General features: G+C 71.5%; 52 protein-coding genes and 2 pseudogenes (1 of these 54 running past the window's edge). 27 read left to right on the forward strand and 27 right to left on the reverse strand.

All coding sequences use genetic code 11. The features are described 5' to 3' along the window. Positions 1-112, forward strand: a pseudogene (locus AQJ54_RS46665) (nuclear transport factor 2 family protein); the annotation flags it as partial. Positions 113-181: 69 nt separating this feature from the next. Then, the gene (locus tag AQJ54_RS12685) at positions 182-535 is read left to right on the forward strand and encodes a VOC family protein (RefSeq protein ID WP_062237152.1); all 354 of its coding nucleotides are present in this window, start codon (positions 182-184) and stop codon (positions 533-535) included. 55 nt (positions 536-590) lie between these two features. Here AQJ54_RS12685 and AQJ54_RS12690 read toward each other — a convergent pair whose 3' ends face one another. After that, positions 591-1,022: a tetratricopeptide repeat protein gene (locus tag AQJ54_RS12690; protein ID WP_062029710.1), complete on the reverse strand. Its 432-nt coding sequence runs from the start codon at positions 1,020-1,022 to the stop codon at positions 591-593. Between the two features lie 127 nt (positions 1,023-1,149). After that, positions 1,150-2,577, reverse strand: a complete 1,428-nt coding sequence (locus tag AQJ54_RS12695) for a GH1 family beta-glucosidase (protein WP_062029708.1) — start codon at positions 2,575-2,577, stop codon at positions 1,150-1,152. A 123-nt stretch (positions 2,578-2,700) separates the two neighbouring features. Between AQJ54_RS12695 and AQJ54_RS12700 the strand changes: the two genes are divergently transcribed. Continuing rightward, entirely contained in the window at positions 2,701-4,248 is a 1,548-nt protein-coding gene (locus tag AQJ54_RS12700; protein WP_062237154.1) for a glycoside hydrolase family 43 protein, read from the forward strand. 19 nt (positions 4,249-4,267) lie between these two features. Here the strand turns inward: AQJ54_RS12700 and AQJ54_RS12705 are convergent, their stop codons facing one another. The 4 genes from AQJ54_RS12705 to AQJ54_RS12720 form a co-directional block, all read right to left on the reverse strand. Next, entirely contained in the window at positions 4,268-5,284 is a 1,017-nt protein-coding gene (locus AQJ54_RS12705; protein ID WP_062237156.1) for a LacI family DNA-binding transcriptional regulator, read from the reverse strand. A gap of 413 nt (positions 5,285-5,697) precedes the next feature. Next, positions 5,698-7,353, reverse strand: coding sequence for an NAD-dependent malic enzyme (locus tag AQJ54_RS12710; protein ID WP_062237158.1), 1,656 nt, complete (start codon positions 7,351-7,353; stop codon positions 5,698-5,700). Between the two features lie 93 nt (positions 7,354-7,446). Next, positions 7,447-9,099 (reverse strand): amidohydrolase, encoded by a 1,653-nt coding sequence (locus AQJ54_RS12715; RefSeq protein ID WP_062237160.1) that lies wholly within the window; start codon positions 9,097-9,099, stop codon positions 7,447-7,449. Positions 9,100-9,119: 20 nt separating this feature from the next. Further along, entirely contained in the window at positions 9,120-10,625 is a 1,506-nt protein-coding gene (locus AQJ54_RS12720) for an APC family permease (protein WP_062237162.1), read from the reverse strand. Positions 10,626-10,786: 161 nt separating this feature from the next. Between AQJ54_RS12720 and AQJ54_RS12725 the strand changes: the two genes are divergently transcribed. Both AQJ54_RS12725 and AQJ54_RS12730 read left to right on the forward strand, forming a co-directional pair. Beyond that, complete coding sequence (locus AQJ54_RS12725) at positions 10,787-11,512, forward strand: TetR/AcrR family transcriptional regulator (RefSeq protein ID WP_062029696.1); 726 nt, start codon at positions 10,787-10,789, stop codon at positions 11,510-11,512. A 310-nt stretch (positions 11,513-11,822) separates the two neighbouring features. Then, positions 11,823-12,743: an SCO2400 family protein gene (locus AQJ54_RS12730; protein ID WP_159055518.1), complete on the forward strand. Its 921-nt coding sequence runs from the start codon at positions 11,823-11,825 to the stop codon at positions 12,741-12,743. Positions 12,744-12,789: 46 nt separating this feature from the next. On the opposite strand, the gene AQJ54_RS12735 is transcribed toward AQJ54_RS12730, so the two are convergent. Both AQJ54_RS12735 and AQJ54_RS12740 read right to left on the reverse strand, forming a co-directional pair. After that, positions 12,790-13,545 (reverse strand): hypothetical protein, encoded by a 756-nt coding sequence (locus AQJ54_RS12735; RefSeq protein ID WP_062237166.1) that lies wholly within the window; start codon positions 13,543-13,545, stop codon positions 12,790-12,792. Positions 13,546-13,619: 74 nt separating this feature from the next. After that, on the reverse strand, positions 13,620-14,501 hold the full coding sequence (locus AQJ54_RS12740; protein ID WP_062237168.1) for an acyl-CoA thioester hydrolase/BAAT C-terminal domain-containing protein: 882 nt from the start codon (positions 14,499-14,501) through the stop codon (positions 13,620-13,622). Between the two features lie 90 nt (positions 14,502-14,591). Between AQJ54_RS12740 and AQJ54_RS12745 the strand changes: the two genes are divergently transcribed. Genes AQJ54_RS12745 through AQJ54_RS12755 form a run of 3 tightly spaced genes read left to right on the forward strand, consistent with a single transcriptional unit; the run spans position 14,592 to position 16,100 of the window. Beyond that, the gene (locus AQJ54_RS12745) at positions 14,592-14,957 is read left to right on the forward strand and encodes an ArsR/SmtB family transcription factor (RefSeq protein WP_062029691.1); all 366 of its coding nucleotides are present in this window, start codon (positions 14,592-14,594) and stop codon (positions 14,955-14,957) included. Continuing rightward, positions 14,938-15,435, forward strand: a complete 498-nt coding sequence (locus AQJ54_RS12750) for an SRPBCC family protein (RefSeq protein ID WP_062029689.1) — start codon at positions 14,938-14,940, stop codon at positions 15,433-15,435. The genes AQJ54_RS12745 and AQJ54_RS12750 overlap by 20 nt, the downstream gene beginning before the upstream one ends. Beyond that, positions 15,435-16,100: a dihydrofolate reductase family protein gene (locus AQJ54_RS12755; RefSeq protein ID WP_062029688.1), complete on the forward strand. Its 666-nt coding sequence runs from the start codon at positions 15,435-15,437 to the stop codon at positions 16,098-16,100. Before AQJ54_RS12750 ends, AQJ54_RS12755 begins: the two co-directional genes overlap by 1 nt. A 54-nt stretch (positions 16,101-16,154) precedes the next feature. Here the strand turns inward: AQJ54_RS12755 and AQJ54_RS12760 are convergent, their stop codons facing one another. The 5 genes from AQJ54_RS12760 to AQJ54_RS12780 are packed head-to-tail and all read right to left on the reverse strand — an operon-like array spanning position 16,155 to position 21,037. Beyond that, positions 16,155-17,357: an acyl-CoA dehydrogenase family protein gene (locus tag AQJ54_RS12760; protein ID WP_062237169.1), complete on the reverse strand. Its 1,203-nt coding sequence runs from the start codon at positions 17,355-17,357 to the stop codon at positions 16,155-16,157. 1 nt (position 17,358) lies between these two features. Continuing rightward, a complete protein-coding gene (locus AQJ54_RS12765) occupies positions 17,359-18,321 on the reverse strand; it encodes a 3-hydroxyacyl-CoA dehydrogenase NAD-binding domain-containing protein (RefSeq protein WP_062237171.1) in 963 nt (320 codons plus the stop codon). Next, a complete protein-coding gene (locus AQJ54_RS12770; RefSeq protein ID WP_062237173.1) occupies positions 18,318-19,067 on the reverse strand; it encodes an acetoacetate decarboxylase in 750 nt (249 codons plus the stop codon). Before AQJ54_RS12770 ends, AQJ54_RS12765 begins: the two co-directional genes overlap by 4 nt. Positions 19,068-19,074: 7 nt before the next feature. Beyond that, positions 19,075-19,848: a crotonase/enoyl-CoA hydratase family protein gene (locus AQJ54_RS12775; protein ID WP_062237175.1), complete on the reverse strand. Its 774-nt coding sequence runs from the start codon at positions 19,846-19,848 to the stop codon at positions 19,075-19,077. Positions 19,849-19,867: 19 nt separating this feature from the next. Continuing rightward, complete coding sequence (locus tag AQJ54_RS12780; protein ID WP_062237180.1) at positions 19,868-21,037, reverse strand: CaiB/BaiF CoA transferase family protein; 1,170 nt, start codon at positions 21,035-21,037, stop codon at positions 19,868-19,870. A gap of 606 nt (positions 21,038-21,643) precedes the next feature. Here AQJ54_RS12780 and AQJ54_RS12785 point away from each other — a divergent pair. Then, positions 21,644-22,030, forward strand: a complete 387-nt coding sequence (locus tag AQJ54_RS12785; protein WP_062237182.1) for a hypothetical protein — start codon at positions 21,644-21,646, stop codon at positions 22,028-22,030. Positions 22,031-22,910: 880 nt separating this feature from the next. Here AQJ54_RS12785 and AQJ54_RS12790 read toward each other — a convergent pair. Then, complete coding sequence (locus tag AQJ54_RS12790) at positions 22,911-23,630, reverse strand: ArsR/SmtB family transcription factor (RefSeq protein WP_248845348.1); 720 nt, start codon at positions 23,628-23,630, stop codon at positions 22,911-22,913. A gap of 506 nt (positions 23,631-24,136) precedes the next feature. On the opposite strand from AQJ54_RS12790, the gene AQJ54_RS12795 reads away from it, so the two are divergent. Next, the gene (locus AQJ54_RS12795; RefSeq protein ID WP_243659636.1) at positions 24,137-25,078 is read left to right on the forward strand and encodes a LysR family transcriptional regulator; all 942 of its coding nucleotides are present in this window, start codon (positions 24,137-24,139) and stop codon (positions 25,076-25,078) included. Between the two features lie 146 nt (positions 25,079-25,224). Here AQJ54_RS12795 and AQJ54_RS45615 read toward each other — a convergent pair whose 3' ends face one another. Next, on the reverse strand, positions 25,225-25,698 hold the full coding sequence (locus AQJ54_RS45615; RefSeq protein ID WP_062237188.1) for an AbfB domain-containing protein: 474 nt from the start codon (positions 25,696-25,698) through the stop codon (positions 25,225-25,227). Positions 25,699-26,361: 663 nt separating this feature from the next. Then, on the reverse strand, positions 26,362-27,411 hold the full coding sequence (locus tag AQJ54_RS12805; RefSeq protein WP_062237189.1) for a response regulator transcription factor: 1,050 nt from the start codon (positions 27,409-27,411) through the stop codon (positions 26,362-26,364). 113 nt (positions 27,412-27,524) lie between these two features. Here AQJ54_RS12805 and AQJ54_RS12810 point away from each other — a divergent pair, with 113 nt between their 5' ends. Beyond that, the gene (locus AQJ54_RS12810) at positions 27,525-27,947 is read left to right on the forward strand and encodes a hypothetical protein (protein WP_062237192.1); all 423 of its coding nucleotides are present in this window, start codon (positions 27,525-27,527) and stop codon (positions 27,945-27,947) included. A 170-nt stretch (positions 27,948-28,117) separates the two neighbouring features. Next, positions 28,118-29,161 carry an alpha/beta fold hydrolase gene (locus tag AQJ54_RS12815; protein WP_062029797.1) on the forward strand — a complete coding sequence of 348 codons (1,044 nt, stop codon included), beginning with the start codon at positions 28,118-28,120 and terminating at the stop codon, positions 29,159-29,161. A 335-nt stretch (positions 29,162-29,496) separates the two neighbouring features. Here AQJ54_RS12815 and AQJ54_RS12820 read toward each other — a convergent pair whose 3' ends face one another. Next, the gene (locus AQJ54_RS12820; RefSeq protein ID WP_062238583.1) at positions 29,497-30,876 is read right to left on the reverse strand and encodes a glycoside hydrolase family 43 protein; all 1,380 of its coding nucleotides are present in this window, start codon (positions 30,874-30,876) and stop codon (positions 29,497-29,499) included. Positions 30,877-31,105: 229 nt separating this feature from the next. On the opposite strand from AQJ54_RS12820, the gene AQJ54_RS12825 reads away from it, so the two are divergent. The 4 genes from AQJ54_RS12825 to AQJ54_RS12840 all read left to right on the forward strand — a co-directional run bounded on the left by AQJ54_RS12825 (position 31,106) and on the right by AQJ54_RS12840 (position 34,938). Then, positions 31,106-32,530: an amidase gene (locus AQJ54_RS12825; protein WP_062237195.1), complete on the forward strand. Its 1,425-nt coding sequence runs from the start codon at positions 31,106-31,108 to the stop codon at positions 32,528-32,530. 25 nt (positions 32,531-32,555) lie between these two features. After that, positions 32,556-32,774, forward strand: coding sequence for a hypothetical protein (locus tag AQJ54_RS12830; RefSeq protein WP_028809216.1), 219 nt, complete (start codon positions 32,556-32,558; stop codon positions 32,772-32,774). Between the two features lie 133 nt (positions 32,775-32,907). Further along, entirely contained in the window at positions 32,908-34,383 is a 1,476-nt protein-coding gene (locus tag AQJ54_RS12835) for an SPFH domain-containing protein (protein ID WP_062237197.1), read from the forward strand. Positions 34,384-34,491: 108 nt separating this feature from the next. Next, positions 34,492-34,938 carry a type II toxin-antitoxin system PemK/MazF family toxin gene (locus AQJ54_RS12840; protein WP_020135174.1) on the forward strand — a complete coding sequence of 149 codons (447 nt, stop codon included), beginning with the start codon at positions 34,492-34,494 and terminating at the stop codon, positions 34,936-34,938. A gap of 3 nt (positions 34,939-34,941) precedes the next feature. Here the strand turns inward: AQJ54_RS12840 and AQJ54_RS12845 are convergent, their stop codons facing one another. Then, positions 34,942-35,799, reverse strand: a complete 858-nt coding sequence (locus AQJ54_RS12845) for a TIGR02452 family protein (protein WP_428843794.1) — start codon at positions 35,797-35,799, stop codon at positions 34,942-34,944. Positions 35,800-35,856: 57 nt separating this feature from the next. Next, a pseudogene (locus tag AQJ54_RS43435) lies at positions 35,857-36,171 on the reverse strand (poly(ADP-ribose) glycohydrolase domain-containing protein); the annotation flags it as partial. A gap of 241 nt (positions 36,172-36,412) precedes the next feature. On the opposite strand from AQJ54_RS43435, the gene egtA reads away from it, so the two are divergent. The 4 genes from egtA to egtD are packed head-to-tail and all read left to right on the forward strand — an operon-like array spanning position 36,413 to position 40,765. Next, positions 36,413-37,702 carry an ergothioneine biosynthesis glutamate--cysteine ligase EgtA gene (egtA, locus tag AQJ54_RS12850; protein WP_062237199.1) on the forward strand — a complete coding sequence of 430 codons (1,290 nt, stop codon included), beginning with the start codon at positions 36,413-36,415 and terminating at the stop codon, positions 37,700-37,702. After that, positions 37,699-39,033, forward strand: a complete 1,335-nt coding sequence (gene egtB, locus AQJ54_RS12855) for an ergothioneine biosynthesis protein EgtB (protein ID WP_062237201.1) — start codon at positions 37,699-37,701, stop codon at positions 39,031-39,033. The genes egtA and egtB overlap by 4 nt, the downstream gene beginning before the upstream one ends. Continuing rightward, a complete protein-coding gene (gene egtC / locus AQJ54_RS12860; protein WP_062237204.1) occupies positions 39,033-39,806 on the forward strand; it encodes an ergothioneine biosynthesis protein EgtC in 774 nt (257 codons plus the stop codon). Before egtB ends, egtC begins: the two co-directional genes overlap by 1 nt. Continuing rightward, positions 39,803-40,765 (forward strand): L-histidine N(alpha)-methyltransferase, encoded by a 963-nt coding sequence (gene egtD, locus AQJ54_RS12865; protein ID WP_062237206.1) that lies wholly within the window; start codon positions 39,803-39,805, stop codon positions 40,763-40,765. Before egtC ends, egtD begins: the two co-directional genes overlap by 4 nt. 73 nt (positions 40,766-40,838) lie before the next feature. Here the strand turns inward: egtD and AQJ54_RS12870 are convergent, their stop codons facing one another. Further along, positions 40,839-42,014 (reverse strand): MalY/PatB family protein, encoded by a 1,176-nt coding sequence (locus tag AQJ54_RS12870; protein ID WP_107121084.1) that lies wholly within the window; start codon positions 42,012-42,014, stop codon positions 40,839-40,841. 280 nt (positions 42,015-42,294) lie between these two features. On the opposite strand from AQJ54_RS12870, the gene AQJ54_RS12875 reads away from it, so the two are divergent. Beyond that, positions 42,295-42,510, forward strand: a complete 216-nt coding sequence (locus AQJ54_RS12875) for a dodecin (RefSeq protein ID WP_020135180.1) — start codon at positions 42,295-42,297, stop codon at positions 42,508-42,510. Positions 42,511-42,516: 6 nt separating this feature from the next. On the opposite strand, the gene AQJ54_RS12880 is transcribed toward AQJ54_RS12875, so the two are convergent. After that, complete coding sequence (locus AQJ54_RS12880; RefSeq protein WP_062029649.1) at positions 42,517-43,008, reverse strand: phosphatase domain-containing protein; 492 nt, start codon at positions 43,006-43,008, stop codon at positions 42,517-42,519. A gap of 226 nt (positions 43,009-43,234) precedes the next feature. Here AQJ54_RS12880 and AQJ54_RS12885 point away from each other — a divergent pair, with 226 nt between their 5' ends. The 4 genes from AQJ54_RS12885 (at position 43,235) to AQJ54_RS12900 (ending at position 45,706) form a co-directional block, all read left to right on the forward strand. After that, positions 43,235-43,774: a hypothetical protein gene (locus AQJ54_RS12885; RefSeq protein WP_062029648.1), complete on the forward strand. Its 540-nt coding sequence runs from the start codon at positions 43,235-43,237 to the stop codon at positions 43,772-43,774. A gap of 47 nt (positions 43,775-43,821) precedes the next feature. Then, positions 43,822-44,232 (forward strand): hypothetical protein, encoded by a 411-nt coding sequence (locus AQJ54_RS12890; protein WP_062029646.1) that lies wholly within the window; start codon positions 43,822-43,824, stop codon positions 44,230-44,232. A 91-nt stretch (positions 44,233-44,323) separates the two neighbouring features. Further along, positions 44,324-44,494 carry a 50S ribosomal protein L32 gene (rpmF, locus tag AQJ54_RS12895; RefSeq protein WP_062029644.1) on the forward strand — a complete coding sequence of 57 codons (171 nt, stop codon included), beginning with the start codon at positions 44,324-44,326 and terminating at the stop codon, positions 44,492-44,494. Positions 44,495-44,500: 6 nt separating this feature from the next. After that, complete coding sequence (locus AQJ54_RS12900; RefSeq protein ID WP_062237209.1) at positions 44,501-45,706, forward strand: GTP-binding protein; 1,206 nt, start codon at positions 44,501-44,503, stop codon at positions 45,704-45,706. Here the strand turns inward: AQJ54_RS12900 and AQJ54_RS12905 are convergent. Then, the gene (locus tag AQJ54_RS12905; protein WP_062238586.1) at positions 45,688-46,359 is read right to left on the reverse strand and encodes a nucleotidyltransferase domain-containing protein; all 672 of its coding nucleotides are present in this window, start codon (positions 46,357-46,359) and stop codon (positions 45,688-45,690) included. The two genes, AQJ54_RS12900 and AQJ54_RS12905, sit on opposite strands and share 19 nt — an antisense overlap. Positions 46,360-46,464: 105 nt before the next feature. Here AQJ54_RS12905 and AQJ54_RS12910 point away from each other — a divergent pair, with 105 nt between their 5' ends. Further along, a complete protein-coding gene (locus AQJ54_RS12910) occupies positions 46,465-47,463 on the forward strand; it encodes an LLM class flavin-dependent oxidoreductase (RefSeq protein ID WP_062237210.1) in 999 nt (332 codons plus the stop codon). A gap of 10 nt (positions 47,464-47,473) precedes the next feature. Then, on the forward strand, positions 47,474-49,822 hold the full coding sequence (locus AQJ54_RS12915; protein WP_062237212.1) for an ATP-binding cassette domain-containing protein: 2,349 nt from the start codon (positions 47,474-47,476) through the stop codon (positions 49,820-49,822). Here AQJ54_RS12915 and AQJ54_RS12920 read toward each other — a convergent pair. The 5 genes from AQJ54_RS12920 to AQJ54_RS12940 form a co-directional block, all read right to left on the reverse strand. Further along, positions 49,789-50,718: a lysophospholipid acyltransferase family protein gene (locus tag AQJ54_RS12920; RefSeq protein WP_062237215.1), complete on the reverse strand. Its 930-nt coding sequence runs from the start codon at positions 50,716-50,718 to the stop codon at positions 49,789-49,791. The two genes, AQJ54_RS12915 and AQJ54_RS12920, sit on opposite strands and share 34 nt — an antisense overlap. Next, positions 50,718-51,488: a GNAT family N-acetyltransferase gene (locus AQJ54_RS12925; protein ID WP_062237217.1), complete on the reverse strand. Its 771-nt coding sequence runs from the start codon at positions 51,486-51,488 to the stop codon at positions 50,718-50,720. The genes AQJ54_RS12920 and AQJ54_RS12925 overlap by 1 nt, the downstream gene beginning before the upstream one ends. Before the next feature lie 353 nt (positions 51,489-51,841). Further along, entirely contained in the window at positions 51,842-52,591 is a 750-nt protein-coding gene (locus tag AQJ54_RS12930; protein ID WP_062237219.1) for a succinate dehydrogenase/fumarate reductase iron-sulfur subunit, read from the reverse strand. Next, the gene (locus AQJ54_RS12935; RefSeq protein ID WP_062237221.1) at positions 52,588-54,537 is read right to left on the reverse strand and encodes a fumarate reductase/succinate dehydrogenase flavoprotein subunit; all 1,950 of its coding nucleotides are present in this window, start codon (positions 54,535-54,537) and stop codon (positions 52,588-52,590) included. Before AQJ54_RS12935 ends, AQJ54_RS12930 begins: the two co-directional genes overlap by 4 nt. A 2-nt stretch (positions 54,538-54,539) precedes the next feature. Further along, a protein-coding gene (locus tag AQJ54_RS12940; protein ID WP_062029632.1) for a succinate dehydrogenase crosses the window boundary here: on the reverse strand, positions 54,540-55,094 show its 3' portion. The gene runs 117 nt beyond the window's last position; only the last 555 of its 672 coding nucleotides appear in the window; its start codon lies off the right edge, out of view; it ends in the stop codon at positions 54,540-54,542.

The following is a 55,094-nucleotide window of genomic DNA, read 5'->3' on the forward strand; positions in this document are numbered from 1 at the left end:
CAAGCCGATCGACGTCCGCGTGGCCCACCACTTCGTCGTCCGCGGCGGACTCATCGTCCGCTTCGAACAGTTCGTCGACACCGCTCTCGTCCGCGACGCCATGAGCCCCTGAGGGCGGCTCGTCCGTTCGGGACGGGCTCTGTTCCGGCCCGTCCCGTCGGTGTCCTGGCAGGATGACGTCATGGAACGTGTGCTTGGAATCGGCGGTTACTTCCTGCGGGCCACCGACCCCGCGGCCCTGAGCGCCTGGTACCGCGACTGCCTGGGGCTGGAGGCCGACGAGAACGGTCTGTGGCGTCCGGAGGCCGGTCCCACGGTGTTCGCGGCGTTCGAGGCCGGGACCGACTACTTCGGGTCCCGCACCCAGCAGACCATGCTCAACTTCCGGGTCCGCGACCTGGACGCGATGCTCGCCCAGCTGCGCGAGCGGGGAGCGGACGTGGCCGAGGCGACCCAGGACATGGAGGGCGTCGGCCGCTTCGGCTGGATCACCGACCCCGAGGGCAACCGGATCGAACTGTGGCAGCCCGCCTGACCTTGCGCCGGCGCCCGCCCCCCCCCCACTCGTCCTTACTCGTCCTTACTCGTCCTTACTCGTCGTCCGGGAACTCCCCCGCGAAGGCGTCCGCCATGCGCAGCCAAGGGGTCGCCTCGCTCTCGCGGCCCTGGCGTTGCAGGGTGCGGCCGAGCATCAGGTGGGCGTAGTGCTCCACCGGGTCGCGTTCGACGATCAGCCGCAACTGGTCCTCCGCGCGCTTGAGTTGGGCGGAGTGGTAGTAGGCGCGGGCCAGCAGCAGGCGCGGGCCGGTCTGCTCCGGGGCCTCCTCGACGACGGCCGGGAGCAGCTTCGCAGCCGCGCTGTAGTCCCGCGCGTCGAACAGGAGTCGGGCCCGCTCCCAGCGCTCCGCCGTGCTCTCCTCGCGGGCTCCGCCGGGGCCGTTGTCGAAGAGGTGCAGCGCGCTGGCCCAGCGGTCGGGGGCGACCCCGTCGCTCGCCGGGTAGGCGTTGAGGTTGTCGGTCATGGTTCCTCCCTCACCGAGAGCTCTGCCGTCTCCATTTGTTGACGCTTCAATCACCCCCTCGCAACACGCCCCCTCGACCGGCTATTCCGCGCCCCTCCCCCGCACGCTCACCGCCACACTCCGCACCTCACCCACCGATCGGCGGCACCGTCCCCGTCCTCGCCAGCTCCCGGTACCACAGCGCGCTGTCCTTGAGCGTGCGCCGCTGGGTGTCGTAGTCCACGTGGACGATGCCGAAGCGCTTCGAATAGCCGTACCCCCACTCGAAGTTGTCCATCAGCGACCACACGAAGTACCCCCGCAGATCGACCCCCGCGGCCAGCGCCCGGTGCGCCGCCGTGACGTGCCGGTGGAGGTAGTCGACCCGCTCGGGGTCGTGGACCGCGTGGGTGCCGTCGGGGCCGACGGTGACCCGGTCCTCGAAGGCCGCCCCGTTCTCGGTGATGACCAGCGGCTGGTCCGGGAACCGGGTGTGCAGGTCCAGGAGCAGTTCTTCGAGGCCGTCCGGGTCGATGTTCCAGCCCATGGCCGTGTGCGGGCCCTCCTGCGCGACGAACTCGACCTGGGGCGAGCCGGGCCAGGGCGAACCGCCCATGTCCTTGTGACCGTCGTTGTTCTGCCGTTCCGTCCCGCCGTCCCAAAGGCGGACCCGGGTGGTGGCGTAGTAGTTGACGCCGAGCAGGTCCAGCGGCTGGTGGATCCGGGCGAGGTCGCCGTCCCGCACGAACGACCAGTCGGTGATCCCGGCGGTGTCCTCGATGAGGTCCTTGGGGTAGTGGCCGCGCAGCAGGGGCTCGGTGAAGGCACGGTTGGCGAGGGCGTCGATACGGCGTACGGCCTCGTCGGCGCCGTCGCCCTCGCCGCGCAGGACATGGAAGTTCAGGGTGATCGAGTACTGCGGGTCGTTGGTGGTGACCGCCCTGAGCTGTTCGACCGCCAGCCCGTGGGCGAGGTTGAGGTGGTGGACCGCGGTCAGCGCCTCGGCACCGTCGGTGCGGCCGGGGGCGTGGGCGCCCGAGCCGTAGCCGAGGTAGGCGGAGCACCACGGTTCGTTCAGCGTGGTCCAGATCGCGACCCGGTCGCCGAGGGCCTCCCCGGCGATACGGGCGTACTCGGCGAAGGCCTCGGCGGTCGCCCGGTTCGTCCAGCCCCCCTCGTCCTCCAGGGCCTGGGGCAGGTCCCAGTGGTAGAGGGTCGCGACCGGGACGATGTTCCGCGCCAGCAGGCCGTCGACCAGGCGGCTGTAGAAGTCCAGCCCCTTGGGGTTGGCCGGGCCGCGGCCGGTGGGCTGGATGCGCGGCCAGGCCAGGGAGAACCGGTACGCCTTCAGGCCCAGCGACGCCATGAGGTCGAGGTCCGCTTCGAGGCGGTGGTAGTGGTCGGCGGCCACGTCGCCGGTGTCGCCGTTCCACGTCTTGCCCGGCGTGTGGGAGTAGGTGTCCCAGATGGAGGGACCGCGTCCGTCCTCGGTGGCGGCGCCCTCTATCTGGTAGGAGGCGGTCGCGGAGCCGATGAGGAAGTGGTCGGGGAAGGACGGGGACTGGTCTGTCGGCATGCGGGATCCCTTCGGGGACGCTGAGGACTGCGGCCGGGATCCACGGTGATGTTAACGTTAACAAGCTGTCAAGGTCTCACCCGAAGAATCCCGCTCCCCTTCTTGCGCTCCGGAGTTCGCCCCGTGCCGACCTTCTCCAACCCCGTTCTCCCGGGCAGCCGTCCGGACCCCTCGATCTGCCGGGTCGGGGCGGACTACTACCTGGTCACGTCGGCGTTCGCGTACTTCCCCGGGCTGCCCGTCCACCACAGCCGTGACCTGGTGGACTGGACACCGCTCGGTCACGTCGTCGACCGTCCGTCACAGGTGTCACTGACCGGGCTGGACGTCTCGGACGGCCTGTGGGCCGCCACGATCCGCCATCACGAGGGCACCTTCTACGTGGTCGTGACCCTTGCGCGGGGCCGCCGGGGCAGCACCACACACCTCTTCACGGCCTCGGACCCGGCCGGCCCGTGGTCGGACCCGGTCGCCCTGGACGCCGAGGGCATCGACCCGTCGCTCTTCTTCGACGACGACGGCCGCTGCTGGTTCACCGCCTGCCGCGACGCCGCCGAGCCGGAGGAGACAGGTCCGGGCGAGCTGTGGATGCGCGAACTCGACCTGCACAGGCAGGAGTTGACCGGTCCCACGTACGCTCTCTGGTACGGCGCGGTACGGGGCGCGTGGGTGGAGGCACCGCACCTGTACAAGCGGGACGGGGTGTACCACCTGATCGCCGCGGAGGGCGGCACCGAACACCATCACGCCGTCACGGCGGCCCGCGCCGAGTCCGTCACCGGCCCCTACACCACCGATCCCAGAAGCCCGTTGCTCACCCACCGCCACCGCGGGGCGGCCGAACCGGTCCACAACGTCGGCCATGCCGACCTCGTCGACACCCCGGCCGGTGAGACATGGGCCGTGGTCCTGGGGACACGACCGACCGACGGCACCCACACCCTCGGCCGCGAGGTGTTCCTCGTCCCCGTCGAATGGACCGACAGGGGCCCGGTGTTCGCGCCGGAGACGGGCCGCGTGGGTCTGTCGGAGCGACTGCCCGCGGGGGTCGCCGCACCCCCGGCCCCGGACGGGCGCCCGGTGCGGGACGACTTCGCGGGTCCCGCGCTGGGCCCCGAGTGGACCGGCCTACGGGGGCCGACCGACCACCTCGTGTTCCCGCTTCCCGGCGAGGGCGGGCTGTCGATCCGCCTCTCCCCCGAGCCCCTCAGCTCGACCGGGACGCCCGCGTTCGTCGCCCGCCCTCAACAGCACCTGCGGATGCGGGCCGCCGCCCTCGTCCGTCTGACCGCGCCCGCGCCCGGGCAGGAAGCGGGACTGGTCGTCTTCCAGAACGAGCGCCGGCACGCCACCCTCGCCCTCACCGTCGACGGCGACGGCACCCGGCAGGCCGTCCTGACCGCCGTGGACGCGGGCATCTCCACCCGCCTCGGGGCCGTGCCGGTCACCGGGACCGAGGTCGTCCTGGCCGTGGACGGCGACGAGGCCGCCTACGCCTTCCACGTCGAGGACGGCGCCCGGTCGACCGTGGGCAGCATCGAGCGGCCCTTCTTCAGCACGGAACGGGCCGGTGGTTTCGTGGGCGTCCACCTCGGCCTCTACGGCACCTCGGGCACGGGTGAAGGGGAGGCGCACGTGCGGTGGTTCGAGTACGTCCCCGACCGTGACTGAGGCACCGGCGGGGTGAGCCTCAGGAGTGCGCGCGGGGTGCGGCCGTGCTGTTCCGTACGACGAGTTCCGGGGTGAGCCTCCGGCGCTGCGCGGGCTCCCCGCCCAGCATCCGCACCAGTTGCTCGATGGCACTGCGGCCGAGACGGGCGAAGTCCTGGCGGACCGTGGTCAGGGCGGGCACCAGGAAGTCGGCGCCCTTCATGTCGTCGAAGCCGACGAGGGACACGTCCCGCGGCACTCTGACGCCCCGCTCGGCGAAGGCCGCCAGCACGCCCATGGCCATCAGGTCGTTCCCGGCGAAGACCGCGGTGGGCGGGCCGGCGTCGGCGTCGCAGAGCCGATGGGCGAGGCGGAAGCCGCTCTCGGCGCTGAAGTCGCCCTCCAGCAGGACTCCTTCGGCACCGGCGGCGGCGAGTTCGGCCCGCCAGCCCTCGACGCGGGCCCGGGCGTCGAAGGTGCGCAGCGCGCCCGTCAGATGGGCGATGTCCCGGTGTCCCAGTTCGAGGAGGTGGCGGGTTGCGAGGCGGGCGCCGAGTTCCTGGTCCACCTCGACGAAGCTCAGGTCGGGGTGGGACCCGCCGCCGAACATCACCACCGCCACCGGCACCTCGAAGGAGAGGCCCGACAGCGCCTCCACCGCGACCGGCCGGTCGGTGACGACCGCGATCGCCTCCACCGACTGGTCGGTGAGCCGCTGGAGCGTCTCGACGAGGTCGCCCGTGGTGCTCTCGCCCTGCCTGCTGGCCAGACTCACCCAGTAGCCGGCCGTCTTGGCGGCGGTCTCCACGCCGAGGAGGATGCGCGGCAGCTCGAAGAGGTCCGACCCGACGATCACCACCCCGATCGTGGAGGAGCGGCGGCTCTTGAGGGCCCTGGCGACGCTGTTGCGGCGGTAGCCCAGCTTCTGGATGGCCGCCTCGACGCGGGTGCGGGTCTCCGGGCGGACCGAGGGGTGGCCGTTGACGACACGGGAGACGGTGATGTGCGAGACGCCGGCCTCGCGGGCCACGTCCATCATGCCTGGCGGCCGGTCCATGTCACTCGTCCTCTGCCCTCGACCCCCGCGGGCGGCCCCGCGCCCGCCGCCGATCCTGCCACAGGGCGCGGAGCGGGGCCGTGGGCGGCGGGCAACGGGCGGCGGGCGAGGGCGGCGGGCGGCGGGCGGCGGGCGGCGGGCGGCGGGCGGCGGTCTACGGTCCGCGGTCGGCGGTCCGCGGGCGGCGGCCAGGGCTTGTATCGAAGGCGGCGTCGCGGCCCCGGCGGGCGGCCGCGCGGCACCCGGTGCCCGCCCTCGGCGTGCCGCCCGGGCCCTCGCCCCGGGCCCCCGCCCCGGGCCCGTCTCGGGCTTCCCGCGGAAGGACGAGGGGGCGCTTCCCCGTTCTCGCGGCGCTGGGGAGCGGGCTGGGCGCGTGGCGGGCACCCCGTTCGCCACGGGCGCCGAGCCCCGGGTCAGGACCCGTACCGCGGTGTCCACTGGGTCGTCGCGATCGCTTCGCGCAGCTGTTCCTCGTCGGCCTCGGGGGCGACACCGTCCTCGACGGCCGTCAGGGCCACGGCGAGCGCGATGTCCCGGGCCGCGTCCCGCATGCTCGCCAGCGGCGGCAGCAGCGGGGTGGCGCCGTCGGTGCCCGCCCGGACCGCGCAGTCGCCCAGGGCACGGGCCGCCGCGACCATCATGCGGTCGGTGACCCGGGTGGCCCGGCTCGCGGTCACCGCGAGGCCGACGGCGGGGAAGACGTACACGTTGTTGGCCTGCGCGACCGGGACCTCGCGGCCGTCCACCTTCAGCGGCGGGAAGGGCGATCCCGCGGCGATCAGGGCCCGGCCGTCGGTCCAGCGGGCGAGGTCGGCGGGGTCGGCCTCGGCGTTCGAGGTCGGGTTGGACAGCGGCAGGATCACCGGCCGGTCGCAGGAGTCGGCCATCGTCCGCACGATGTCCTCGGTGAAGGCGCCGTGTGCCGTGGACAGCCCGATCAGCACCGTCGGCTCCACCTCGCGGACGACCCGGGCGAGGTCGGGGGTGTCCCCGCCCCACTGCCGTACCTCCTCGTCGTCGCGGGCGTAGGTCCGCTGCTCGGGGGTGAGGTCGGTGCGGGAGCGCACCAGGGGGCCGTCGATGTCGACGAACCAGAACCGGTCGGCCGCCTCCTGTTCGGACAGGCCCTCCTCCACCAGCGCGGCGCGGATCATGTCGGCGACGCCGATCGCCGCGGAGCCCGCGCCGAGGACGACGATGCGGTGATCGGTGAGGGCGGTCCCGGCGACCTTGGTGGCGGTGGTCAGCGCGCCCAGGGCCACGGCGGCGGTGCCCTGGATGTCGTCGTTGAAGGTGAGCAGGCGGTCCTGGTAGCGGGTGAGGATCGGGCGGGCGTGGGCGGTCGCGAAGTCCTCCCACTGGAGCAGGGTCCCGGGCAGTTCGGCCTCCACGGCGGAGACGAACGCCTCGATCATCTCGTCGTACTCCTCGCCGGTCACCCGGTGCTGCCGGCGGCCCAGGTAGTGCTCGTTGGCCAGCAGCTCCTCGTTGTCGGTGCCGACGTCGAGGAGGATCGGGAGGGTGCGGGCGGGGCGGATGCCGCCGATGGCGGTGTAGAGGCTGAGCTTGCCGATGGGGATGCCCATGCCGCCGACGCCCTGGTCGCCGAGGCCGAGGATGCGCTGCCCGTCGGTGACGACGATGACGTCGACCTCGCCGCCGGGCCGGTTGCGCAGGATCTCGCGGAAGCGGTGCCGGTCCTCGTAGGTCAGGAACAGTCCGCGGGGCCTGCGGTAGATCTCGCTGAACCTGCGGCAGGCCTCACCGACCGTGGGGGTGTAGACGACCGGCAGCATCTCCTCCAGGTGCCGGGTGAGCAGGTGGTAGAAGAGCACCTCGTTGGTGTCCTGGAGCTGGCGCAGGTAGATGTGCCGGTGGAGCGGCTTGTCGTAGCCGAGGAACGCGTGGTACGCCCGGTCGGCCTGCTCGTCGAGGGTCTCGGTCGCCGGTGGCAGCAAGCCGTCCAGGCCGAGTGCGGCCCGCTCGTCGGCGGTGAAGGCGGTGCCCTTGTTGAGGAGGGGATCGGCGAGCAGGGCCGCTCCGCGGACCTGGGGGGTGTGGGGTGCCATGACGTTCCTCGGGTCGACGGTTCCGGACCAGCTACTCCTGTGCCCCGTCGACCCGTGTCCGAATCAGCCGCCCCGTCCGGGTGTACGGCGGTTTCAGGCGTCGTCGGCCGTGTGCACCCGCCGTCCCTCGACGAAGGTCTCGAGGACCCGGGTGGCGGCGATCTCCTCGGGCGGGCCCGCGAACGGATCCCGGTCGAGTACGACGAGGTCGGCCGACTTTCCGACGGTGATGCTGCCGGTGATGTCGTCGAGGTGGTTCACGTGGGCGCTGCCCGCCGTGTACGCGGCGAGGGCGGTGCCGAGGTCGAGGCGCTGGCCGGGGAGGAACTCCGGGGTGCCCTCGGGGGCGCCCGGGGAGACGCGGTTGACGGCGACGTGGATGGCCTGGAAGGGGTCGGGGCTGCTGACCGGCCAGTCGCTGCCGGCGGCGAGGGTGGCGCCGGCCCGCAGCAGGTCGCCGAAGGGGTACTGGCGTGCGCCGCGTTCCGCGCCCAGGAAGGGCAGGGTCAGTTCGTCCATCTGGGGTTCGTGGGCGGCCCACAGCATCTGGAGGTTGGCGCTCGCGCCCAGGGCACGGAAGCGGGGGACGTCGTGCGGGTGCACGACCTGGAGGTGGGCCAGGTGGTGGCGGGTGTCCCGCCATCCGTTGGCCGTGCGGGCGGACTCCACGGCGTCGAGGGCCTCGCGCACCGCGCGGTCGCCGAGCGCGTGGAAGTGGACCTGGAAGCCGGAGGCGTCGAGTTCGGTGACGTACTTCTTCAGCTCGCCGGGTTCGACGAAGCTGATGCCGCTGTTGTCGGAGGAGCAGCCGCAGCCGGTCAGATAGGGGGTGAGCATCGCGGCGGTGTGGTTCTCCGCGATGCCGTCCTGCATGACCTTCACGGTGCAGGACCGGAACCGGTCCCGGTGCAACTGCTCGCGGCGGGCGAGGAGTTCGGGGATCTGCTCGGCGCCACGCTCGCGGTCCCACCACAGGGCGCCGACCACTCGGGCGGTGAGCAGGCCCTGGTCGAGGGCGGCCAGGTAACTGGGCGCCGGATCGGCCATGTTGGCGTACGCGCCCACGATGGCGTCCTGCCAGGCGGTGACTCCGTACGAGTGCAGTACGGCCTGCGCCCGCAGCAGCGCGGCGAGTTGGTCCTCGGGAGTCGGGTCCGGGACCAGCTTGCCCACCAGGTGGACGGCGCCCTCCTGGAGCATTCCGGTGGGGTTGCCGTCGGCGTCGCGTTCGATGCGGCCGTCGGCGGGGTCGGGGGTACGGGCGTCGATGCCGGCGCGCTCCAGGGCGCGGCTGTTGACCCAGGCGCCGTGGTGGTCGCGGTTGGGCAGGAAGACGGGGCGGTCGGGGACGATCGCGTCGAGGGCCTCGGCGGTGGGGGCGCCGCCGGGGAACGCCTCCAGGGACCAGCCGCCGCCGGTGATCCACTCGACGTCCGGGTTCCGGTCGGCGTACTCCCTGATCCGGCGCAGGTACTCGGCGGGGTCGACGGTGTCGGCGAGGTGGCACAGGCCGAGTTCGAGTCCGGCGCCCTGCGGGTGGACGTGTGCGTCCTGGAAGCCGGGGAGCAGCAACTTGCCTTTCAGGTCCACGACTTCGGTGCGCGGGCCGATCAGCTCGCGCACCTCGTCATGGCCGACGGCGACGATCCGCCCGTCGCGTACGGCCACGGAGGTGGCGCGGCTGCGGGCGGGATCGACGGTGTGCACGGGACCGCCGGTCAGGACGAGGTCCGCGGTGGGTGACATGGGTGTGGCTCCAGTGGGGGTCAGACCGCCGTGCGGTCCATCGGCAGGGTCAGTGCGTCGGCGTCGGTGCCGCGCCCGGTGGTGAAGTACGGGGAGTGGCGCGCGTACTTGGCGACCGCGGCCATGCCGAGGCCGGCCAGGACGATCGCGGCGGGCAGCGAGAACATGAACCAGCCGTTGTCCGGGCTGAGGGCGAAGTGGTCGCTCATGGTCAGGTACGAGTAGGCGAGGTAGCCGCCGAGGCCCAGCAGGATCAGGCCGGACACCGCGGGCACGCCGACGGCGAGCAGTGCCTCCCGGGCGCCCTCGTGGCGGGCGGCGCGGAAGCGGACGGCGCAGGCGAGCGCGGTGAGACCGTAGTAGAGGGCGACGATCAGGCCGATGGCGTTGACGGCGGCCAGCAGCATGTCGCTGAGCTTGGGGATGGCGACGGCGAGCAGGGCGATCACCGCGGCGATGGCCATCACGACGGCGGTACCGGCGGCGGGGGTGCCGTAGCGGGGGTGGATGCGGGTCCACAGCGGTCCCATGGTGCGGTCGCGGCTCATGGCGAACAGTCCGCGGGCGGTGGGGATCAGGGTGGCCTGCACGGAGGCGACGGCGGAGAACATCAGCGCGACCACGGGCAGCGTGGCCCAGGGTTCGGAGGCCAGCTTCTCGCCGAGGTACGGGAGGGCCTGGGGGCCGTTCTTCACGAGTTCGGCGAGGCTCATCTCGCGCTGGAAGGCGACCGAGGCGAAGAGGAACAGGCCGAGCATGGCGAACAGGGCGATGAGGCCGCCGCGGGCCGCCTCGCCGGGGCTCCTGGTCTCCTCGTTGACGCTGAAGGCCGCGTCCCAGCCCCAGAAGAAGAACACCGCGAGGACCATGCCCTGGGCGAAGGTCTTGCCGCTGGAGATCTCCAGGGGGTTGAACCAGGAGAGCGAGAAGGCGTGGTCGCCGGTGATCAGGGCCCAGCCGCAGAACGCCAGCAGGACCGCGTACTCGAAGACCAGGAGGGCGAACTGGAAGCGGGTGGCGGCCCGGATGCCGGTGACGGCGAGGACGGTCAGGCCGACGAGGATCACCAGGCCGACCGCCGTGGTGACACCGGTGGACGTCGGGTCCAGGGCGATGCCGGCGACGCTGTGCAGGCCCGCCTTGTTGGCGAAGATCAGCACCACCGAGCCCATGATCGCGCTGGTGTAGGCGCAGAAGATGATCGAGCCGACCAGGGTGACCCAGCCGGTCAGGAAGCCGGGCCAGGGGCCGAGGGATCTGCCGACCCAGACGTAGCCGTTGCCCATATTGGGCTCGGAGCGGTTGAGGCGGGCGTAGGCGGTGGCGATGCCGAGCACCGGCAGGAAGGCCAGGAGCAGCAGGGCCGGGGCCTGGAGGCCCACGATGGTCGCGATCGTGCCCATGCCGATGGCGATGCTGGTGGTGGCCGCGGTGCTGGAGGCGGCGAGGGCTACGCCGTCGACGACGCCCAGGGAACGGCGCAGCGCGGTTCCGGGCGGGGAGGACACGGGCGGTGCTGACGACATGGAGGGCTCCTCGGGGACGGGAGACGTCGGGGACGGGAGACGGAGGAAGAGCCGCGCGGTGAGGAGATGGAACCGCCGGCGTCCACATTCGGTCAACCCTGTTGACGTAAGGAGGCCGGGGGCCGTTCACTGTGCGGGCCGCGTCGAGAGGAGTCCCGCCCATGACCACCCGTGTCCCGCCGGAGCGCCGGCGTCGGCGGCCCACCCGTTCCGGAGTCCTGCTGTCCGAGGAGCTGATCGTGCAGACCGCGCTGCGGCTGATCGGCGAGCACGGCCCCGAGGCACTGAGCGTGCGCAGGCTCGGTGCGGCGCTCGGCTGCGACCCGACCGCGCTGTACCGCTACTTCCACGACACCGACGACCTGGTCCTCGCCATCGCCGACCGGATCATCGGCGACGCGATGGAGGGCTTCGCGCCCGGGGACGACTGGGTGGCCTCACTGCGCCAGATGGCCCTGCGGGTCCGCGCCGGATACCTCGCCCATCCGCGCGCCGCCGCGCTGGCCGCGCACCGGGTGACCCGGCGCAGGAACGAGATCCGGGCGGTGGACATGGGCATCGGCCTGCTGCTGACCGCGGGCTTCGAACCGTCCGCCGCCGCCCGGCTCTACCTCGCCTTCATCGACACGGTGCTCAGCCACGCGGCGGCGGAAGCGGCCTTCAAGGCACTCCCCCGCCCGCAGCGGGAGGCCGACCAGCGGGCCTGGCGGAACGTCTACCAGGACCTCGACCCGTCGACGTACCCGGCACTCACCGCCGTCCGCCAGGAGCTGCCGGGGATGGCGGACGGCTCGTTCGAGGAGGCGGTGGAACTGCTCCTCGAGGCGTTGGCGGCGCGGGCGTCGCGGAACGGCGCTGCGGGTGGGGTGGGGGCGGTGGGCGGCTGAGGCCTTCCAGGGGGGGGCTCGCGGGTTGAGCGGCTGGAGTGTGGTGGGGGCGTCCCGGCCAACCGGACCTCACAGGCAACTCGCCGTGGCAGGAGGCGTGTTGGGAGAAAGGCCCACCACAGGGCCTCGACAGGGTGCTGTACGGCGGGAACAGGGGGCGCGAATGCGCGGTACGCCCCATGATCACCGCACCCCTGGGACATCTCCGCAGGAGCATCACACAGGCTGCACACCGCCTTTCGAAAGCGTCGCTACTTTTACCTCGGCTCGATCCCCCGTGCGAACGAGACCGGCCACGGCCACTGGGCCGATGGTGCAGTCGACTCAGGAAGACCAGATGGACTACTGCTCCTCGTGCCGTCGGCATCTCAACGGCGCCCTGGCGTGTCCCGGATGCGGCGCCTACGCCCCCGACATCGCTCCCCCCGCCCACGTTTACGCGACGACGGGCACGGCGGCAACGGCCTGGGACGAAGCACCCACCTGGCACGACGCGGGCCACCACGAGGAGCCCGCCGCGACCGACCTCGGCCCCGCCTCCGAGGACGTGTCCGACGCGCCAGTGGTCACGGAGGGCCGGGCGGCCCGGCGGCGCCAGCGGGTCCGCTGGAAGAAGAACCAGCGCAAGGCCGTCGTCGCGACCGCGGTCGCCCTCGTCGGTGGCGGCCTGACCGTCTCCGCGATGAACCAGGGGTCCGGCACCCGCGCCCAGGCGGCCACCGCGCCGGACAACCGGGCCATGGGAGTCTCGGAACTGCCCACCTCGGACGACTCCGTCAACGGCACGACCGCGGGCGACGCGCATCGGTCCACCTCGGGCACACCCGCCACGACGATCGCCAAGCACCGGCGCACGACCGACTCGGCGTCCACCACGGGCGGTTCCTCCGTCCGCACGGACTCCGTCGGCTCGCCCACGCCCACGGCGAGGACCGCGGCGCGCTCGCAGTCGCAGTCACAGTCCACGGTCTCCACGTCGGCGGCCGTCGGCGCCGACAGCGGTAGCGGCACGACCGGCGCGTCCGGTTCGACGACGGCGCAGACGCCGTCGTCCACGGCGCCGACCGGTTCGACCTCCACGAGCACGGGCACGTCGACGACCACCACGGGGTCGAGCACCGACACCGGCACGAGTTCCGGCACCACGCAGACGTCGGGTTCGTCGAACTCCTCGTCGTCGGCGACCGATCCGGCGGGACTGTGCGTGCTCAACCTGCTCTGCATCAGCTGAACACCGGCCGCCCGGGTCCGGTCCCCGGGCGGCACGCCGGGGCGTCCTACTTCACCGGCGGGAGTTCCTCCAACGGGGCGACGGTGCGGCCGCCGCGTATCACGGGAAGGCCCCGCACCAGACGGTCGATCATGTGCTCGTAGCGCAGACGCTTCTCGGCGAGGTGGACGTCGTCGCCGGGGTCCTCTCCGTCGGTGCCGAGGACCTCGGGCACCAGCAGTTCGGAGAGGCCCGCGTGCGGGGCGGGGTCCTCGACGGCCACGCCATGGTCGGCCAGATCGAGATGATCGGGGACCAGGGCCCGTCCTCGCAGCCGGCCGCCGACCTCGGGCACGAACTCGTCCCGGAGGATCGCCAGCGCGGCGCGCAAGTCACCACGGACGTCGACGAGTTGGTCGGTGGAGTTGCCGACGAAGGTCTCGACTCGGATGTCCCCCTGGACGAGAACGTGCGACGAACCGCCGAGGACGAGGTTGGCCGCCTTCAGATCACCGAGCACGATCAGCGACGGGCTGCCGTACTCCAGGTTGAGGATGTTGCCGTCGACGTCGAGGTCGCCGTCGATGACGTATCCGGTGACCGCGCCGTCGATGCCCTCGTACTCGGGCCGCCCGCCCGCGTCGATCCAGGGGTTCTGGTGCCGGTACTGGTGATCGTCCAGCCAGAGGGAGCCGGGCAGTGCCGCGGGCCCGGGATGCAGGATGTACTCCTCTTCGTCCAGGCTGCCGTAGGTCTCCGCCGGGAAGCCGCGGCGTTCGAACAGCGCGACTGTCTCCGCCCAGGTCTGGTAGATCGTCTCCATGGTCGGCACAGTAGACGCCCGCACTGACATCGCCGGAGCAGGGGTGACCGTCGGGCGCAGTCCGTGACGTAGCTCTACTGGGCGCCGGTGCCGTGCAACAGGTCCAGGAGGTGTGGCCAGGCGGCGGCTCCGAGGAGGGCGTCGGCTTCGGGGGTGCCGCCGTAGCGGAACTGCGAAGACGCCGGCGCGGGGCCCTCGCCGGGCAGTCGCGGACGGTGGCCGGCGTCGGGGCGGGCGATCAGGCGCACGGTCGCACCAGCCGCGCGACGGCGTGCGGCGAGCCGTTCAGCGAAGGGCAGGGACGGCCACATCGCGTCGTCGCCGCCCGCGACGAGCAGCAGTTCGGCCCGTGCGCGCTCCACGGGGATGTCCGCCGCGGCGAGCCTGTCGGCGTGGGTCCGCTCGCTGAGTTCGTACCATCCGCGAATGGCGACGGGGTCGCCGTCGGGCTCGGCCGGCGTCCAGGAGTCGTCCAACGGCACGAAGGGCAACGGCTGTCGGCGCCAGGTCCAGGAGGACCGGTAGGGGTGCGTCGCTCCGTCCGGGCCCGGGCCGACGTTGCACCAGACGCGGGAGGTGGGCGACAGAGCCACGGCCACGTCCACGCGCGGGTCGTGCACCGCTGTGAGCAGAGCCGCCTCGGCGCCCTTGGACGTACCCAGAATGCCGACCCGCTCCGCGCCGTTCGCCCGGAGGAGGTCGACGGCGGTGGTGAAGGTCTCCAGGGGGATCTCGCAGATCCCGGGAGACTGGCCCGGCCCGCCGAACCAGCGGATCGACAGTGCGGTCACGCCCTGCCGGGCCAGGAGCCGGACGCGATCGCGCTCCACCCGGCCACTGGAGCCCGCCAGGACCAGAGCGCCGGCGCGGCCTCTGCGGGGCGCGGGGGCGGCCAGGATCCCTTGCCAGGGCTCCGTGAGGTCACGCTCGATGACGTCCGTTGCGTGCGTGGTCACGATGGGTCTCCCGCGTCCCGGTAGGTACGCCTTGACGCTACACGGGTGACCATCCCTTGACGCATGCCGATATAGGCATACGATGACGTCATGGCACGAGCGGCGACGACCTCGGACGCGTTCAACGCGATAGCCGAACCGCAGCGGCGGGACATCCTGGTGCTGCTGCGGGGCGGTGAGCGGCCGGTGACCGAGCTGGCGCGAGACCTGGGGATGACCCAGCCGCAGGCGTCCAAGCATCTGCGGGTGTTGCGGGAGGTCGGACTGGTGAAGGTGCGTGAGGCCGGCAAGCAGCGGCTGTACGGCCTGGACGCCCGCGGGTTGCGGCCGATCCACGAGTGGGTGGGTGGCTTCGAGCGGTTCTGGAACGAGAGCTTCGACCGACTGGACGACTACGTGCGGGAGTTGAAGCAGGCAGGACAGGAAGGACCGGACCATGGCGACGACGAGCAGTGACGGTGAGTCCGCGACCGCGGACCGCGAAATCCTGATCTCCCGGGAGATCGACGCCCCACGGGAGCTGGTGTTCGAGGCGTTCACACAGGTCCGGCACCTGTCGCGCTGGTGGGGACCCGAGGGGTTCACGACCACGACGCGGTCCTTCGAGTTCCGCGTGGGCGGTGCGTGGGACTTCGTGATGCACGGGCCGGACGGCACCGACTACCAGGAGTGGATCACCTGGCGGGAGATCGTCCCGCCGCAGCGGATCGCGCTGCTGCACGGCGAGTCCCCCACGGACCCCGACGCGTTCGAGTCCTTCCTGACCTTCGAGTCCACCGGTGAGCGGACCCGGATCGCGATGCGGACCGTGTTCCCGACCAGGGAACTCCGCGACCAGGCGGTGGAGAAGTACCACGCGGTGGAGGGCGGCGAGCAGACCTTGAGCCACCTGGCCGCCTACGTCGCCGGCCTTCGCCACGGAACGGAGAGCTGATGTCCGGGAAGGTGTTCTTCAGCGTGACGATGTCGCTGGACGGCTTCATGGCGCCCGAGGACGTGCCCGCCGAGGTCGTCTTCACGCCCGAGGGCCGCGACGACCCGAGGGCCCGGCGCTGGCTGGCGAAGTGGTCGGAGCTCCAGGCGTGGGTGTTCCCGCTGCGGTGGTTCCGGGAGAGCCTCGGCTTCGGCGAGGGCGGCGAGGAGGGCCTCGACAACGACTTCGCTCGGGAGATCTACGAGCGCACCGGTGCGAGCGTCATGGGCCGGCGCATGTTCGACGCCGGCGAGCTGTCCTGGCCGGAGGAGGCGCCGTTCCACACGCCGGTGTTCGTCCTCACCCACAGCGGCCGTGACCCGTGGGAGCGGCCGGGCGGCACCACCTTCCACTTCGTCCAGGACGGCGTCGAGAGCGCCCTGCTCCAGGCCCGCGAGGCGGCCGGCGACCGGGACGTGCGCATCTCCGGGGGCGCCGAGACGATTCAGCAGTACCTGGACCGTGGCCTGATCGACGAGTTCTCGATCACCCTCACCCCCGTGCTTCTCGGCGCCGGCATCCGCCTCTTCGACCACATCGACGCGGACCGCCTGACGCTCACCCAGTCCCGCGCGGACGCGTCGTCCCGGGTGACCCACCTGACGTACACCGTCGCGAAGCGGTAGCCCCGGGACCGAGCGGTCCCGGGGCAGGTGGACTGTTCTTTCAGCACAGACCGCTCACACGAACGCGCTCTGGCCGGTGATCGACTTGCCCACGATCAGGGTGTTCATCTCGCGCGTGCCCTCGAAGGAGTAGATCGCCTCGGCGTCGGCGAAGAAGCGCGGGATGTCGTGGTCCAGGAGGATGCCGTTGCCTCCGAAGATCTCGCGGCTCCAGCCGACGACCTCCCGCATCCGCGAGGTGACGAACGCCTTGGCCAGCGAGGACTGTTCGTCGCGGAAGATGCCGGCGTCCTGGAGACGGGCGAGCTGCACGAGCATGCCCCAGGACGCGGTGATGTTGCCGAGGCTCTTGACCAGGAGGTCCTGGACGAGCTGGAAGCCTCCGATGGGGCGACCGAACTGCTTCCGCTCCCGGGCGTAGTCCAGGGCGAGTTCGTAGGCGCCGACCATGACACCGAGGGCCTGCCAGGCGACACCCGCGCGGGTCGCGCGCAGGATCTCGGCGACGTCGCGGAAGGAGTCGATGTTCTGAAGGCGGTTGGCCTCCGGTACCCGGACGTCGGTCAGGGTGATCTCGCCGTTCTCGACGATGCGGAAGGCAAGCTTGTTCTCGATCTTCTTCGGGTCGAAGCCGGGCATGTCCTTCTCGACGACGAAGCCCTTGACGTGGTTGTCGTCCTCGTCGCGTGCCCAGACCACGACGTAGTCGGCGAAGGTGGCGTTGCCGATCCACTTCTTGGCGCCGTTGAGCACCCAGGTGTCGCCCTCGCGCCGGGCGGTGGTGCGCATGCCGCCCGCGACGTCGGAGCCGCCGAGGGGCTCGGTCATCGCGAACGCGCCGATCCTGTCCATCGCCGCCATCGCCGGCAGCCAGCGGTCGCGCTGCTCCTGGTCGCCTCCTGAGTAGATGGAGTACATGGCCAGGCCGTTGTGGACGCCGAAGAAGGTGGACACCGAGGCGTCGGTACGGGCCATCTCCATGGCCATGGTGCCGCTGAGCAGGTTGCTGACGGCGGGGCGGTGCTCGCCGTAGCCCTCGTAGGGGAGGCCGGCGAGGCCGCTCTCGCGGAACAGGCCGATGAGCTCCGTCGGGAACTCGCCCTTGGCCCAGTTCTCGTTGACCAGCGGCTTGACCTGGTCGCGCATGAGGTCGCGGGCCCTGAGGAGGAGCTTGCGCTCGTCGTCGGACAGCAGGGTCTCGTAGGCGTAGAAGTCCGCGACCAGCTGGTCCTGGAGCGGTTCGTGGGTGGTGGTCATCTCAGTTCTCCTCCTTGTCCGCGCTGTCCAGGGCTGCGAGGACAGCGAGTTGCCTGCGGTCGCGCGTCTCGGCGAGTTCCGAGTACGTGGAGGAGCCGTAGGCCTTCTCGACGGCGCGGATGAGCCGTTCCTGTTCGTCTTCCTGCTGCGCGGGGGTGCCGAGTTGCGCGCCCGTCCGCTGCATGGACCTGCCGATGTGCTCGACCAGGTGCCGGTAGCCGCCGGGGCCGCCGCCCAGGTGCGCGCCGAGGAACGGCCCGACCGTGGCCCAGCGCAGGCCCAGCGAGTTGGTCATGACCTTGTCGAGGTCCTCGGGGGTCACGACCCCCTCCTGGACGAGGTACGCGGCCTCGCGGCTGAGCGCGTTCTGGAGGCGGTTGCCGACGAAGCCGGGGATCTCCTTGCGCTCGACGACCGGGGTGCGGCCGACCGAGGTGTAGAAGTCCACCGCCGCCCGGACGGCCTGCTCGCCACTGCGCTCGCCGGGCACGACCTCCACGAGCGGGATCAGGTGCGGCGGGTTGAAGGGGTGGCCGATCAGGACCCGGGCGGCGTCCTCGTCGGAGAGTTCTTGTGTGAACGCGCTCGACGGGATCGCCGACGAGGAGCTGAGCAGCAGCGCGTCGGCGGGCGCCTCGCGTGCCAGCGTGGCGAACAGCTCCTTCTTGAACTCGACGCGCTCGGGGCCGTTCTCCTGAACGACGTCCACGTCCCGGACCGCTTCGGTCACCTCGGGAGCGAGGCGGACGCGGTCGGCGAGGCCGGTGACGTCCAGGCCGCGGGCGGCCAGGTGCGGGGTGTACCGGGCCAGGGCCTCGTCCACGGCCTCGGCGAGGTCGGGGCGCGGGTCGCTGACCCGCACGGTCAGTCCGTGGGCCGCGAACAGCGCTGTCCAGGACAGTCCGATGGTGCCGGCGCCGATGACGGCGGCCGTACGAAAGGGACGACGGAAGGGGCGGGTCATGAGGAAGCGCCTCCCTTCAGGTAGTCGTGGACCGGCTCGACGCCCGCGAGCGTCAGGTCGGTGAGGATGTGGCTCGCGGAGACGACCTCCAGGACCGGAAGGTCGGCCAGCGGGGCGAGCGCGTGCTGGAAGAGCTGGAGCCGGGCGGGGCCGGTCCAGGCGCCCTTGACGGTGAGGTCGGTGATGCGGGTGCGGACGAGTTCCTGGACGCGCGGCAGACCGTCGTAGCCGGGGATCGTCTTGAGCATGAAGGTCGGCACGGTGATCTGCGCCTCGGCCTCGGCCCGGTCCAGTTCGTGGTGCTTGTAGCCCATGGTCGCGGTGGCGACCCGCAGGCTGCCGTGGTCGAGGGTGCCGACGACAGCGCCGGAGTCGACGTACAGCGACGGTGAGCCGATGACCTTCGGGTAGGCGGCGACCTCGCGGCCGGAGGCGGTGGCCGGGAAGTTGTCGAGGTACATGGCGTGCAGGTACTCGCCCCGCTCGCCCCCGAACCGGACCGGGATCGCCTGGCCGGCCTCCGTGTAGGGGCCGTAGCCGCTGACGTCGCCCATCTTCATGACCTCGAACCGGACCAACGGCTCGTCGATCCGCAGGGGTTCGGGGGCGACGGCCCGCAGGGCGTCGGGATCGGTGCGGTAGACGATGTTGAGGTACTCGCGGTCGGTGAACCGCGGGACCATCGGCGGGTACGCCGGGCTGCTCAGGGGCGTGGTCAGGCGCTGTCGTACGTCCTGGGTCCGCATGCCGGCCTCACCGCCCCGTCCACCGGGCGGGCCGGCGCTCGGCGAAGGCGGTCATGCCCTCGCGTACGTCGTCCGAGGCCATCAGGGTCTTCATCTCGCCGCGCTGGAAGGCGAAGGCCTCGGCGTCGGGGGCTCCGTCGGCGGCACGCACGACGCGCTTGATGGCGGCCAGCGCCAACGGGGCGTTCCCGGCCAGTTGTCCGGCCAGACGCAGGGCCTCGGGAAGCGCCTGGCCCTTGGCGGTGACCCGGTTGGCCAGGCCGAGTTCGCCGGCGCGGCGGCCGTCGACGGGTTCCCCGGTCAGCAGCAGTTCCATGGCCAGGTGGTGCGGGACGCGCTTGGGCAGGCGGATCACCCCGCCGCCCGCGGCGATCAGGCCGCGCTTGACCTCGGGCAGGCCGAACCGCGCGTCCTCGGCGGCGACGATCAGGTCGCAGGCCAGGGCGAGTTCGAAGCCGCCGCCCATGGCGAAGCCCTCCACGGCGGCGACAAGGGGCTTGGCGGGTTCGGCCTCGGTCAGCCCGCCGAAGCCGCGGCCCTCGACCTCGGGCGACTCGCCGCGCAGCGCGGCCTTGAGGTCCATGCCCGCGCTGAACGTGCCGCCCTCGCCGGTCAGGACGCCGGCCCGCAGGGTGGGGTCGGCCTCCAGTACGTCGAGTGCTTCGGTCAGGGCGCCTGCGACCGCGGCGTTCACGGCGTTGCGGGCCTCGGGGCGGTCGAGGGTGATCAGCAGGGTGGAGTCGATGCGTTCGGTGCGCACGGGGGGTGCGGGGGTGCTCATGGTGGTCCTTCCGGGTCGATCAGCGGACAGCGGCGGCGAGTTCGGCGAGGACGTCCTCGGTGTCCTGGCCCGCGACCGGTGCCAGGCGGCGGATCGAGCCGGGGGTGGCGGAGAACCGCACCGGGATGCCGATGGTGCGGACCGTGCCCTCGGTCGGGTGCTCGACGGTGTCGAGGAGGTGGCCGTCACGGACGTACGGGTCCTCGTGCGCGCGGTCCAGTTCCAGCACCGGGGCCATCGGGATGCTGTGCTTGGCGCACACCTCCGCCCACTCCTCGGTGGTCAGCGCGGGGGCGCAGGCCGCCAGGAGCGCGGCCAGGTCCTCGTGGTCGGCGCTGTCGATGGCATCCCCGTTGACCCTCGGGTCCTCGGCGAGGTCGGGGCGTCCGGCCGCCGTGATGAAGTCCCGGTAGTTGGGCGGGTTGTACGGCATGACACAGGCCAGGCCGTCCTTGGTGCGCACCGCCCGGTGGCCCTTGAGCATGGACAGCGGGAAGCCGGTGGGTCCGGTCTCGGGGACATGGGTGTGGCCGGCGAGGTGCTCGACCAGGTTGAACGCGATCAGCGTGTCCGTCATGGGGATCTCGACGAGCTGGCCCCGGCCGGTGCGGCCGCGGTGGAGCAGGGCGGCCAGGACGCTGTAGGCGATGGTCAGCGAGGAGACCTTGTCGCCGATGATGGTCGGCAGGTAGACGGGCTCGCCGAGCGCCCGGTCGGCGATGTCGACGAGGCCGGAGGCGGCCTGCACGGTCTCGTCGTACGCGGCGTTGCCTGCGCGGTCGGAGTCGCCGCGGAATCCCTGGGCGTGCGCGTAGACGAGGCCGGGGTTGCGGGCGGCGATGTCGTCGTAGGACAAGCCCAGGCGGTGCAGCGCGCCGGGCCGCATGTTGGTGATCAGCACGTCGGCGGTGTCGATCAGCTTCAGCGCGTGCTCGCGCTGGGTGTCGTCCTTGAGGTTGAGGGAGACGCTGCGCTTGTTGCGGTTGACGTTGAGGTTCAGCGGGGTCATCCCGGGCGTGGTGCGGTAGTGGCCCACGCGGACGGTGTCGGCCGGAGACTCGATCTTGACCACGTCCGCGCCGAGGTCACCGAGGATCTGGGCGGCGTAGGGGCCCATCACCACGGTCGACAGGTCGATCACCCGGATGCCCTCCAGGGGGCCGGTGACGGTGTCTGCGAGGTCCGTCATGGCTTTCCTCACTCCTTGCTTCGCGATTTCCGTGTATCTGGAAACTAAGTTATCGCGAGGAGTGCGGGGAAGGAAGCAGATGGAATGACCGAATAGCGAAAGGCGGTATGACCGCTGCGGTCATACCGCCTGCTCAGACCGCTTCCCTTGCTCGAATTTCTCTTACCGAGGCGTACGGCCCCACCTCTGAGGAATTCTTGCCGAATTCGGAAATGCCGATTTCACGGCCGTCCGCCAGGAGAAGACGGTGAACTGATGACACCTTCCTCGGCGAGCCCGCCCCAGACACGCCGGGTTTCCTGTAAATGGAGTCGTCGACACTGGCGCGGTCCGCGGGACGTCGGGTCTCGCGGCGGAGGCCGACCGCGCCTCCGGTACCACCACACCGCACGCGCTTCGAACACTTGAACCACTCAGCCAGGAGAACCTTGGCCCAGCGACAGCAATGCAGCAGCGGGGATGCCTCAGCCTGCCGTTTTCGGCTCTCGCCGAAAGACATTGGTCCACCTTCCTGACAGCAGCCACTCTTGCCGGGAACGCGGATGCCGAGGACGCGTCAGTCCCGGGGCCGCTCAGACCGTCCGACTGTCCCAAGGGGGAACACTCATGATCCGCTCAGTGAGAGCCACCGCCGCGACCATGGCGTCTGCCGTCATCGCCGCCGCCGGCCTTGTCTTCGGCACCGCGGGCTCTGCCCACGCCACGGGACACGGCCCCGGCTACTACGGCGTCTGGGCCTCCGGCGTCAACGTCCGTGCCGGCGGCGGGGAACAGTGCTACCTCTATCCGTCGACCAGCAACTGCCCGGACGTGCAGACCACAGTGAGCAGCCCGGCCCAGGTGTGGGTGTACTGCCAGCAGGAGGGGGCCCAGAGCGTCGGCAACAACCCCTACTGGGTCTGGGTGCTCACCGCGAGCGGCCACCGGGGCTATATGGCCAGCTACTACACCAACAACGCCACCAACTGGATCGACGGTGTCGAGCGCTGCTGACGCCGCCAAGGGGGCTCCGGTCGTCCCCACAGACCTGGTCACTCCGAGGCTTCAGGCCGACCGGCCCCCGCAGCCGACTGCGCGGACCATGAAGGGCGAATTCCGGGCTGAGCGACCAGGCGGGTGTCGACAGTCACGTATTTCCGCGGCGGCCCTGCTCCACCTGATCCCCCGGATAGAGGCGGTGATGGCCGGCGAGCCCCGCTGGTGATGCAGGGCCCGACGCGCCGGTCCCGCCCGTCCAGCCGCGGCCCGGGCACCCCCACGGAGCGCGCGTGATTCCGCACTGCCCAAGGCCTTCCGCTTGCTTGCGTGGACAGCGGAAGGCCTTGCCGTCGAGCAACACGAACGGCCACAAACCCCTGGGCGACTGCGTTGTCGTCGACGTACCCCGGAAGATGACGGTGCCGGATGAGGCGCAATCCGCCGTGTCGGCCCGCTGCTCCCAGTCTCGGGACATTCAAGGACCCGCCTCTGAGCGCTCCACTTCCGGCGACCGCATGGCGCTGAGGGAGGCGGCCGCAGGGGGTGCGGGTGCCGGTCGGACACCAGTGGGCAGCCGGCATGCGAGGGTGGCGGCGACGGCAGTGAAGGCGAGGAGGTTTTCCGACTTGCGCGTGGGCAGGGCGATCCTCGGCTCTGCTGGGGCAGTTGGGATACGGCCGTGTTGACCGGTCCCCTCAGCGACGGCACGGGGGATGGCGGCATCATCCGAAGCCGGCCGCAGCCGTTTCCCGGCATCCGACACCCACTCCGCCTTCCGTGTCCCCCGCCCGAAGTCGGCGCCGAACCCGAAGACCCTCCTCTCCACCCGGCAGCGGGTCAGTTCACCGCCGGTTCGCAATCCGGCACCCAAGTCCCGGAAATCCGCAAGCAGATGTCACCGCCGAACGGCCGCGGGAACCGGTGAGAGGCCGGACGCAACGACCGACGGCTGTTCCGGCAGATCACCACTGAGCAGCGCGGCGCCCAACGGGGTGAGGGTGTGGACGACATGGGCGCCGACGCGCCGGCTGTGCGCGAGGTCGATCTCGCGCAGGGCGGCGACGTGTTCGCTCGCCGACGGGGCCGAGATGCCCAGGCGCCGGGCGATCTCCCCCGTGGTCGCGGTGGATTCCAGGCATGTCAGGACCCGGGAGCGGGTTCGTCCGATCACGGTGGCCAGGGCCTCGGCTCGCTTGTCACGCGTTGCCTGCGGCGCCCAGGTCGCGGGATGAGCGACGGGGTAGGCGAGGACCTGCGGCAGGGTGGGATCGGCCAGCGCGATGGGTGTGTTCCAGCAGAAGTGCGAGGGGATCAGCCGCACTCCGCGTCCGCCGAGGTGCAGGTCCCGGTCCTCCGGGTAGCGCACGTGCAGCACGGGAGGACGCCAGACCATCAACGGGCGGAAGGAGTCCAGCAGTCCGTGGACTCCGTGATCGCACAGCGTGCGCGTACGCAGGGCCCGGTCGGCCTCGGTGGTCCTGGCTGTCCCGGTCCAGTCCGGCGCCACGATCGTGCGGTGCACGAGCCGGAACGCCGTCGCGACCTCCGCCATCGCCGTCCGGTCCCCCGCGCCGAGATCGTGCGCCCAGCGCGGCAGCCTGTGGGTCCCGGCCAAGCGATTCAGTTCTTGGCGCAGCCGTGACCGGGGGGTGGCCCGCAGTTCCTCCATCGCGGACTCGAGACCGTCTGCCGAGGCGTCGGGTGTCAGGAAATCCGGCCAATAGCCCGCCGTGGCCGGGGCGAGGACGGAAAGCATCCTGGCCGTTCCCGCCAGTCCCTTCGCGGAAAGTCCGGCCCGAGCGGCGCGCCGCCAGTGACCGTAGACGGGCAGGCCTCGCCGCGACGCGCTCAACTGGTGCAGGCTCAGCAAGGTCTCCCACACCGGGTCCGGCTCACGCGCCAGGTGAACGCGTGCCAGGTCTGCGGCTGTGAAGTGAATACGCAGCATTGTTCATCCCCCGATTCCCACCGCTACGGCCGACCGTGCCGGTGGTCATTCCGGACGGTGCGGCGGTTTTCCAGGGTGGCACGAAGAAGATCCGCCCAACGGGGAGCAGGCGATGAGAGTATGGGCCCGATCGATGCAGGATTCGCTATGACCGCAGGTTGAGGACGTGGGCGGTGCCTGATCCGGGGGGAACGGCGGAGCCGAGCCTGCATCAACTGCGGCTCTTTCTGGCGCTGGGCGAGGAGTTGCACTTCGGCAGGGCCGCAGCGCGATTGCACATATCCCAGCCGACGCTGAGCCGCCAGATCCAGGACCTGGAGAGGCGGCTGGGTGTCCCGCTGTTCTCACGCGACAGCCGTAGTGTCACGCTCACCGACGCGGGCCGTGCCCTGGTCGACGAGGCGCGGGCGACGGTGGAAGCGATGGATCGACTGCGGGTCAGCGCCGGCCAGTGGGCCCGCACACTCTCCGCGCACGTGGTCGTGGGGACGGTCGGAGCCGAGGCCGCCATGCCCTACACCCACGCGATCCTCGAGCACCTGCGCACAGTGCATCCGGCACTCACGGTGGAGATCCGAACCCTCAGCTTCGCCGAACACCTGGTCCGGTTGCTCTCCGGCGACATCGACGTCGCCTTCCTGCGGCCCCCTGTGCCCGCCGGCGTCGAACTCCTGGAACTGGCAACCGAGCCGCGCATAGCCTGTCTGGCCGCCGACGACCCTCTGACCCGACGGCCCACGCTGTCGCTCGCCGACCTCGGCGAGCGGGTCTTCGTGGACGTCCCTCCTGAAGTGCCCCGTGTGTGGTGGGACTTCTGGGCGGTGGACCCGCGCCCGGACGGCAGACGGGTACGCTACGGCCCCGTCGTCTCCGACATGGAGGGGCTGCTGCACACGGTCGCCTCGGGACAGGGGATCTGCTTTCTGCCCGCGGCGGCCCGTGAGCTCTTCCCGCGCCCGGGTGTGCGCTACGTCGACGTGATGGACCTGTCCCCGACGGTGTCGGCCCTCGGCTGGCCGACCGGACACCGAGACCGCCCGGCCGTTCGAGCCGTACGCGAGGCCGCAACCGCCGCGATGTCCGCGGCCCGCTGGAAGCAACGGCCGCCCCTCTGAACCACCCCCGGCCCACCGCACCGGCCCCTGCCGGGACAGCGACGTGTTCGTCACGCGCACGAGGAGCAACTACGCGCCAGGTCTGCGGCGCGGGCAGCGCAGGCGCGGTCGTCCTGTCGCTGCCGACACGCGGGCTTGTCAACCCGTTACTGGCCCTGGTCGAGCGGCGAGTCGATCCTGAAGCATGCCGACTGAAGCTCATCGGGCGCACTCACCGGTTCCGCGAAGAGTTGGAAATCCCGGTGCCGGATGAAGCGATCGGGGAATTTCACCGAGCGGAACGAAGCTTGGTTCGGATCGATTTCCGCCCTTTCGAGTACGAATGTCGAATCCTCGCGCACTTCGGCGGCCACGGCAGGATCCTCGATCCCTTCGAAGAACTTGCTGTGGATACGAAAATCGTCGAACGTCGCGATTCGCAGACAGAATCCCAGGGGAGGAGCGGCACGCAACAACCGCCCTTTCACCCCGAAATCCAGGTTCGGCCCGTCCCAGGTGAAGGTGGCGTCAGCACGGTCGGCGTCGGTCTCGATCTTGGCGATGTCAACGAGACCGCCATGGTCGATGACGAAGAACTCCGGGAAATTGTTCGAAAACAGCGAGAATCTGCTCGCGGCCATGATGTCCTCCGCTCGACGACGCACTTTCTCACTCGGCTCTCCGAACACGACTGAGGGCGCTGTGTTCATCATGCGCCTTTCAGGGAGCCCCCGCCACTGCTCCGCCTTCCCAAACGTTGCCAATCCAATTGAAGGGGAATCCTTTTGGGCGACAGGGAAAATCCACGAACAGCCCAGTACGCAGGCCGTGTCGCCGACTCCGAGGGCTTCGGAAGGCCGACCACGGCCGGGAGCAGTTGGCCGTCTGCGGACAGCGCCCACCACGAGACACACCAGCGCGCGCAGGGGCCGCACCCACGCTTTGGGATCCATGTCGCGCCGGCCCGGGAGACACGGCCCTTGCCCATCCAGGCGGTCGCCTTCCCTCGGCCCCGACGAGTTCCGGAGGAGAAACGCTCGCAACGCAGCGAGGGCCTCTGCTCGCGCGCGGTCGAGAACCAGCCGGTCGGCACGACGATCGCCCTCGGCCGAGTGAGCCCGGGTCAGGGACGGGCCGTGCTGGTGGAGTTCTCCCGGCAGACCGGCCTGTCGCTGTGTCAGGTGGCCGAACTGTTCGTGGACCGGGGGCTCAACGGGCAGATCCCCCGCGGACGTCCACCCCCTCCTGGAGGACACCCTCGAGAAGCACGGGCACACTCACCGCGCCGCAGCTCCTCGCTTCCCTCACGCACCCAGTGCCCGTGCCAGCAGCATCACGCGGTTGTTCGTCGAGGTCTTGGTGAAGATCGACTTCAGGTGGTCCTGGACGGTGTGTTCGGAGAGGCACAGGCGGTGGGCCACCGTGTGGCTGTCGCCGCCCTTGGCCAGGTGGTGGAGTACGTCCACCTCGCGGGGGCTCAGGGCGAAGCACCTGGCGAAGAGGGCGAGCCGTTCCGCCGGGCAGGTCTCCTCCAGCGTGACGGCGATGCTGTGTCGGCGATCCGTGGGCATCACGTCGGCGATGCGGGCGGCGCTCAGCGTCAGCCACAGGCCGTCCGCGAGGTGGAGCCGGGAGCGCGGGGGGTGGGTGTCGACGCCCGCCTCGACGGCGAGTAACTGGGCGGCGACGTCGTACACGCACGCGTGCATCGCCGCGCGGCCGTGTCCGGGTGGCACCAGTCGGCTCAGGCAGGCGGAGGTGGCCGGTGTCTGGGCGAGTACCCGCAGATCGTGGTCGAGCAGCAGGGCCAGCGGACTCTGCAGCCGCGCGTGCGGCGGTCGTACGACGAAGGTCTCCGCCTGGGCGCGACGCAGGGCCGCCGTCACCGGAGCGGTCAGGCGGGCCAGGCAGGCGGCCTCGGCGGCGGTGAAGGGGCGGTCGCGCCGGTACAGGTCGAGGTGACCCCAGCAGCCGAAGCGGTCCTTGAAGACCAGCGAGGCGATGTCCCGGATGCCGTAGTCGCACAGCGCCTCGCGCCACAGGCGGCTGACGGCGGGGTCGGGGAGCCGGCTGAGCAGGGCCACGCGGTCGAGTGTCGTCCAGCGGTTGGCCGAGGTCAGGTATGCGAGACGGGTCGTCCTCGGCAGTTCCGGCGACCACGGCACGTCGGCGACGGAGCAGGAGCCCACCGTGGTCTCGGGGTCGGTCAGGGGGAAGCCGTAGGCGTCGAAGCCGATGGTGGTCCGCAGTTCGCCGAGGAGCCGTTCGCGCAGGGTCCGGGAGTCGCCGCCCGCCTCACAGAGACGGACGATCCGCTCGTACGACCTCGCGTACGGGACGAGAGGCAGGGCCATGATTCGAGCGTACGTCGCGATTCCCCACATTTCAGGGATGGGCCGCGCTCCCTGCCAGGTCAAGCATGGGAGGCATGAGCACACGTCGGAAGGCAGCGACCGAGGAGCCACCGATGAGAACGACGTCGAGAACCCAGACCGTCCTGGCCGCCGCCACGCTCTGCGCCGCGGCCGCGCTCGCGACGGCCGCCCCGGTCGGGGCGCAGCCCGCGCAGGTTCCCCGGGCGACCCAGTCGAGCACCGTGTACGCGTGGATCGACGGCTGGGGCGGCGGCACGGTCACCAGCCGACCCGCCGGGATCAGTTGCCATACGACCGCCTGGGACCCGTACAGCTCCGAGGAACCGCCGCCGAACTCCACCGGCCCCTGCTCGGCGAGCTTCCCGGTCGGCACGACCGTCACCTTCACCGCGACGCCCGACCCGGGTTCCGCCGTCAACGGCGGCCCGGACCCGGCCTCACTGACCGTGCGGTCCGGCTACAACGCCGTGTGGGCCATGTTCTGCCCGACGGACGGTCTCTGCTCCGCCGGGTGACCGCACCTGTCCGGGCGGCTCCGCGGCCCTTCGGCCGGTGCGCCGACACATCCCTGTCCACGAAGATCGACTGATCTGGGAGGAATCTCATGCCCGTCACCGTGCAAGACCACCGAATACCCCACGAGTCCACCGTCCCCGCGAACATGGGACAGGTCGTCGAACTCTTCGTGCGCGAGCGCGACGGCACGTCACTCGGCCACCTGGACGAGCGCACGGCCGTCCTGATGCTTCACGGCCGCAGCGTTCCGGTGCTCGCGGGCTTCGATCTCGATTTCAAGTCGTACAGCTGGGCCGATGCGCTGGCCAGGGCCGGTTACGACGTCTTCATGATGGATCTCCAGGGCTCGGGGCTGTCACCGCGGCCGAAGATGGACGACCCTCGTAACGTCAACCCCGCCCAGCAGAACCTTCTGAAGCCGAGGCCTCCGGGTTTCACGCCCGGCCCGCCGAACTATCCGTTCCAGCTGACCAACTCGATCAGCGACCGGGACGACCTGAACGCCGTGGTGGACTGGATCATTCGCGAGCAGGGGGTGAAGAAGGTCGCCTTCATCGGCTGGTCCGCGGCCGCGTTCACCATGGGGCCGTACGCGGTCAGGAACCCGAGCAAGGTGTCGAGCCTGTTCCTGCTGGCGCCGATCTTCCCGCCCGAGGGCACGTCGAACGCCCCCGACCCGTTGCCGCAGCCCGGCTTCCCGATGTTCGTGAGCACGAAAGCCGGAACCTGGAACGGGTGGGGCAACGAGGTGCACTGCGAGGGGCAGCGCGAAGATGAGATGCAGGACAAGGTGTGGGACGCGATCATGAAAAGCGATCCCGTGGGCAGCACGTGGGGGCCTGTCGGTGAAGGGCGCAATCGCATCAGGAACTTCGTCCGGTGGGGCTGGAACAAGACCACCGCGGCGCAGGACGTCGTCCTCGGCGACAGCGTGCCGGTCCTCATCGCGTACGGGGAGTACGACAGGCAGGCGAACACGTCGAGCGAAGATCCGGAACTCAACTTCTCGGTCCCCGCGCTCTACAACGCCATCGCCGGCGGCCACAAGCTGATGGTCAAACTGGACTGCGCAGGCCATTCCGTGGTGTGGGAGATCCAGCACAACAACGTGCACAACCTCTCGAAGCACTGGCTCAAGCACCTGAAGGTCGACGGCAAGTCCAACGGCATCTTCGACATGAACACCAACGGCGACATCAGCCCGGCTCCATAGACCGGGCTGCTGTGCCGACATCACTCAGGGACCCGGAAGCTGGGACTGGTTCAGCTCCCGGGCGACGGCCGGCACATGGAGATCCTCGCGGATGCCGACTTGGCGGGCCCCGTGGCGCCGCCTCGAATAAACAATCCCCGGCGGGACGGGATCCGCTCCCCCTTGCGCGTCGACCGGGGAGGAGCTCCCTCGCCTCTCCGCGACGCTTCATCCGGCCCTCACAGGCGGCACTCGCCCTCTGGACTTCCCGTCCGGCCAACGCTCGCCGTCAGCCGAACCGGAGGGACCTGCTCCGCTGCCGCCGACACGCCTCCTCAGGTCAGCGACCGCGCAGCTCAGGCCCAGGCGGCCACCGGCACGAACGAACTGTCCTGCCGGAAAAGCTCCGTCCCGTCCGTGCGGTCCACGCGGAGTTGGTAGTCGTAGTGGCGGAGGTAGCGGCCGGGGTAGTTGTACGACTCCCAGCGGATCGAGCCCGACGCCGTGCCCGTGCGGGCGATGAACGTCGCGTCCTTGGCGAAGGTCGAGGTGCCGTCGTTGGCGTCGAAGCGGGCGCGGAAGTCCCAGTGGCGGAGGTAGTTGCCGGAGGAGTCGCGGAAGGAGTAGCCGTTCGGGTCGGCGAGTCCCGCGACCACGGTGAAGGTGGACGCCGTCTTCTCGGCGGATGTGCTGGAGCCGGTCACCACCGGGAGGTTGAGCAGGGAGGACTGGTTCTGCCAGTACCGGGTGGTGTAGTTGGCCGACCGGAAGGAGCGCGTCACGTTCCTCGCCAGCGAAGGGCCGCCGGACACCGTCTCCTTGACCACCGTGAAGTGGCGGGCCGTGCCCGAGATCACCGGCAGTGCCGTCGGGGCCGACCAGGTGGCGAAGGTGTCGTAGCTGTCGCTGTAGTAGTAGCTGCCGTCGCCGTAGCCGTCGAAGAAGATCCGCCAGCCGCCGTTGTCGAGCTGGATCACCGACGGGCCCTCGCGGTAGCTGCCCCAGCCTGCCCAGTCGCCGGTTCTGGAGATCGTGTAGGGGCCGTTGAGCGAGGACGCCGTCGCGTACTCGATGTACTTCGTCGTCTCGTTCTTCGTGAACGCGTGATAGGTCGAGCCGGACTTCACGAGGTACGTGTCGATGTGGTTGGCGCCGATGCCGGACAGGGCCACCGGTGAACTCCAGGCCGTCAGAGCCGAGTTCGTCGCCCTGAGCCGGTATGGCGTGAAGATCCACTCGTTGCTGGTGAGCGAGCAGGACACGATGACGTTCACGCTGCCGTCGCTGTCGACGAACCACTCCGGCGCCCAGGCGCGGGACAGGTTGGCGATCGGCACCGTGTAGTCGTACAGGAAGGTCCAGTTGGCCCGGTCGGAGCTGCGGGCGAAGCCGATGGTGGTGCTGACGTCCTGCCAGGTGTGGGTGGTGTAGGTGAGGTAGTAGAAGCCGTCGGTGTGATTGAGGACGCTCGCGTCGCGGATCCTGTTGCTCGGCGGCGTGTAGGCGGAGGACTTCAGCAGCCGGAAGTCGGTGGCGTCGTCGGACTGGTAGACGTTCACCGTGCCGTCGTTGCTGTTGAGGAACGGCACGATCGTGTAGCGGGTGGCGGAGCCGCTGGGCGGGGCGGCGGCGAGGGCCGTGCCGGGCAGTTCGCCCACCAGGACGGCCGAGGCGGGCAGGGCGGCCATCGCGCGGAGCAGGGTGCGGCGGGACGGCGTGGGGGGACGTGTGGTCACGGGCGGCTCTCCCTTGAACAAGGACGCGACGCCGGACATGGATGCGGCTCCACTGTCCGATATCCCGAACAGAGTTCGGGAAGTCGGTCAGACGGTAAGAGGGTGACCAGAGCACGTCAATCCCCTGGGTAACCCCTGTTGCGTACAACCCCCGTTCCGGCGAAGCGCTTTCCGACGTTACCGTTCAGTAGACGGCGTCGGCCCGTCCTGGAGCCCGGAGGTGTCCCGTATGACGTACGAGCGTTCCGCCGGGCTGGCGGAGACCGCCCGGGCGCTGGCCGACGGCGAACTCACCTCCGTGTCCCTCGTCGAACGGGCCCTGGCACGGATCAAGGCCTCCCAGGACACCCTCAACGCCTTCCGGATCGTACGGACCGAGGCCGCCCTGGTCGAGGCCGCAGCGGCGGACCGGGACCTCGCCGCCGGCGTGCGCACACCGCTGCTCGGCGTGCCCGTCGCCGTCAAGGACGACATGGACGTGGCGGGCGAACCGACCGCGTTCGGCTGCCGGGGCGAGTTCCCCGCGGTCACCCGGGACGGCGAGGCGGTACGGCGGCTGCGCGCGGCCGGGGCCGTGATCGTCGGCAAGACCAACACCTGCGAGTTCGGGCAGTGGCCGTTCACCGAGGGCCCCGCCTTCGGCGCGACCCGCAACCCGTGGAGCCCCGAACACACCCCGGGCGGCTCCTCCGGCGGCTCCGCCGCCGCCGTGGCCGCCGGTCTGGTGCCGGCCGCCCTGGGCTCCGACGGGGCCGGTTCGGTCCGCATCCCCGCCTCCTGGACCCACCTGGTCGGCATCAAGCCGCAGCGCGGCCGCGTCTCCACCTGGCCGCGCGGCGAGTCCTTCCAGGGCATCACCGTCAACGGCACGCTCGCCCGCACGGTCGCCGACGCGGCCCTGCTCCTCGACGCCGCGAGCGGCAACCATCCCCTGGACCCGCACCGGCCGCCCGCCGTCGACGCCGGCGCGGCAGTCGGCCGCGACCCCGGACGGCTGCGCATCGCACTCGCCCTGAAGCCGCCGTTCACCGCACTGCCCGCCCGGCTCCGGCCGGAGGTGCGGGCCCGGGTCCTCGAACTCGCCGAGAAACTCGCCGCGTTGGGGCACACCGTCGAGGAGGCCGATCCGCCGTACGGGCAGATCGGGCTCACCTTCGTGCCGCGCGCCACGGCCGGGCTCGCCGAGCGCGTGCGGGAGGCGCCCTTCCCCACCCTCCTGGACCGCCGTACCCGGGAGGCGGCCCGGCTGGGCGGGCTGCTCGGCGGGGTGCCGCTCCGGGCGGCGCGGCGCGCGGAGGCGGTCCTGCACCGCCGTATCGGCGGCTTCTTCACGTCGTACGACGTCGTCCTCGCCCCGACCACCGCGGCTCCCCCGCCCCGCGTCGGGGCGATGCTGGAGCTGGGCGGGCTGGCCACCGACCGGGCGATGATCGCGGCCTGCCCCTACGCGTGGCCGTGGAACGTGCTGGGCTGGCCCGGGGTCAACGTCCCCGCCGGGTTCGTCGGGGACGGGCTGCCCGTCGGGGCGCAGTTGCTCGGGCCCGCGAACAGCGAACCGCTTCTGCTGTCGCTCGCGGGGCAGTTGGAGGCGGAGCTGCGCTGGCACGAGGTCTGGCCGCCCGGGTGGGCGGCGGTGGATTCACCCGCCGCGTGACGGCGCCCGCCCGTACCCTGTGACCATGGACGATGCGTCGATGGTCGGGCTCATGGGGCGGGTCACGGGGACGGTCGGGCCGGGGCTCGTCGGCGAGGTGATCGTCCGGGTGCGGGGCGGCGCCGAGCACTTCCTCGCCTACCCCGCCACCGGCACGGAGCGGATCGAGCGGGGCACCGTGGTGATGGTGGTGGAGCACCTGCCGCCGAGAACGGTCTACGTACAGCCCGCCTATGACAGTTGAGCCTGTCAATGCGCAGGTGAGGGGCGTTTGTATCAAGGTTTCGACAAGGATTCCCCAGCGTCTTCACCCTGGCCTCCAACAGGCGCACACTCCCTTCGTTCGGTGCCGAAAGGGCACCATTAAAAGGGGGCGTATGCCGATGGTTGTCGGCGTCGTTGCGGGGGTGGCCGTCGCGGCCGTCGCCGCTGTGATCGGTCTGTTCAAACTGATGTGGCGTGTCGCGGAACCCAACGAGGCACTGATCATCTCGGGCTCGAACCACAAGACCGAGGGCCTCGAGGCGGGCATGGGATTCCGCATCGTCACCGGGCGCGGCACGCTGGTGCTGCCCGGTGTGCAGGCGGTGCGCAAGCTCTCGCTCGACCTGAACGAGACCGAACTGCATGTGGACTGCGTGACCCACCAGGGCATTCCGCTCAAGGTGCGAGGCGTGGTCATCTTCAAGGTGGGCGACGACTTCGTGTCGATCGCCAACGCGGGGCGGCGCTTCCTCGACCAGCAGAAGCTGATGTCGGAGCGGGTGCACAACGTGTTCGCCGGTCATCTGCGGTCCATCGTCGGCGGGTTGACCGTCGAGGACATGATCCGCGACCGGGAGAAGCTCACCGGGCAGACCCGGGCCGCCTGCGGCACGGAGATGGAGAAGCTGGGGCTCATCGTCGACTCCCTGCAGATCCATGAGATCGAGGACCCGACCGGGTACATCCAGAACCTGGCGATGCCGCACGCGGCGGCCGTTCAGCGCGATGCCCGTATCGCGCAGGCGGAGGCGAACCGGCTGGCCACCGAGGCCGAGCAGCAGTCGTTCGCACGGATGGCGGAGGCCACCCGGGACAGCGAGATCCTCCAGGCCGGCTACCAGGCCGAGCGGGACAAGGCGGCCGCGAAGGCGCGTCAGGCCGGTCCGCTCGCGGACGCCGGGGCCCGGCAGGAGGTCGTCGTCCAGGAGACCCGGGTCGCCGAACTCGAGGCGCACCGGCGGGAGCAGCAGCTCCAGGCGGACGTCCGCAAGCCGGCGGACGCCAAGGCCTACGAGAAGCGGACGCTCGCCGAGGCCGAGCGTGACGCGCGGATCTCCGGGGCCGAGGCCAAGGCGCGGGAGACCGAGCTCGCCGCGGCGGCGGAGGCCACCCGGGTCAAGACGGCGGCGGGTGCCGAGGCCGAGGCGACCAAGGCGCGCGGTGCGGCCATGGCGGCGTCCACCCGGGCCACGGGTGAGGCGGAGGCCGCGGCGGCCCAGGCCAGGGGTCTGGCCGAGGCGGAGGCCGCGAAGGCGAAGGGTCTCGCGGAGGCGGAGGCCATCAAGGCGCGTGCCGCCGCGCTCGCCGAGAACCAGGAAGCGGTCGTCGCCCAACAACTCGCCGAGAACTGGCCGGAGATCGTCAAGGCGGGCGCGTCCGCGTTCGGCAACGTCGACAACATGGTGGTGCTCAACGGCGCCGACGGCATGGCGGACATGTTCGCCAAGGCGCTCACCATGGGCGGCACGGGGCTGGGCCTGGCCCGTCAGCTGCTGGCGTCGATGAACCAGAACGGACAGCACGTCAACGGCACTTCGCTGAACGGCGTCGCCGCGCCGCCCGCGCAGAAGGTACCGGTTCAGGAGTAAGGGACTGGCGGTCCGGGGCCTTTGGAAGAATGGGTCCCGGGCCGCCGCTTCGTCCGTTCGACGGACCGCGCTTCTCCCCCTGTCCCGCGGACGCCATAAGGTGCCCCCGTGACTGCGTCTACCGATGAGAACGTCCCCGGCCGCTTCGGCGCCACCGCCACCACCGAGGCCGACCCGCGCGAGGTCGGCCCGGTGCGCACCGAGTACTCCCCCGCGCACGACGGGGACCCGGACCCCGGGGAGATCGTGTGGACCTGGGTGCCCTTCGAGGAGAACGACGGCCGCGGCAAGGACCGGCCCGTGCTCGTGGTCGCCCGCGAGGCGGCCGGCACCGTGCTCGCCGTCCAGCTGTCGAGCAAGCGGCACGACGGCGACCGGGAGTGGGTCGCCATCGGCAGCGGACCCTGGGACCGCACCGGGCGGGACTCCTGGGTGGACGTCGACCGCGTCCTGCGCCTGCACGAGGAGGGCATGCGCCGAGAGGCCTGCGCCCTGGACCGGGGCCGCTTCAACCTGGTCAGGCAGCGGCTGCACGAGCGGTACGGCTGGACCTGACGGTCAGCTCCGGGCCGGCTGCCGCTCGGCGAACGCCCGTACGAACGCTTCCCGCACCACCGCACCCGGGGTGCGGTCGAGCACCCCGAACACCACGTGCTCGAAGGCCCCCGCGAACCGGCCGCCCGGGGCGAGCAGGGTCCGGAACGCCCCCGCCACCTGAGCGGGGTCGTTCTGGAACACCCCGCAGCCCCAGGCGCCCAGCACCAGTCGCCGGTAGCCCGCGGCGACGGCCACCGACAGCACCTGCTCGGCACGCACCGCGAGGGCCCGCGGCAGTTCGGCCACCCGCTCGGGTGCCGTCCGCCGCACCACCCCGGCGTTCGGCGCCGCCGCCGTCAGGAAGCCCACCAGGTGCGCCGAGTCCAGCAGACGGCCGTGGTCGTCCCGGAAGACGGGCACGGCAGGCGAGTGGATGACCCGGTCCGTGTAGAACGGGTCGCGGTGGGCGCGGTGGTGGTCGTAGAACTCGCGGGCCTTGAGCAGGCAGGTGTACAGCGCGGAAGCCCGGCACAGGGCCTCCTCCTGGGCCTGGGCACCGTTCAGGAAGCCACCGCCCGGGTTGCGAGCCGAGGCGAAGTTCAGCACGGCCACGCGCCCGGCAGGTGGGTCGGCCGACCCTGCGGCGGAGCCCCCGGCAGGCACGTCGGCCGGCCCCGCGCCGAAGCCCCTGGCGAGCGGGTCGGCCGACCCCGCGCCGGAGCCCCCGGCAGGCGGGGCAGCCGCCCCAACGGCAGAATTCCCGGCAAGCCGGCCGGCCGCCCGAACGGCAGAACCTCCGGCAAGCGGCTCGGCCGCCCGAGCAGCAGAACCCCCGGCAAGCGGCTCGGCCGCCCGATAGGCAGAGGCGTCACCCAACAGCCGGCCCGCACCCGGGCCACCCTCGCCCGACCTCCGGGCCGCCTTCAGACCGCCCTCGCCCAACCGGCGCGCCGCCTCCAGACTGCTCTCCCCCGTGACCTCGAAGAACGTGTCCGCAGGAGCGCAGCCCGCCGTTGGACCGAAGCCCGCCGCCGGAGTGAAGGCGGGCACCTCCACCGGCCCGGGGCCGTACATCCGCGTCCCCGCCCGCGCCGTCTCGATGTCCGCGGCCAGGAGCACCTCGCGCCCGTCCGGCGCCCGATAGCGTCCCGCCGCGACGATCCGTTCCGTCTCCTGCGCGATGCCGCGCAGCCGTGCGCTCATGGCGCCACCCCCGTGGACGCCATGACCGCACGCCGTGCGGTCTCCCCCGTCGTGCTCATGCGGGAATCGTGGGTGATGCTGGGGTGGCGGTGCAACAGAGTTTCAAACGCCCGCCACAGCCGGAAAACGCCTCGAAAACCCAGGGAGAACAGTGCTCCACGGCCCCTAATGCGCGGATGTGCACCCTTGTGCGGAACGGGAAGAAGGTCTTGGGTGGGACGAGCGTTGCCGGTCCGACCCACCTGATCCCCGGACCGGTGGCATGGTGGAATCTCAGGAGGATCCCGACATGTCCGACTCCATCGGCGACTGTACGAACCCTCGTACGGCGCTCCGCGAAGCAGAGCTGGAGGCCCTGGTCCGCGGCATCTGCTTCAAGACCGGTCCACCCCGCCGCATCGGGGTGGAACTGGAATGGCTCGTCCACGAGCTGCGCGGTCCGCAGCTCCCCGTCACACCGGAACGACTCACGGCCGCCTACGCCGCACTGCGGACCGTGCCCCTGAAGTCGGCACTCACCGTCGAGCCGGGCGGCCAGCTGGAGCTGAGTTCCCAGCCCGCCGACTCCCTGACGGAGTGCATCGACACCGTCTCCGCGGACCTCGCCGCCGTCCGCACGGCCCTCGCCGAACAGGGTCTGGGCCTCGTCGGCTTCGGCCACGACCCCTGGCACCCGCCCCGCAGATACCTCCGCGAACCGCGCTACGACGCGATGGAGACCTGCCTGGACCGCACCGGCCCGGCGGGCCGCGCCATGATGTGCACCTCGGCCTCCGTGCAGGTCTGCGTGGACGCCGGCCACGAGGAGCCCGGTCCCCTGGGCCTCGGGCGCCGCTGGTGGCTGGCGCACCAGCTGGGCGCCGTCCTGGTGGCCGCCTTCGCGAACTCGCCCCTGGCGGGTTCCGAGCCCACCGGCTGGCTCTCCACCCGCCAGCTGCTGTGGACCGAGATCGGCAAGGGCCGGGCGGGCGGCCCCGACCTGGACGCCGACCCCCGTGCGGCCTGGGCCCGGCACGTCCTGGACGCGCCGGTGATGTGCATACGGCGGGACGGCGGCCCCTGGGACGTCCCCGAGGGGCTCACCTTCCGGCAGTGGGCCAGGTCGGGCGTGCCCCGGCAGCCGACCCGGGAGGATCTCGACTACCACGTCTCGACGCTGTTCCCGCCGGTCAGGCCGCGCGGCCATCTCGAACTGCGGATGATCGACGCACAGCCAGGCGAGGACGGCTGGATCGTCCCGCTCGCGGTGACGGCGGCGCTCTTCGACGACCCGGAGACCGCCGAGACGGCCTACCGGGCGGTGAAGCCGCTCGCCGAGCGCACCCTGTCCCTGCCCGCCCCGCACAATCCGCTGTGGATCGACGCGGCCCGGCACGGGCTCACCGACCCGGAGCTGCGGGAGGCGGCCGTGGTGTGCTTCACGGCGGCCCTGGAGGGCCTGCCCCGGCTGGGCGCGGGCGCCGAGGTCATCGGCGCCGTCGAAACGTATCTGCACCGCTATGTGATCCGGGGCCGCTGCCCCGCCGACGATCTGCTGGACCGCACCCACGGTTCGCTCGGGAAGGAAATCCGCACATGACCGACCCCACCACCGCCCCCTCGGTCGAGGACCCCGAGTCCTTCCGTGAGCGGGCGGTGTCGACCCTGGTCACCGCCCGGGACCGCACGACGCTCCTCACCAGCTGCGTCGAGGAACCCGACCTGACCGCCCAGCACTCGCCGCTGATGTCGCCGCTCGTGTGGGACCTCGCCCACATCGGCAACCAGGAGGAGCAGTGGCTGCTGCGGACGGTCGGCGGCCAGGAGGCGATACGGCCCGAGATCGACGGCATCTACGACGCCTTCGAGCACCCGCGCTCCGAACGCCCCTCGCTGCCCCTGCTGTCCCCCGCGGAGTCCCGGCGCTACGCGGCCGAGGTGCGCGGGCGGGTCCTCGACATCCTGGAGGGCACCGCGCTGCACGGGACCCGGCTCACCGAGGCCGGGTTCGCCTTCGGGATGATCGCGCAGCACGAACAGCAGCACGACGAGACGATGCTGATCACCCATCAGCTCCGCAAGGGCCCCGCGGCCCTGACCGCCCCGGACCCGGAACCGGCCCCGCTGTTCACCGGCCCGGCCGAAGTCCTGGTCCCCGGGGGCCCGTTCACCATGGGCACCTCCGACGAGCCGTGGGCGCTGGACAACGAACGCCCCGCGCACCGGCGGGAGGTGGACGCCTTCTGGATCGACACCACACCGGTGACGAACGCCGAGTACCAGGCGTTCATCGAGGACGGCGGCTACGACACCGAGCGCTGGTGGGCGCCGGCGGGCTGGGCGCACATCCGGCAGCACTCCATCCACGCCCCGCTGTTCTGGAGCCGGGACGGCAGGCAGTGGCTGCGCCGGCGCTTCGGCGTCACCGAGGTCGTGCCGCCGGACGAGCCCGTGGTCCACGTGTCCTGGTACGAGGCCGACGCCTACGCCCGCTGGGCCGGCCGGCGGCTGCCCACCGAGGCGGAGTGGGAGAAGGCGGCCCGCCACGACCCGGCCGGGAACCGCTCGACACGCTACCCGTGGGGCGACGCCGACCCGCGGCCCGAGCACGCCAACCTGGGCCAGCGGCACCTGCGCCCCGCCCCCGCGGGAAGCTACCCGGAGGGCGAGTCGCCGCTCGGGGTACGGCAGTTGATCGGTGACGTGTGGGAGTGGACGGCGAGCGACTTCGAGCCCTACCCGGGGTTCCAGGCGTTCCCGTACAAGGAGTACTCGGAGGTGTTCTTCGGCCCCGACCACAAGGTGCTGCGCGGCGGTTCGTTCGCCGTGGACCCGGTCGCCTGCCGGGGCACGTTCCGCAACTGGGACTACCCCATCCGGCGGCAGATCTTCTCCGGCTTCCGCACCGCCCGTTCCGCGGGGTCCGCCTGATGTGCCGTCATCTGGCGTGGTTGGGACCCGAGGAGCCGCTCGGCCGGCTCCTCGTGGAGCCCCCGCACAGCCTGTACCGGCAGTCCTGGGCGCCGCGCCGGCAACGGCACGGCACCGTCAACGCCGATGGTTTCGGCGTCGGTTGGTACGCCGAGGGCGATCCTGTCCCGGCCCGGTACCGGCGGGCCGGGCCCATCTGGGCCGACCTGTCGTTCGCCGACCTCGCCCGGGTCGTGCGCAGCCCGGCGGTCCTGGCCGCCGTACGGGACGCGACCCTGGCGGGAGCCGACGCCGAGGCCGCGGCGGCGCCGTACGCCTCGGGGCCCTGGCTGTTCAGCCACAACGGCGCGGTGAAGGGCTGGCCGGACTCCCTGGCTCCGCTGACCGGGACCGTGCCCCCGGCGGACCTGCTGTCGATGGAGGCCCGCAACGACTCGGCGTTCGTGTGGGCCCTGGTCCTCAACCGGCTGCGCGGCGGCGACGAGGAGGGCCAGGCGCTCGCCGACACGGTCCTGGAAGTCGCCGAGGCGGCCCCCGGCTCCCGGCTCAACCTGCTGCTGACCAACGGCGAGTCCATCGCCGCGACCGCCTGGGGCGACACCCTCTGGTACCTCCAGCGGGCCGGCCTCGGCACGGTCGTCGCCTCCGAGCCGTACGACGACGATCCGCACTGGCAGGAGGTACCCGACCGCACGCTCCTCGCGGCGAGCCGCACCGACGTGCTGCTGACCCCCCTCAAGTCCCTGGAACCACTCAAGGAGCCCCGCACGTGAGTCCGTTCCTTCTGACCCGCACCCTGCCCGAGGACGCCACCGAGGCCGCCCTGCGCGCCGACGTCCTCAAGGGCCTGTCGCACACGCCCAAGACCCTGCCGCCGAAGTGGTTCTACGACGCCCACGGCAGTGAACTCTTCGAGCAGATCACCGAGTTGCCCGAGTACTACCCGACCCGCGCCGAACGGGAGATCCTCGTCGCGCGGTCCGGTGAGATCGCCGCGGCGACCGGTGCCCGCACCCTGGTCGAGCTGGGCTCGGGCTCCTCGGAGAAGACCCGGTTTCTGCTCGACGCACTGACCGGGCTGCACACGTACGTCCCGGTCGACGTCAGCGAGAGCGCGCTCACCCAGGCCGGGCACGCGCTCATCGCCCAGCGGCCCGAGCTGAGCGTGCACGCGCTGATCGCCGACTTCACGGCCGGTCTGAGCCTGCCGGACACGCCGGGCCCGCGTCTGCTGGCCTTCCTCGGCGGCACGATCGGCAATCTGCTGCCGGCCGAGCGCGCCGCGTTCCTGTCCTCGGTGCGCGCCCTGCTCGCGCCGGGCGACGCGCTGCTGCTCGGCACGGACCTGGTCAAGGACGAGGACGTGCTGGTCAGGGCGTACGACGACGCGGCCGGGGTGACGGCCGCGTTCAACAAGAACGTCCTGACGGTCGTCAACCGCGAACTGGACGCCGACTTCGATCCCGGCGCCTTCGACCACGTGGCCCTGTGGGACGCGGAGAACGAGTGGATCGAGATGCGGCTGCGGTCGCGCACGGACCAGACCGTGAAGGTGCCCGCGCTCGACCTGGCCGTGGACTTCGCGGCGGGCGAGGAGCTGCACACCGAGATCTCGGCGAAGTTCCGCAAGGACGGCGTCCGGGAGGAACTCTCCGCCGCCGGGCTTGAGTTGGCGCACTGGTGGACGGACGGCGAGGGCCGGTTCGCGCTGTCGCTGAGCGTGGTGCGGTAGCGGTAGCGGCAGGTGACGAAGGGGGCCCTCGGGTCCCCTTCGTCGGTCGAAGGCCCGCTCGCCGTTCTCCTCGTCAGCCGAGGGCGCTGGCCATCCTGCGGACCGCCTCGGTGATCAGCTCGGGAGAGGTCGCCAGGTTCAGCCGGACGAACCCCTCGCCCCCGGTGCCGAACGGGATGCCGGAGTTCAGGGCGACCCGGCCGCGCTCCAGGAAGACCTCGGCGGGATCGCCGCCGAGGCCGAGTGCGCGGCAGTCCAGCCAGGCGAGGTACGTCGCCTGGCCCGGCGTGTAGCGCACCGCGGGCAGGTGCTCGGCGAGGAGGCCGGCCAGGAGCCGGCGGTTGTCGTCGAGGCCGCGGAGCAGGGCGTCGAGCCAGGCGCCGCCCTCCAGGAGTGCGGCGGTGTGGGCGAGGACTCCGACGTGGCTGGGTCCGTGCCCGACCTCCTCGGGCAGGCGGGCGAGGTCGTCGGCCGCCTCGGGCCCGGCGACGGCCACGGCGGCCTTGAGCCCGGCCAGGTTCCACGCCTTGGAGGCCGACAGCAGCGACAGCCCGTTCTCCGCGCCCGGTACGGAGAGGTAGGGCACGAAGTTCGCGCCGGGCGCCGTGAGCGGGGCGTGGATCTCGTCGACGACGACCCGAATGCCGTACGTCCGTGCCAGCGCCGCCACGGCGGCCAGCTCGTCGGCGGTGTGCACGGCACCGGTGGGGTTCTGGGGGCTGCACAGCAGGTATGCGGGCCGTCCCGCGCCCGCGCTCAGCCGTCCGAAGGTGTCCTCCAGGACGCCGAGGTCGAGTCGGCCGTCCGCGCCGAGCGGAGCCTCGACGACCTTGCGTCCCATGTTCTCGACGAACGGGAAGAAGGGCGGGTACACGGGCGAGTTGACGACCACCGGGTCACCCGGTCCCGAGACCAGCTTGAGCATCTCGACGATGCCCATCATCACGTCGGGCACGATCGCCGTACGCTCCACGGCAAGCCCCTCCCAGGCCCACCGCTCGGCGGCGAAGGCGGCCAGCGCCTCGGCGTACGCCGTCCCGGCCGGATACCCGGTGTCCCCCAGCTCCATCGCCTCCCGGACGGCCCGCACGACCGGTTCGGCCAGCGGCACGTCCATCTCGGCGACCCACAGCGGCAGCACGTCCTCGGGGTAGGTCCGCCATTTCATGCTCGTACGCCGTCGGAGCCGCTCCAGGGAGAGCGCCCGCAGCGGGTTCGGGGTGTCGGGGGCTGGGATGTCGTGCGGCATACCGTCCATGAACCCACGGTAGGCGCCGACCCGGTGGCCCGTTCGTGGCGCGGGCCGACTGCACTCACCCGGGGGCGCGGGGAACTGCGCGACAAGCCACTACGCACCCGCACCCGCCCGACGACCGAACCCGGTACCCGGACAGGCGCCCGACGACCGAACCCGGTACCCGGACAGGCGCCCGGCCCAAGCCCAGCGCAGCGGACTCGCGTTACCGCGCGGGCTGGGGCACGGTGGAGTGACGCGTGACGCCGCTGTCACGGCGGAGAGGAGCATCCGTATGTCGAACCACACCTACCGGGTCACCGAGATCGTGGGCACCTCGCCCGACGGGGTGGACCAGGCGATCCGCAACGGCATCAGCCGCGCCTCGCAGACCTTGCGCAACCTGGACTGGTTCGAGGTGACCCAGGTGCGGGGGCAGATCGAGGACGGACAGGTCCAGCACTGGCAGGTCGGCCTCAAGGTCGGTTTCCGCCTCGAGGAATCCGACTGACGGCGCTCAGGTCCGCCCCTCCCGCTCCTGCGCCGTCTTCAGCGCCGCGGAAGGGGCGGTCCAGCGTGCCCGTACGACGGAGAACCCGGCCCGTTCCGCGTCCGCGCAGACCAGTTCGTCGTCGTCCACCAGGACCCGGATGTCACGGGTGCGCGCGAGCCGCTTTAGGATCTCCAGCTTGGTGAGCCGGGCGGGCCGCCGGTCGTCGTTGCGCCGCATGTGCACCCGCCCCTCGGGCAGCCCCTGCGCGGCGAGCCAGGCGAGCGTGTCGCGGCGGCAGCGCTCGGGCCGGCCGGTGAGGTAGACGATCTCGCACTCCTCTGCGCTGGCCAGCACCAGCGCGATGCCCTCCGGGATCGGCGGGTCCTCGGGGGCGGCAGCGAAGAAGGCGTCCCAGTCGCGCGGCTTGCGCTCCAGGAACCGCTGCCGGTGGGCGGTGTCGGCCAGGGTGTTGTCGAGGTCGAACACGGCGACGGGGCGCTTGTCACTGTCGGTCACGGACTCAACCCTAGCCCCGGCCGCCTGCGCGCTCCCGGGGCACGCGCCGCGCGGCACCCGCCCCCGTGCGCGACCCCGGTCGTACCCGGAGGTCCGCCTCGGGGCGCAGAAGGCGAGTGACCTCCCGTCCGGAGACGGACCTCCGATGCCGCCTCTGGCGTGATGTGGCAGGGGCGTCGCACCGGGAGAGTGGGAGCCGTCCGAGCAACCCACCGAGAGGACGGGCATGAACCGCCGTACAAGGACTGCCGTGTTGGGTGCCGCACTCCTGCTCACCGCCGCGTTGGCGGGATCGACCGCCGCCTCCGCCTCCGGTGACCACCGGCGGGAGGCCGCCGCCCTCACCGGCACCGCGAAGCTGTCCCGGTCGACCGCCGAGGACATCACGTTCTCCTTCGACGCCCACCTGGCGGCGAAGGACGTCGACAACCCGCTCAAGGCCACGGGCACCTTCCGGTGGAGTCACTACCTCCACGGTGACGGCGCCTGGGCGAAGGCGAAGGTCGACTGCCTCCTGACCGGCGGCGAGGTGGCCGTGGTCTCGGGCGTCATCACCGAGTCGGACCTGCCCGGCGCCAAGGGCAAGCGGGTCGGCGTCACCGTCCACGACCTCGGCCGCCACGACCGGCTCGGCTACAGCTGGGCTTCGACGGGCTCACCGGTGGAGACGAACGGCCTTCCCAGGTGCGTGAGTTCGGCGCCGTTCGAGAAGGTCAAGAAGGGCACGGGCGACTACCGGGTCCTGCCCTGGCAGCCGGAGTTCTAGGCACCCCGCCCGCACCCCGTGATCGGTGCAGGCCGCATGCTTCTCCCATGTCCTCGACGCCCCGTACGTTCCTGACCGGCTCCGCCCCCTGCACACTCGTGGTGTGCCGCGGCTGCTGCTGCGGGGACGCCCGCAAGAACCCCGGCACCGACCACGCCTGGCAGCTGGAGCTGTTGCGGGCCGGGGCCGCCGAGCACGGCTTCCAGGTCCGGACGACGGACTGCCTGGGCCCCTGCGACCAGTCGAACGTCATCGTCGTACGGCCCTCCGCCGCAGGGCGCCGGGCGGGTGCCAAGGCCGCGTGGATCGGGTTCGTGACGGACGACGAGGCCACCGAGGAGGTCGTGCGGTGGGCCGCGGCGGGCGGCCCCGGGGTCGCCGAGCCGCCGCTGACGCTGGAGCTCCAGTTCATCGAACCGCCCCGGGAGGCGAGGGTCCGGTCCCGGCGCCGCCGCTGAAAGCCAAGGCGCTGTGCGGCCCAACTGTTAATGGGATCCATTTTCATGTAGCGTCCTCGGTGCTCACCCCGGCACCGAGGAGGATCCCGTCATGGCCGTACCCAAGCGGAAGATGTCCCGCAGCAACACCCGCCACCGCCGCTCGCAGTGGAAGGCCACCACCGCCCAGCTGGCGCCCGTCACCGTCGACGGGGTCACCCATCTCGTCCCGCAGAACCTGGTCAGGGCGTACGAGCGCGGCCTGCTGCGCCCCGAGGGCTGAGACCTCGTGCCGTACGACCGCCTCCTGCCCGTCACCGTCCTGTCCGGCTTCCTCGGAGCGGGCAAGACGACGCTCCTCAACCACGTCCTCGCCAACCGCGAGGGGCTCAGGGTCGCCGTCATCGTCAACGACATGAGCGAGGTCAACATCGACGCGGCGCTGGTGCGCGGCGGCGAGGCCGCCCTCTCGCGGACCGAGGAACGTCTGGTCGAGATGACCAACGGCTGCATCTGCTGCACCCTGCGCGACGATCTCCTCGAAGAGGTCGACCGACTGGCCCGCGAGGGCCGTTTCGACCATCTGCTCATCGAGAGCTCCGGCATCTCGGAACCCATGCCGGTGGCCGCGACCTTCGCCTTCGCCCGCGACGACGGCGCCACCCTCGGGGACGTGGCCCGGCTCGACACCATGGTCACGGTCGTGGACGCGGCCAACTTCCTGCCCGAGCTGGAGCGGGGCGACGAACTCGCCGAGCGCGGCCTCGCCCCCTTCGAGGACGACGAACGCACGGTCAGCGATCTCCTCGTCGACCAGATCGAGTTCGCGGACGTCCTGGTCCTCAACAAGCTCGACCTGGTCGACGCGACCGAGGCCGCCCGGCTGCGCGCGGCTCTGCTACGGCTCAACCCGGCCGCCCGGATCGTCGAGGCCGAGCACGCCCGCGTCGACCTGCGACAGGTCCTCGGCACCGGCCTGTTCGACCTGGAGCGCGCCCAGCAGGCACCGGGCTGGGTCCAGGAGCTCAACGGCGAGCACATCCCCGAGACCGAGGAGTACGGCGTCTCCTCGACCGTGTTCCGCTCCGAACTCCCCTTCCATCCGGGCCGGTTGTGGGACTTCGTCACCGAGGGCCTGGACAGCGGGGCGTACGGGCGGATCCTGCGCTCGAAGGGCTTCTTCACGCTGGCCAGCCGCCCGCGGGTGACGGGCCTGTGGTCACAGGCGGGTGCGGTGGCCCGCTTCGAGCCGTCCGCGGCCCGGGACGCCGAGGCGCCCTACGCCCAGGAACTCGTCTTCATCGGCACGCAGTTGGAACCGGGGGCGCTGCACGCGGCGCTCGCCGACTGCCTCATGGCCCCGGACGAACGCCACCCGCGCGTGGACCCCTTCCCCGCCTGGGAGACGTACGGCGTCGACGGCACCTGCGACCACGAGACCGCCGAAGCGCACGCTCAGACCGTCGAAGCGCAGGCTCACGCCGCCGTGGCGTAGAACTCCGCGCGCACGCGCAGCAGCCATGCCTCGACCGGCGCCTCGTCGGGCCGGTCGGGCAGCGCGCTGCGGCTCTCGGCGAAGGCGCTCTCGTAGCGGGCGAGCAGCGACCGCGCGCAGGAGGGGTCGGCGGCGACGGAGTCCCCGAAGCGGTGGTACTCCTCGGGGTCCTCGACGCGCACGGTGAGCTGTCCGGTGGTGTACAGCTCCAGGCCCTGGTGGCACAGCCGTTTCAGGTGCCGGGCGTGCTTGGCGGTGCGGTGGTCGCCCGCGCGGCTCTCCAGCTTCCTGAACTGCTGGGCGGCGTACCCGAGATAAGCGTCCTTGACCCGCGGCGCGCTCAGGAACGCCCCGCGGATGCCGATGAGTTCGTCACCGAGCGGGGTGCGCACCTCGTACAGCTCGCCGGGCAGCCACACCAGCTCCATCACGGTCGGGTTGCCGCCGAGGGCGAGCCGGCACCACTTGGCCGCCTCGTGCAGGGTGCGGTCCGGGGACGTGGTGACATGGGACTCCCTCGGCGTGTGCAGGCCGAGCAGGGACTCGGTGGGCGCGGCGAACATGCCGAGCCGGTCCGTGTCGGAGCCCTCGCGGGCGAGTCCGTACGCGGTCGAGCCGACGATTCCGGAGAGCAGGATGTTCTGGACGGTCACCCGGCCATTGTGCTGACCTGCGCGGATGCGGGTCACCCGGTTTTCCGTCGGGCCGGGGCCGGACCGGGCCGGGAATGCGCGGCTCCGCCACGTGTTGAACCTGGTGTGAGTTCCCTGATCGCCGCCACCCGCTTCTCCGTCCTCGACCGCTCCCGCACCCGCGAGGGCGGCACGAACGCGCAGGCGCTCCAGGACACCGTGCGGCTGGCGCGGGAGCTGGAGGGACTCGGCTACCACCGGTTCTGGGTGTCGGAGCACCACGGCGTACCGGGCGTGGCGGGCTCCGCGCCGACGGTTCTCGCGGCCGCAGTGGCCTCGGCCACCGGCTCGATCCGGGTCGGCACCGGCGGGGTGATGCTGCCGAACCACCAACCCCTGGTCGTCGCCGAGCAGTTCGGGGTGCTGGAGTCGCTCTTCCCCGGCCGGATCGACATGGGCCTGGGCCGCTCGGTCGGCTTCACCGACGGCGTGCGCAAGGCGCTGGGCCGCGGCAAGGACGACGCCGACGACTTCGCCGTACAGCTCCAGGAGCTGCTGGGCTGGTTCCGCGGCACCTCGCCGACGGGAGTACGGGCCCGGCCCGCGGAGGGCCTGACCGTGCCGCCCTTCGTGCTGGCCATGGGCGAGGGCGCCGACATCGCGGCCCGCGCGGGCCTGCCGATGGTCATCGGCGACCTGAGGAACCGCGAGAGGATGCAGCGCGGCATCGACCACTACCGGACCCACTTCCGCCCCTCCCTCTGGGCGCGGGAGCCGTACGTCGTCATCTCCGGCACGATCGCGGTCGCCGCCACCGAGGAGGAGGCACGGCGGCTGCTGAGCCCGGAGGCGTGGTCGATGGCGTACTCCCGCACCCACGGCACCTTCCCGCCCCTGCCGCCCGCCGAGCGCGTCGAGAGCCTCACGATGACGGCGAAGCAGCGCGGCTTCTACGAGTCGGGACTCGCGGGCCACATCGCGGGCACCGAGGACCATGTCGCCCACGAACTGGAGACTGTGCTGAAGGAGACGGGCGCGCAGGAGGTCCTGGTCACGACCAGCACGTACGACCGCGCGGCCCTGCTGGACTCCTACCGAAGGCTGGCGTCGATCACCTCCGGTTAGAGTCGTTCTCATGTACGACCGCAGCGGCCCCCACGACCCTTACGTCCGCGTGCGCGGTGCGCGTGAGCACAATCTTCAAGGGGTGGACGTCGACGTCCCGCGGGATGTGCTGGCGGTGTTCACGGGGGTCTCCGGGTCGGGCAAGTCGTCGCTGGCGTTCGGGACGATCTACGCGGAGGCCCAGCGGCGGTACTTCGAGTCGGTGGCGCCCTACGCGCGGAGACTGATCCACCAGGTGGGGGCGCCGAAGGTCGGGGAGATCACCGGGCTGCCGCCGGCGGTCTCGCTCCAGCAGCGGCGGGCCGCGCCGACGTCCCGTTCCTCGGTCGGCACGGTCACCAACCTCTCGAACTCCCTGCGGATGCTGTTCTCCCGCGCCGGCGACTACCCGCCGGGCGCCGAGCGGCTCGACTCGGACTCCTTCTCCCCGAACACGGCCGTCGGCGCCTGCCCGGAGTGCCACGGACTCGGCCGGGTCCACCGTACGACCGAGCAGACGCTGGTGCCCGACCCGTCGCTGTCGATCCGGGAGGGCGCCATCGCCGCCTGGCCCGGCGCCTGGCAGGGCAAGAACCTGCGGGACATCCTGGACACACTGGGCTACGACGTGGACCGGCCGTGGCGCGAACTGCCCGCGGAGCAGCGGGAGTGGATCCTGTTCACCGACGAGCAGCCGGTGGTGACCGTGCACCCGGTGCGGGACGCGGACCGGATCCAACGCCCCTACCAGGGCACGTACATGAGCGCCCGCCGCTATGTCCTGAAGACCTTCGCGGACTCCAAGAGCCAGACCCTCAGGGCGAAGGCGGAGCGGTTCCTGGTCGCCTCGCCCTGTCCGGCCTGCGGCGGCAGCCGGCTGCGCCCGGAGGCCATGGCCGTCACCTTCGGGGGCCGTACGATCGCCGACCTGGCGGCTCTGCCGCTGACCGAGCTGGCCGCCTCGCTGGTCGCCGACGGCGGGGCCGCACGGGTCCTCACCGAGGACCTCAGGTCCCGTATCGCGCCCGTGGTCGAGCTCGGTCTCGGCTACCTCAGCCTGGACCGCGCCACCCCCACCCTGTCCGCCGGCGAACTCCAACGGCTGCGTCTCGCCACCCAGTTGAGGACCGGGCTGTTCGGAGTCGTCTACGTCCTCGACGAACCCTCCGCCGGACTGCACCCCGCGGACACCGAAGCGCTGCTCACCGTGCTGGCCCGGCTGAAGGCGGCCGGCAACTCGGTGTTCGTGGTGGAGCACCACCTGGACGTGATGCGCGGCGCGGACTGGCTGGTGGACGTCGGACCGCTGGCGGGCGAGCACGGCGGGCGGGTGCTGCACAGCGGGCCGGTGGCGGATCTCGCGACGGTCGAGGAGTCGGCCACGGCACGGTTCCTGTTCCAACGCTCCCCCGCCCCGACGCGTCAAGTGCGCAAGCCCCGTGGCCACTTGAAGGTGGGTCCGGTCACCCGGCACAACCTGCGCGGGGTCACGGCCGAGTTTCCCCTGGGTGTGTTCACGGCGGTGACCGGGGTGTCTGGGTCGGGCAAGTCCACGCTGGTCGGCGAGATCACGGACGAGGCGGCGGGGGTGGGCCGGGTGGTCTCCGTCGACCAGAAGCCGATCGGCCGGACCCCGCGCTCCAACCTGGCGACCTACACGGGCCTGTTCGACGTCGTGCGCAAGGTGTTCGCCGGGACCGAGGGGGCCCGCGAACGCGGCTACGGCGTGAGCCGGTTCTCCTTCAACGTGGCGGGAGGACGCTGCGAGACCTGCCAGGGCGAGGGGTTCGTCAGTGTGGAGCTGCTCTTCCTGCCGAGCACGTACGCGCCCTGCCCGGACTGCGGCGGGGCCCGCTACAACCCCGAAACGCTCGAAGTGACCTACCGGGGGCGGAACATCGCCGAGGTGCTGGACCTCACGGTGGAGTCGGCGGCGGACTTCTTCGCGGACTCCCCGCCCGTGGCCCGCAGCCTCGCCACCCTCCTCGACGTCGGACTCGGCTACCTGCGGTTGGGGCAGCCCGCCACCGAGCTCTCCGGCGGCGAGGCCCAGCGCATCAAGCTGGCGAGCGAACTCCAGCGCGTGCACCGCGCCCACACCGTCTACCTGCTCGACGAACCCACCACCGGGCTCCACCCGGCCGACGTCGAGGTCCTCATGCGCCAGCTGCACGGCCTCGTGGACGCCGGGCACACGGTGATCGTCGTCGAGCACGACATGTCGGTCGTGGCGGGCGCGGACTGGGTGATCGACCTGGGGCCGGGCGGCGGGGACGCGGGCGGCCGGATCGTGGCGGCGGGGGTACCGGAAGCGGTGGCGGGGGCCGCGGAGAGTGCTACGGCGCCCTATCTGACACGGGCGCTGACACCGGGCGGCTGAGGGGCGAGCAGAGGGGGGCTGCGCCGCGGACGACGGGGCCGTACGACGTCCCGGGCGGCCTGCGAAGGGAACGGGTCGCTTTCACCGTGCGGCCCCACCGGGTGCCTCTCCGCTGTGTGTTCTCCCCACACCCGTGCCTGCGCCGACGCGGCCAACGCCCGTCGGTCGGTGTGGCAGCCCGGTGCCACCGGCTCCGGGACTCCTACGTCGGCCACCAGCCCCCGTGCGGACACCACCCGCCACACCGAGGCGAGCAGGGAGTCGTCCCCGATGAAGGCGGGGGCCGTACTGGCCTCTCCCCCGCTGACCCGGTACCGCAGGCGCACCGGCTGCACCGGCACCCCGGCGTCCAGGGCCGCCTGGAACACCGCGCGGCGGAAGTGGCCCTGGGCGCGGCCGCACCAGGTGCTGCCCTCGGGGAAGACGGCCACCGCGGCGCCCCCGCGCAGTGCGTCGGTGATGCCTGCGACCGTGTCCGGGAGGGCCCGCAGCCGGTCCCGCTCGATGAACAGCGCCCCGCTGCGGGCCGTCAGCCATCCCGCCACCGGCCACCGCCGGATCTCGGACTTGGCGAGCATGCGGGCGGGGCGTACGGCGGCCAGCAGCGGGATGTCCAGCCAGGAGATGTGGTTGGCGACCAGGAGCACCCCGCCGGTGGGCACGGCGGCGCCGGACACGCGGACCCGGACGCCCGAGGCCCGCACCACCGCCCGGCACCACCACCTGACCGCGCCGGCCGGGACCCACCGTCCGACCGGCAGCAGCGCGATCCCGGCGAGCAGCAGGGCAATCACCGCGAGCAGCCGCCCGGCGGCACGGGGCAGAGCCGTGACCGGCCCCGTCCGCTCCAGGCACGTCCCGGGGGTGCAGGGCGCGCTGGGCAGCCAGACACTCATCAGGCCGGGACGAGCGAGAGGAAGTGCCGCAGATAGCGGGCGTTGACCCGGCGCATCGACAGCAGCACGAACAGGTCGGCGACCCCGAAGTCCGGGTCGTGGGCGGGCTGACCGCACACCCAGGCGCCGAGGCGGAGGTAGCCGCGCAGCAGCGAGGGCAGCTCGGTGTGCCCGGCGGGCGCCGCGCCCGTGGGCTCCCAGGGCAGCAGGGGCCGTACCCGGAACTCCTCGGGGGCCAGGTACTTGGTGCGCACCCGGTCCCAGGTGCCGGCCGCGAGCGCACCGCCGTCGGCGAGCGGGATCGAGCAGCAGCCGGCCAGCCATTCATGTCCGCGGTCCACCATGTAACGGGCGATCCCGGCCCAGATGAGGCCGATGACCGCGCCGTCGCGGTGGTCGGGGTGCACGCAGGAGCGGCCCACCTCGACGAGCCCGGGACGGATCGCGTCGAGCGGGGAGAGGTCGAACTCGCCCTGGGAGTACAGGCGTCCGGCGATCGCGGCCCGCTCCGGGGGCAGCAGCCGGTAGGTGCCGACGACCTGCCCGGTGACGGTGTCGCGGACGAGCAGGTGGTCGCAGTGGGCGTCGAAGCCGTCGATGTCGAGGCCGGGTTGCGGGGTGGCCAGGAGGGCCCCCATCTCCCCGGCGAACACGTCGTGCCGCAGCCGCTGCGCGGCCCGCACGTCCTCCTCGTCGCGGGCCAGGCCGACGGTGTAGCGGGTGGGGGCGACGCTCTGCGGGGGACGGTCCAGGGTGGAAACGCCGGTCATGGCACTCTCCAGGTCACAGGCGGAGGCGGCGAGCGGTGCCGCTGTCCCTGTTCTCCCGACGCCGGTTGGCGCCTGCGTGACCGGTTCCCGGAGCGCGGATGTGCGGAGTCTGAACGCCTCGGACAAGGTGTCCGGGACTTCCGACTCCACCGACGGGACGGTGTCGTGCCGATGACCGGAGGGCGGTCAGGCGTGGTGGGGCCGGGCATGAGCACCACGTCCGGCCCCACCCGTCCGCACTGATCGGCGAACGTCTACCGGTGCCCCCTGAAGGGGCGCGGGGCTGTATCGATATGCGGCTCCGCCGCGTGGGCGCGACCAGCCACGACGGCGGCGCGAAGCCGATGATCCGGCTACCGCTTCCCCACCTTCCGCGTGGCCCGCAGCCACTCCTTGTTCATGCTCGTGATGGAGACCAGCGGGATGCCCTTCGGGCACGCCGTCGCGCACTCGCCGGTCAGGGTGCAGCCGCCGAAGCCCTCCTCGTCCATCTGCTCCACCATGTCGAGGACCCTGGTCTCGCGCTCCGGCGCGCCCTGCGGGAGCACGTTCAGGTGGTTCACCTTGGCGGAGGTGAAGAGCATCGCGGCCCCGTTGGGGCAGGCCGCGACGCACGCCCCGCAGCCGATGCACTCGGCGTGCTCGAAGGCGAAGTCGGCGTCGGGCTTGGGCACCGGCGTGGCGTGGGCCTCGGGGGCCGCTCCCGTGGGTGCCGTGATGTAGCCGCCGGCCTGGATGATCCGGTCGAAGGCCGACCGGTCCACGACCAGGTCCTTGATGACGGGGAACGCGGCGGCCCGCCACGGCTCGATGTCGATCGTGTCGCCGTCGGAGAAGGACCGCATGTGCAGCTGACAGGTGGTGGTGCGCTCGGGCCCGTGCGCGTCGCCGTTGATGACGAGGGAGCACGCGCCGCAGATGCCCTCGCGGCAGTCGTGGTCGAAGGCGACGGGGTCCTCACCGCGCAGGATGAGCTCCTCGTTGAGGGTGTCCAGCATCTCCAGGAAGGACATGTCGGACGAGATGCCGTCCACCTCGTACGTGGACATCGCTCCGTCGGCGTCGGCGTTCTTCTGCCGCCAGACGCGCAGGGTGAGCTTCATGCGTAGCTCCGCTGGGTGGGGTGGACGTACTCGAAGACCAGGTCTTCCTTGTGCAGGACGGGGGCGGCGCCCGTGCCGGTGAACTCCCAGGCCGCCGCGTAGGCGAACTCGTCGTCCCTGCGGGCCGCTTCGCCGTCCGGGGTCTGGGACTCCTCACGGAAGTGGCCGCCGCAGGACTCGGCGCGGTGCAGCGCGTCGAGGCACATCAGCTCGGCGAGTTCGAGGTAGTCGACGATCCGGTTCGCCTTCTCCAGCGACTGGTTGAACTCCTCGCCGGTGCCCGGCACCTTGATGCGCCGCCAGAACTCCTCGCGGATCTGCGGGATGCGCTCCAGTGCCTTGCGCAGACCGGCGTCCGTGCGGGCCATCCCGCAGAACTCCCACATGAGCTCGCCGAGTTCACGGTGGAAGGAGTCGGGCGTACGGTCTCCGTCGACCGCGAGGAGCAGGTTGATGCGGTCCTCGGTCTCGGCCACCACCTCCTGCACCGAAGGGTGTTCGGCGGTGACCGCGTCCTGGTGCGGATTGCGGGCGAGGTAGTCGTTGATGGTCGCCGGCAGGACGAAGTAGCCGTCGGCCAGCCCCTGCATCAGCGCCGAGGCGCCGAGGCGGTTCGCCCCGTGGTCGGAGAAGTTGGCCTCGCCGATGGCGAACAGGCCGGGGATCGTGGTCTGGAGGTCGTAGTCGACCCACAGTCCGCCCATCGTGTAGTGCACGGCGGGGTAGATCCGCATCGGCACCTCGTACGGATCCTCGTCGGTGATCCGCTGGTACATGTCGAAGAGGTTGCCGTACTTGGCCTCGACGGCCGCCCGTCCCATGCGCCGGATGGCGTCGGCGAAGTCGAGGTAGACGCCCTGTCCGCCGGGGCCGACCCCGCGTCCCTCGTCGCAGACGTTCTTCGCGGCGCGGGAGGCGATGTCGCGCGGGACCAGGTTGCCGAAGGAGGGGTAGATGCGCTCCAGGTAGTAGTCGCGCTCGTCCTCGGGAATCCGGTTCGGCGGCCGGTCGTCGCCCTTGGCCTTCGGCACCCAGATCCGGCCGTCGTTGCGCAGCGACTCGCTCATCAGCGTCAGCTTGGACTGGTGGTCGCCGGTGCGCGGGATGCACGTCGGATGGATCTGCGTGAAGCAGGGGTTGGCGAACAGGGCGCCCCGGCGGTGGGCGCGCCAGATCGCCGTCGCGTTGGAGTTCATGGCGTTCGTCGACAGGTAGAAGACGTTGCCGTAGCCGCCGGAGGCCAGGACCACGGCGTCCGCGAAGTACGTGTCGACGCGCCCGGTGACGAGGTCCCGCGCGACGATCCCGCGAGCCTTCCCGTCGACGACGATCAGGTCGAGCATCTCGGTGCGCGGGTGCATCTCGATGTTCCCGGCGGCGATCTGCCTCGACAGTGCCTGATACGCGCCCAGCAGCAACTGCTGACCTGTCTGCCCTCGGGCGTAGAAGGTCCGCGAGACCTGTACCCCGCCGAAGGAGCGGGTGTCGAGCAGGCCGCCGTACTCCCGCGCGAACGGGACGCCCTGCGCCACGCACTGGTCGATGATCTCGACGGAGATCTGCGCGAGCCGGTGGACGTTGGACTCACGGGCCCGGAAGTCGCCGCCCTTGACGGTGTCGTAGAACAGGCGGTGGATCGAGTCGCCGTCGTTGCGGTAGTTCTTGGCCGCGTTGATGCCGCCCTGTGCGGCGATGGAGTGGGCGCGGCGCGGCGAGTCCTGGTAGCAGAACTGGACGACGTGGTAGCCCTGTTCGGCCAGCGTGGCACCGGCCGAGCCGCCCGCGAGGCCCGTCCCAACGACGATCACGGTGTGCTTGCGCCGGTTGGCGGGGTTGACCAGTTTGGCCTCGAAACGGCGCTTGTCCCAGCGCTCGTTGACGGGTCCGGAAGGGGCCTTGCCGTCTTCCACGGGCGCGCCGGTCGTGTAGTCCGCGTAGGAGGTCATGTTCAGCTCACCACTCCGGTCATGACGCCCACGGGTACGGCGATGAAGCCGGCCGTGAGCAGCAGTGCGAGGACGTTCGCGACGGCCTTGAGGGCGCGGTCGCGGGTGCGGCTGCCGACGCCGAGGGTCTGGGCGGCGCTCCAGAAGCCGTGCCGGACGTGCAGGCCGAGGGCGAGCATCGCGACGATGTAGATGACGTTGCCGTACCAGGTGGAGAAGGTGTCCACGACGTTCTGGTACGGGTGGCCCGCCTGGAAGCCGCCGGAGTGCACGGTGCCGGTCGTCAGGTCGAGGATGTGCCACACGATGAACAGGGCGAGGATGATCCCGCCCCAGCGCATGGTGCGGGTCGCGTAGCTCGCCCGCGCCTTCCTGTGGACGTACTTGCCGGGCCGCGCCCGGATGTCCCGGCGGCTGAGCTGGTAGGCGGACGTGGCGTGCGCGACCACGGCGACGACCAGCACCACACGGATCAGCCAGAGCGTCCACTCGTAGTGCATGAACGGCTCGCCGACCGTGCGCAGCCAGTGCGCGTAGTGGTTGAACTCGCCCGCCCC

Source organism: Streptomyces griseorubiginosus, assembly GCF_001514195.1.
Taxonomy (GTDB): domain Bacteria; phylum Actinomycetota; class Actinomycetes; order Streptomycetales; family Streptomycetaceae; genus Streptomyces; species Streptomyces griseorubiginosus.

Bases quoted from the DNA above. Each gene is read 5' to 3' on its own strand.
- AQJ54_RS12915 (WP_062237212.1), top strand. From the start codon at position 47,474: ATGTACGACCGCAGCGGCCCCCACGACCCTTACGTCCGCGTGCGCGGT.
- AQJ54_RS12695 (WP_062029708.1), bottom strand. From the start codon at position 2,577: ATGCCGACAGACCAGTCCCCGTCCTTCCCCGACCACTTCCTCATCGGC.
- AQJ54_RS12890 (WP_062029646.1), top strand. From the start codon at position 43,822: ATGTCCTCGACGCCCCGTACGTTCCTGACCGGCTCCGCCCCCTGCACA.
- AQJ54_RS12925 (WP_062237217.1), bottom strand. From the start codon at position 51,488: ATGACCGGCGTTTCCACCCTGGACCGTCCCCCGCAGAGCGTCGCCCCC.
- AQJ54_RS12825 (WP_062237195.1), top strand. From the start codon at position 31,106: ATGACGTACGAGCGTTCCGCCGGGCTGGCGGAGACCGCCCGGGCGCTG.
- AQJ54_RS12735 (WP_062237166.1), bottom strand. From the start codon at position 13,545: ATGGAGACGATCTACCAGACCTGGGCGGAGACAGTCGCGCTGTTCGAA.
- AQJ54_RS12875 (WP_020135180.1), top strand. From the start codon at position 42,295: ATGTCGAACCACACCTACCGGGTCACCGAGATCGTGGGCACCTCGCCC.
- AQJ54_RS12935 (WP_062237221.1), bottom strand. From the start codon at position 54,537: ATGACCTCCTACGCGGACTACACGACCGGCGCGCCCGTGGAAGACGGC.
- AQJ54_RS12710 (WP_062237158.1), bottom strand. From the start codon at position 7,353: ATGGCACCCCACACCCCCCAGGTCCGCGGAGCGGCCCTGCTCGCCGAT.
- AQJ54_RS12720 (WP_062237162.1), bottom strand. From the start codon at position 10,625: ATGTCGTCAGCACCGCCCGTGTCCTCCCCGCCCGGAACCGCGCTGCGC.
- AQJ54_RS12685 (WP_062237152.1), top strand. From the start codon at position 182: ATGGAACGTGTGCTTGGAATCGGCGGTTACTTCCTGCGGGCCACCGAC.
- AQJ54_RS12725 (WP_062029696.1), top strand. From the start codon at position 10,787: ATGACCACCCGTGTCCCGCCGGAGCGCCGGCGTCGGCGGCCCACCCGT.
- egtA (WP_062237199.1), top strand. From the start codon at position 36,413: ATGTCCGACTCCATCGGCGACTGTACGAACCCTCGTACGGCGCTCCGC.
- AQJ54_RS12885 (WP_062029648.1), top strand. From the start codon at position 43,235: ATGAACCGCCGTACAAGGACTGCCGTGTTGGGTGCCGCACTCCTGCTC.
- rpmF (WP_062029644.1), top strand. From the start codon at position 44,324: ATGGCCGTACCCAAGCGGAAGATGTCCCGCAGCAACACCCGCCACCGC.
- egtC (WP_062237204.1), top strand. From the start codon at position 39,033: ATGTGCCGTCATCTGGCGTGGTTGGGACCCGAGGAGCCGCTCGGCCGG.
- AQJ54_RS12870 (WP_107121084.1), bottom strand. From the start codon at position 42,014: ATGCCGCACGACATCCCAGCCCCCGACACCCCGAACCCGCTGCGGGCG.
- AQJ54_RS12730 (WP_159055518.1), top strand. From the start codon at position 11,823: ATGGTGCAGTCGACTCAGGAAGACCAGATGGACTACTGCTCCTCGTGC.
- AQJ54_RS12765 (WP_062237171.1), bottom strand. From the start codon at position 18,321: ATGACCCGCCCCTTCCGTCGTCCCTTTCGTACGGCCGCCGTCATCGGC.
- egtB (WP_062237201.1), top strand. From the start codon at position 37,699: ATGACCGACCCCACCACCGCCCCCTCGGTCGAGGACCCCGAGTCCTTC.
- AQJ54_RS45615 (WP_062237188.1), bottom strand. From the start codon at position 25,698: ATGGCCGCGAGCAGATTCTCGCTGTTTTCGAACAATTTCCCGGAGTTC.
- AQJ54_RS12920 (WP_062237215.1), bottom strand. From the start codon at position 50,718: ATGAGTGTCTGGCTGCCCAGCGCGCCCTGCACCCCCGGGACGTGCCTG.
- AQJ54_RS12775 (WP_062237175.1), bottom strand. From the start codon at position 19,848: ATGAGCACCCCCGCACCCCCCGTGCGCACCGAACGCATCGACTCCACC.
- AQJ54_RS12755 (WP_062029688.1), top strand. From the start codon at position 15,435: ATGTCCGGGAAGGTGTTCTTCAGCGTGACGATGTCGCTGGACGGCTTC.
- AQJ54_RS12715 (WP_062237160.1), bottom strand. From the start codon at position 9,099: ATGTCACCCACCGCGGACCTCGTCCTGACCGGCGGTCCCGTGCACACC.
- AQJ54_RS12930 (WP_062237219.1), bottom strand. From the start codon at position 52,591: ATGAAGCTCACCCTGCGCGTCTGGCGGCAGAAGAACGCCGACGCCGAC.
- AQJ54_RS12780 (WP_062237180.1), bottom strand. From the start codon at position 21,037: ATGACGGACCTCGCAGACACCGTCACCGGCCCCCTGGAGGGCATCCGG.
- AQJ54_RS12810 (WP_062237192.1), top strand. From the start codon at position 27,525: ATGAGAACGACGTCGAGAACCCAGACCGTCCTGGCCGCCGCCACGCTC.
- AQJ54_RS12705 (WP_062237156.1), bottom strand. From the start codon at position 5,284: ATGGACCGGCCGCCAGGCATGATGGACGTGGCCCGCGAGGCCGGCGTC.
- AQJ54_RS12805 (WP_062237189.1), bottom strand. From the start codon at position 27,411: ATGGCCCTGCCTCTCGTCCCGTACGCGAGGTCGTACGAGCGGATCGTC.
- AQJ54_RS12835 (WP_062237197.1), top strand. From the start codon at position 32,908: ATGCCGATGGTTGTCGGCGTCGTTGCGGGGGTGGCCGTCGCGGCCGTC.
- AQJ54_RS12745 (WP_062029691.1), top strand. From the start codon at position 14,592: ATGGCACGAGCGGCGACGACCTCGGACGCGTTCAACGCGATAGCCGAA.
- AQJ54_RS12690 (WP_062029710.1), bottom strand. From the start codon at position 1,022: ATGACCGACAACCTCAACGCCTACCCGGCGAGCGACGGGGTCGCCCCC.
- AQJ54_RS12750 (WP_062029689.1), top strand. From the start codon at position 14,938: ATGGCGACGACGAGCAGTGACGGTGAGTCCGCGACCGCGGACCGCGAA.
- AQJ54_RS12770 (WP_062237173.1), bottom strand. From the start codon at position 19,067: ATGCGGACCCAGGACGTACGACAGCGCCTGACCACGCCCCTGAGCAGC.
- AQJ54_RS12760 (WP_062237169.1), bottom strand. From the start codon at position 17,357: ATGACCACCACCCACGAACCGCTCCAGGACCAGCTGGTCGCGGACTTC.
- AQJ54_RS12830 (WP_028809216.1), top strand. From the start codon at position 32,556: ATGGACGATGCGTCGATGGTCGGGCTCATGGGGCGGGTCACGGGGACG.
- AQJ54_RS12785 (WP_062237182.1), top strand. From the start codon at position 21,644: ATGATCCGCTCAGTGAGAGCCACCGCCGCGACCATGGCGTCTGCCGTC.